This is a genomic window from Sinosporangium siamense, assembly GCF_016863435.1.
GTDB classification, from domain to species: domain Bacteria; phylum Actinomycetota; class Actinomycetes; order Streptosporangiales; family Streptosporangiaceae; genus Sinosporangium; species Sinosporangium siamense.
Genome location: NZ_BOOW01000031.1, coordinates 115,344 through 173,014 on the forward strand (window position 1 = coordinate 115,344; position 57,671 = coordinate 173,014).

37 protein-coding genes and 1 pseudogene (2 of these 38 cut by a window edge) are annotated in these 57,671 nt (G+C 64.9%); 12 read left to right on the forward strand and 26 right to left on the reverse strand.

Annotation, left to right across the window (positions count from 1 at the left end; genetic code table 11):
• Window positions 1–2,234: the 5' portion of an alanine--tRNA ligase gene (alaS, locus tag Ssi02_RS24765; protein ID WP_204029758.1), read on the reverse strand. Its footprint begins 421 nt before the window's first position; the window shows 2,234 of its 2,655 coding nt (coding positions 1–2,234); the start codon lies at window positions 2,232–2,234; its stop codon lies beyond the left edge, outside the window.
• Between the two features lie 26 nt (window positions 2,235–2,260).
• The gene (gene tsaD, locus Ssi02_RS24770) at window positions 2,261–3,274 is read right to left on the reverse strand and encodes a tRNA (adenosine(37)-N6)-threonylcarbamoyltransferase complex transferase subunit TsaD (protein ID WP_204029760.1); all 1,014 of its coding nucleotides are present in this window, start codon (window positions 3,272–3,274) and stop codon (window positions 2,261–2,263) included.
• A gap of 438 nt (window positions 3,275–3,712) precedes the next feature.
• On the opposite strand from tsaD, the gene Ssi02_RS24775 reads away from it, so the two are divergent.
• From Ssi02_RS24775 to Ssi02_RS24785, 3 genes are all read left to right on the forward strand, one after another.
• Window positions 3,713–6,271, forward strand: coding sequence for a glycosyl hydrolase family 18 protein (locus tag Ssi02_RS24775; RefSeq protein WP_204029762.1), 2,559 nt, complete (start codon window positions 3,713–3,715; stop codon window positions 6,269–6,271).
• A gap of 451 nt (window positions 6,272–6,722) precedes the next feature.
• Window positions 6,723–7,364 (forward strand): DsbA family oxidoreductase, encoded by a 642-nt coding sequence (locus tag Ssi02_RS24780; RefSeq protein ID WP_204029764.1) that lies wholly within the window; start codon window positions 6,723–6,725, stop codon window positions 7,362–7,364.
• 132 nt (window positions 7,365–7,496) lie between these two features.
• The gene (locus Ssi02_RS24785) at window positions 7,497–7,979 is read left to right on the forward strand and encodes a very short patch repair endonuclease (protein WP_204029766.1); all 483 of its coding nucleotides are present in this window, start codon (window positions 7,497–7,499) and stop codon (window positions 7,977–7,979) included.
• Here Ssi02_RS24785 and Ssi02_RS24790 read toward each other — a convergent pair.
• From Ssi02_RS24790 to Ssi02_RS24805, 4 genes are all read right to left on the reverse strand, one after another.
• Window positions 7,941–9,110, reverse strand: a complete 1,170-nt coding sequence (locus Ssi02_RS24790) for a DNA cytosine methyltransferase (RefSeq protein WP_204029768.1) — start codon at window positions 9,108–9,110, stop codon at window positions 7,941–7,943. The genes Ssi02_RS24785 and Ssi02_RS24790 overlap by 39 nt on opposite strands.
• Before the next feature lie 209 nt (window positions 9,111–9,319).
• Window positions 9,320–11,179: a DEAD/DEAH box helicase gene (locus Ssi02_RS24795; protein WP_239129558.1), complete on the reverse strand. Its 1,860-nt coding sequence runs from the start codon at window positions 11,177–11,179 to the stop codon at window positions 9,320–9,322.
• Complete coding sequence (locus Ssi02_RS24800) at window positions 11,179–12,582, reverse strand: ParB N-terminal domain-containing protein (RefSeq protein ID WP_239129568.1); 1,404 nt, start codon at window positions 12,580–12,582, stop codon at window positions 11,179–11,181. Before Ssi02_RS24800 ends, Ssi02_RS24795 begins: the two co-directional genes overlap by 1 nt.
• Before the next feature lie 244 nt (window positions 12,583–12,826).
• Window positions 12,827–13,507, reverse strand: a complete 681-nt coding sequence (locus Ssi02_RS24805) for a KpnI family restriction enzyme N-terminal domain-containing protein (protein WP_239129570.1) — start codon at window positions 13,505–13,507, stop codon at window positions 12,827–12,829.
• Between the two features lie 1,313 nt (window positions 13,508–14,820).
• Between Ssi02_RS24805 and Ssi02_RS39415 the strand changes: the two genes are divergently transcribed.
• On the forward strand, window positions 14,821–14,949 hold the full coding sequence (locus Ssi02_RS39415; protein ID WP_275410742.1) for a hypothetical protein: 129 nt from the start codon (window positions 14,821–14,823) through the stop codon (window positions 14,947–14,949).
• Between the two features lie 487 nt (window positions 14,950–15,436).
• On the opposite strand, the gene Ssi02_RS24810 is transcribed toward Ssi02_RS39415, so the two are convergent.
• Window positions 15,437–16,192 (reverse strand): hypothetical protein, encoded by a 756-nt coding sequence (locus tag Ssi02_RS24810; RefSeq protein WP_204029770.1) that lies wholly within the window; start codon window positions 16,190–16,192, stop codon window positions 15,437–15,439.
• A gap of 257 nt (window positions 16,193–16,449) precedes the next feature.
• On the opposite strand from Ssi02_RS24810, the gene Ssi02_RS24815 reads away from it, so the two are divergent.
• The 3 genes and pseudogenes from Ssi02_RS24815 (at window position 16,450) to Ssi02_RS24825 (ending at window position 19,139) form a co-directional block, all read left to right on the forward strand.
• Window positions 16,450–17,793, forward strand: coding sequence for a helix-turn-helix domain-containing protein (locus Ssi02_RS24815; protein WP_204029771.1), 1,344 nt, complete (start codon window positions 16,450–16,452; stop codon window positions 17,791–17,793).
• Window positions 17,794–17,799: 6 nt separating this feature from the next.
• Window positions 17,800–18,145 (forward strand): annotated as a pseudogene (locus Ssi02_RS24820) (LuxR C-terminal-related transcriptional regulator); the annotation flags it as partial.
• Window positions 18,146–18,677: 532 nt separating this feature from the next.
• Window positions 18,678–19,139: a TIGR00725 family protein gene (locus Ssi02_RS24825; RefSeq protein ID WP_239129623.1), complete on the forward strand. Its 462-nt coding sequence runs from the start codon at window positions 18,678–18,680 to the stop codon at window positions 19,137–19,139.
• A gap of 103 nt (window positions 19,140–19,242) precedes the next feature.
• On the opposite strand, the gene Ssi02_RS24830 is transcribed toward Ssi02_RS24825, so the two are convergent.
• Window positions 19,243–22,353 (reverse strand): bifunctional cytochrome P450/NADPH--P450 reductase, encoded by a 3,111-nt coding sequence (locus Ssi02_RS24830; RefSeq protein ID WP_204029775.1) that lies wholly within the window; start codon window positions 22,351–22,353, stop codon window positions 19,243–19,245.
• Between the two features lie 94 nt (window positions 22,354–22,447).
• On the opposite strand from Ssi02_RS24830, the gene Ssi02_RS39420 reads away from it, so the two are divergent.
• A complete protein-coding gene (locus Ssi02_RS39420; RefSeq protein WP_204029777.1) occupies window positions 22,448–23,107 on the forward strand; it encodes a TetR/AcrR family transcriptional regulator in 660 nt (219 codons plus the stop codon).
• Window positions 23,108–23,273: 166 nt separating this feature from the next.
• On the opposite strand, the gene Ssi02_RS24840 is transcribed toward Ssi02_RS39420, so the two are convergent.
• Window positions 23,274–24,473 (reverse strand): alpha/beta hydrolase family protein, encoded by a 1,200-nt coding sequence (locus tag Ssi02_RS24840; protein WP_239129573.1) that lies wholly within the window; start codon window positions 24,471–24,473, stop codon window positions 23,274–23,276.
• 788 nt (window positions 24,474–25,261) lie between these two features.
• Here Ssi02_RS24840 and Ssi02_RS24845 point away from each other — a divergent pair.
• Window positions 25,262–26,770 (forward strand): hypothetical protein, encoded by a 1,509-nt coding sequence (locus Ssi02_RS24845; protein ID WP_204029782.1) that lies wholly within the window; start codon window positions 25,262–25,264, stop codon window positions 26,768–26,770.
• Between the two features lie 94 nt (window positions 26,771–26,864).
• Here Ssi02_RS24845 and Ssi02_RS24850 read toward each other — a convergent pair whose 3' ends face one another.
• Genes Ssi02_RS24850 through Ssi02_RS24860 form a run of 3 tightly spaced genes read right to left on the reverse strand, consistent with a single transcriptional unit; the run spans window position 26,865 to window position 29,835 of the window.
• Window positions 26,865–28,733, reverse strand: a complete 1,869-nt coding sequence (locus tag Ssi02_RS24850) for an AMP-dependent synthetase/ligase (RefSeq protein ID WP_204029784.1) — start codon at window positions 28,731–28,733, stop codon at window positions 26,865–26,867.
• A 4-nt stretch (window positions 28,734–28,737) separates the two neighbouring features.
• The gene (locus tag Ssi02_RS24855) at window positions 28,738–29,379 is read right to left on the reverse strand and encodes an NAD(P)/FAD-dependent oxidoreductase (RefSeq protein ID WP_204029786.1); all 642 of its coding nucleotides are present in this window, start codon (window positions 29,377–29,379) and stop codon (window positions 28,738–28,740) included.
• A gap of 3 nt (window positions 29,380–29,382) precedes the next feature.
• The gene (locus tag Ssi02_RS24860) at window positions 29,383–29,835 is read right to left on the reverse strand and encodes an NAD(P)-binding domain-containing protein (RefSeq protein WP_275410743.1); all 453 of its coding nucleotides are present in this window, start codon (window positions 29,833–29,835) and stop codon (window positions 29,383–29,385) included.
• A gap of 170 nt (window positions 29,836–30,005) precedes the next feature.
• On the opposite strand from Ssi02_RS24860, the gene Ssi02_RS24865 reads away from it, so the two are divergent.
• On the forward strand, window positions 30,006–30,413 hold the full coding sequence (locus Ssi02_RS24865; protein WP_204029790.1) for a hypothetical protein: 408 nt from the start codon (window positions 30,006–30,008) through the stop codon (window positions 30,411–30,413).
• A 527-nt stretch (window positions 30,414–30,940) separates the two neighbouring features.
• On the opposite strand, the gene Ssi02_RS24870 is transcribed toward Ssi02_RS24865, so the two are convergent.
• The gene (locus Ssi02_RS24870) at window positions 30,941–32,119 is read right to left on the reverse strand and encodes an FAD-dependent monooxygenase (RefSeq protein ID WP_204029792.1); all 1,179 of its coding nucleotides are present in this window, start codon (window positions 32,117–32,119) and stop codon (window positions 30,941–30,943) included.
• 67 nt (window positions 32,120–32,186) lie between these two features.
• Here Ssi02_RS24870 and Ssi02_RS24875 point away from each other — a divergent pair, with 67 nt between their 5' ends.
• Window positions 32,187–32,771, forward strand: coding sequence for a PadR family transcriptional regulator (locus Ssi02_RS24875; RefSeq protein ID WP_239129575.1), 585 nt, complete (start codon window positions 32,187–32,189; stop codon window positions 32,769–32,771).
• Window positions 32,772–33,167: 396 nt separating this feature from the next.
• Here the strand turns inward: Ssi02_RS24875 and Ssi02_RS24880 are convergent, their stop codons facing one another.
• The 4 genes from Ssi02_RS24880 to Ssi02_RS24895 form a co-directional block, all read right to left on the reverse strand.
• Window positions 33,168–34,877 (reverse strand): thiamine pyrophosphate-binding protein, encoded by a 1,710-nt coding sequence (locus Ssi02_RS24880; RefSeq protein ID WP_204029796.1) that lies wholly within the window; start codon window positions 34,875–34,877, stop codon window positions 33,168–33,170.
• Between the two features lie 242 nt (window positions 34,878–35,119).
• Window positions 35,120–37,195 carry a serine protease gene (locus Ssi02_RS24885; protein WP_204029798.1) on the reverse strand — a complete coding sequence of 692 codons (2,076 nt, stop codon included), beginning with the start codon at window positions 37,193–37,195 and terminating at the stop codon, window positions 35,120–35,122.
• 113 nt (window positions 37,196–37,308) lie between these two features.
• A complete protein-coding gene (locus Ssi02_RS24890) occupies window positions 37,309–38,562 on the reverse strand; it encodes a hypothetical protein (protein ID WP_204029800.1) in 1,254 nt (417 codons plus the stop codon).
• 143 nt (window positions 38,563–38,705) lie between these two features.
• The gene (locus tag Ssi02_RS24895) at window positions 38,706–41,498 is read right to left on the reverse strand and encodes a peroxidase family protein (protein WP_204029802.1); all 2,793 of its coding nucleotides are present in this window, start codon (window positions 41,496–41,498) and stop codon (window positions 38,706–38,708) included.
• A gap of 651 nt (window positions 41,499–42,149) precedes the next feature.
• Between Ssi02_RS24895 and Ssi02_RS24900 the strand changes: the two genes are divergently transcribed.
• Window positions 42,150–43,364: a LytR C-terminal domain-containing protein gene (locus Ssi02_RS24900; RefSeq protein ID WP_204029804.1), complete on the forward strand. Its 1,215-nt coding sequence runs from the start codon at window positions 42,150–42,152 to the stop codon at window positions 43,362–43,364.
• Window positions 43,365–43,849: 485 nt separating this feature from the next.
• On the opposite strand, the gene Ssi02_RS24905 is transcribed toward Ssi02_RS24900, so the two are convergent.
• The 9 genes from Ssi02_RS24905 to Ssi02_RS24945 all read right to left on the reverse strand — a co-directional run.
• Window positions 43,850–45,493: an alpha/beta hydrolase gene (locus Ssi02_RS24905; protein ID WP_204029805.1), complete on the reverse strand. Its 1,644-nt coding sequence runs from the start codon at window positions 45,491–45,493 to the stop codon at window positions 43,850–43,852.
• 640 nt (window positions 45,494–46,133) lie between these two features.
• The gene (locus tag Ssi02_RS24910; RefSeq protein ID WP_204029807.1) at window positions 46,134–46,511 is read right to left on the reverse strand and encodes a GntR family transcriptional regulator; all 378 of its coding nucleotides are present in this window, start codon (window positions 46,509–46,511) and stop codon (window positions 46,134–46,136) included.
• A complete protein-coding gene (locus Ssi02_RS24915; protein ID WP_204029809.1) occupies window positions 46,508–47,332 on the reverse strand; it encodes a hypothetical protein in 825 nt (274 codons plus the stop codon). Before Ssi02_RS24915 ends, Ssi02_RS24910 begins: the two co-directional genes overlap by 4 nt.
• Window positions 47,333–47,436: 104 nt before the next feature.
• Window positions 47,437–47,664 (reverse strand): hypothetical protein, encoded by a 228-nt coding sequence (locus Ssi02_RS24920; protein WP_204029811.1) that lies wholly within the window; start codon window positions 47,662–47,664, stop codon window positions 47,437–47,439.
• 1,319 nt (window positions 47,665–48,983) lie between these two features.
• Window positions 48,984–49,241, reverse strand: coding sequence for a hypothetical protein (locus Ssi02_RS24925; protein WP_204029812.1), 258 nt, complete (start codon window positions 49,239–49,241; stop codon window positions 48,984–48,986).
• A gap of 249 nt (window positions 49,242–49,490) precedes the next feature.
• Window positions 49,491–50,408 carry a hypothetical protein gene (locus Ssi02_RS24930; protein ID WP_204029814.1) on the reverse strand — a complete coding sequence of 306 codons (918 nt, stop codon included), beginning with the start codon at window positions 50,406–50,408 and terminating at the stop codon, window positions 49,491–49,493.
• A 106-nt stretch (window positions 50,409–50,514) separates the two neighbouring features.
• On the reverse strand, window positions 50,515–52,512 hold the full coding sequence (locus tag Ssi02_RS24935) for a GmrSD restriction endonuclease domain-containing protein (protein ID WP_204029816.1): 1,998 nt from the start codon (window positions 52,510–52,512) through the stop codon (window positions 50,515–50,517).
• 92 nt (window positions 52,513–52,604) lie between these two features.
• The gene (locus tag Ssi02_RS24940; protein ID WP_204029818.1) at window positions 52,605–55,988 is read right to left on the reverse strand and encodes a Swt1 family HEPN domain-containing protein; all 3,384 of its coding nucleotides are present in this window, start codon (window positions 55,986–55,988) and stop codon (window positions 52,605–52,607) included.
• A 51-nt stretch (window positions 55,989–56,039) separates the two neighbouring features.
• Window positions 56,040–57,671, reverse strand: partial view of a DUF1156 domain-containing protein gene (locus Ssi02_RS24945; RefSeq protein ID WP_204029820.1) — the 3' portion only. 1,119 nt of this gene lie beyond the right edge of the window; the window shows 1,632 of its 2,751 coding nt (coding positions 1,120–2,751); its start codon lies off the right edge, out of view — the gene reads right to left on this strand; its stop codon occupies window positions 56,040–56,042.

Sequence of the window (57,671 nt, forward strand, 5' to 3'; positions counted from 1 at the left end):
ACCAGCGCGGACACGCGGTCCGGCAGCTCCTCCCTGGGCGTCTTCAGCTCTTCGGCCAGCCTTGACACGAGATCGCGTTCCCGGGCGAGGTAACGGAACGCCTCCACGCCCACCACGGCCTCGACCCGCCGGCTACCGGAACCGACGGAGGACTCCGAGGTGAGCGCCACCGGTCCGATCTGCGCGGCGTGCTCCACATGCGTGCCACCGCACAACTCGCGTGACCAGGCACCGCCGATGTCGACGACACGCACCAGTTCGTCGTATGTCTCCCCGAACAACGCCAGCGCCCCGATGGCCCGCGCCTCCGGCAACGTCATGAAACGCACCTCGACTGGAAGGTCTCGGCGTATCGCCAGATTGGCCGCTTCCTCCACCTCGCTCCGGGTCTCCGGGGAGAGCCGGGAGCGCCAGGAGAAGTCCAGCCGCAGATAACCGGGCCGGTTGTACGACCCGCTCTGCAAAGCCGTGGGCCCGAGCACCTGGCGGAGCGCCGCGTGCACCACATGCGTCCCCGAATGCGCCTGCCGCGCTCCCAGCCGCCACTCGGCGTCGACCTGCGCGGTCACCGCGGCCCCGGCGGCGAGCGTGCCGCCCACCACCCGCACCTGGTGGGTTACCAGACCCTTCACCGGGCGGCGCACGGCCAGCACCTCGGCCCGGACGTCGCCGCCGATCAGCAGCCCGGCGTCGCTCTCCTGCCCGCCGGACTCGGCGTAGAAGGGCGTGCGGTCAAGCACGACCTCGACGATCGAACCCTCATCGGCCTCCCGAACCTGCACGTCGCCCTCGACGATCGCCAGAACGGTGGACTCGGTGGTCAACGTCTCATAGGCCAGCCATTCGGTCGGTCCGTGCGCATCCACCGTCGCCCGGTAGGCCGACATGTCACCATGCCCCGTCTTGCGGGACTGCGCGTCGGCTTTGGCCCGCCGCCGCTGCTCGGTCATGAGTTGCCGGAAACCCTCCCGATCCACCTCAAGCCCCTGCTCGGCGGCCATCTCCAAGGTGAGATCAATCGGGAAGCCATAGGTGTCGTGCAGTTTGAACGCGCTCTGCCCGGACAACCGCGTGCGCCCTTCGGCCTTGGCCTCGGCGACCGCGAGGTCAAGGATGCTTGTGCCCTGCTTGAGGGTGTTGGCGAAGGTGTCTTCCTCGGCCGCCGCCACCTCCTGGATGCGCGCAAAATCAGTGGATATTTCGGGATATGAGGGGCTCATGCAGTCGCGCGCCACGGTGAACAACTCCGGCAACGCGGCTCCGCCGTACCCAAGCAGGCGCATCGCCCGCACCGACCGCCGCAAGATGCGGCGCAGCACATAAGCACGCCCCTCGTTGCCCGGCGTGACCCCGTCGCCGATGATCATCAGCGCCGTGCGCACGTGATCGGCCACCACACGCAGGCGCACATCGGATTCCCGGCTTTTGCCGTACGGCACAGCCGTCAACTCCGCCGCCCGATCCAAAATGGGGCGCACCTCGTCGATCTCGAAGAGGTTGTCGACACCTTGGAGGGTGAAGGCCATACGCTCCAGGCCCATTCCGGTGTCGATGTTCTTGCTGGGGAGCGGACCGAGGATCGGATAGTTGTCCTTCGCCCCGCCGGCTCCCCGCTCGAACTGCATGAAGACGAGGTTGCACAGCTCCATGAAGCGTTCCTCGTCGACCTCCGGGCCGCCGTCCGGGCCGTAGGCCGGCCCCCGATCGATGAAAATCTCCGAGCTGGGCCCGCACGGCCCCGGCACACCCATCGACCAATAGTTGTCCACGACGCCCCGCCGTACGATGCGGTCCGGGGACACCCCGATGCGTGTGCGCCACAACTCGGCGGCCTCGTCGTCATCGTGGAAGACCGACACCCACAACCGCGACTCTGGCAGCCCGTAACCGCCGTCCGCGACCGGTCTGGTGATGAGATCCCAGGCGAACTCGATGGTCTCCGGCTTGAAATAGTCGCCGAAGGAGAAGTTGCCGTTCATCTGAAAGAACGACCCGTGCCTGGCCGTGCGCCCGACGTCGTCGATATCGAGGGTGCGCAGACACTTCTGCACACTCACTGCCCGCGGATAAGGCGCGGGGGCCTGCCCCAGAAGATAGGGCTTGAACGGCACCATGCCCGCGTTGACGAACAACAACGTCGGATCGTCGACGGGCAGTGGCGCGCTGTCCACCAGGGTGTGACCGCGCTGGAGGAAGTAGTCGAGAAAGCGACGGCGGATCTCCGCAGTGCGCATGGAAATCAGTCCTTGTCTGGGGTGGCTTAGACGATGGCCGCCCGGACCAGAGGCGCGGAAGGATCGACCGAGAGGCCAAACGTGCTCGCCGGCTCGCCCGCCGCGTGCAGCAGGCCCCCGACGGCCGCGATCATCGCGCCGTTGTCCGTGCAGAGGCGAGGTGCGGGCACCCGCAACTCGACACCGGCGCGTGCGCAGCGCTCGGCGGCAAGCTCGCGTAGGCGCCCGTTGGCTGCGACGCCGCCGACGATCACCAGCGTCGGAACACCGTGATCGCGGCAGGCTCTCACCGCCTTCGCCGTCAGCACATCCACCACAGCCTCTTGGAACGACGCGGCCACATCGGCCACGTGCACGTCACCCGGGCTCCGCTCCACCCAGCGGGCCACAGCCGCCTTGAGCCCGGAGAAGGAAAAACTGTAACTCCCCGGCATGGCACGAGGGAAACCAATTTTATCCGGGTCGCCGCCGAGCGCCGCCTTCGCGACCGCCGGGCCACCCGGATAACCCAACCCCAGCAGCCGCGCCACCTTGTCGAAAGCCTCTCCCGCCGCGTCGTCCCGCGTGTCGCCGAGATGCCTGATCGGCGCACGCGCCAGATCGTCGAGAAGCAGCAACGACGTGTGCCCGCCCGACACGATCAGCGCCACACAACGGGCCGGCAGCGGCCCGTGCTCAAGCGTGTCGGCCGCGACGTGCCCGGCCAAGTGATGCACGCCGTACAACGGCACATCCCACGCCAACGCCAGCGACTTGGCGGCGGCCACTCCTGTCTGCAGCGCCGTCGCGAGGCCCGGCCCCGCGGTCACGGCGACGGCGTCCACCTCGCGCGGGGAGACGCCGGCCTCGGCGAACGCCTTGCCCACACAGGGCATCAGCGACTCAAGGTGTGCCCTGGCCGCGATCTCCGGAACCACGCCACCGAAACGGGCGTGCTCTTCCATGCTGGATGCGAGCGCCTCGCCGATCAGACGGCCGTCGGCGACGATGCCTACCCCCGTCTCGTCGCACGACGTCTCGATGCCGAGCACCACGGCCATGGGCACATCCCTTGTTGCATAGAGTTTGCAACTGCGAGTTTATCGCGGACTGGTTTGGGGGCGGCGGACGGCGTGGGCGTGATCGCCTGCCTGCCCGGCCCGCGGGAGGCTTGCCGCACGCGTGATCTGGCTCCATCGTGACCGCCGACCTTGGCCCTCGTTGGCCTGTGGCCTTGGCCCCGTTCTGTCCGTGGCCTCGGTTCCGGTCCGTCTGTGGCCTCGGTTCCGGTTGACCGTTTGGGCCGCCCGCTTCGCCCTATGCCCCGCTGTGGCCACGGACTGCGGTCGGAAAAATGCTTAATCGCAGCATAAATCCGTTCTATCCACGGACGTGCTTTATGGATTAACTCAAGAAGTTTGGGCCTTGTCGGGGCCTGTGGTCAGGTTTACGATCCGGTCAACTGTTAGGAAACTTTCTTTAAAGAAAGGGTCCACCACATGCGCCGATTCGCCGTCGTGGCGTTGGTACTTGCAGTGGTGACCGCACTCGCGGCTCTCCCAGCCAACGCCGCCGCCCGCCTGACCGCTGCCTTCACCCTCAACGGGACACAAGGCAAGTTCGTGGTCACCAACCCCAATCCCACCGCCGTCACCGGCTGGTCGATCGTCTTCGACCTCCCCGCCGGCGTTACCGCCAGCAACCCCCAGAACGCCACCATCGCCCAGAACGGCACGAGGGTACGGCTGACGCCGGCCTTCTACATCAACACCATCCGGGCCAACGGCACCACCGAGCCCTGGAGCCCAACCGTCACGCTCAGCGCCGCAGCCCAGCTCACGAGCTGCACCATCAATGGCGCCAACTGCGACGGCACCGGCCCCGAACCACCACCGCCCGCACCGGTCGCCGCGGAGTATCACGGATCCGGCACGCAAGGGAAATACGTGGTGAAGAACAACACCACCGCCGCCCTCAACGGCTGGTCGATCACCTTCACCCTGCCCTCCGGCGTCACCGCGAGCAACGCCCAGAACGCCACCCTCAGCCAGACCGGCCGCCAAGTCACCTTGAGTCCGATCTACTACAACACCACCATCGCCGCGGGCGGCTCCACCGAGCCCTACAGCCCGAGCTTCACCCTCAGCGCGGCCGGCGAACCCACCGACTGCCGCGTCAACGACGTCAAGTGCGACGGCTCCCCCGACGCCCCGCCCGGAGCCCCCACCAACGTCCGCTCGACCATCGTCACCACCAAGACCGTGACCCTGGCCTGGAACGCCTCCGTCCCCGGCGACCTGCCGATCGCGGGCTACGACGTCTACCGGGGCACCACCGTGGCCGCCTCGGTCACCTCCACCACGGCCACCATCACCGGCCTGACCCCCAACACCGCCTACACCTTCACCGTCAAGGCCAAAGACCGTAAGGGCAACCAATCGCCCGCAAGTCAGGCCGTGACCGCCTCCACCAAGAACCCGGCGGACGATCCCACACCCCCCACCGCGCCCACCAACCTCCGCACCACCGGAGCGACCTCCACCACGGTCTCCCTCGCGTGGAACGCCTCCACCGACAACACCGGCATCGCCGGATACGACGTCTACATCGGCGCGAACCTCAAGATGACCGTCGAAGGCACCACAGCCGTCGTGACGGGCCTGTCACCCTCGACCGACTATGTCTTCACCGTCAAGGCTCGAGATCTGTACGACAACACCTCAGCCGCCAGCAACACCGTGACAGGTAGCACAAGCGACATCATCGGCAACGGCTACGCACGTGTCGCCTACTTCGTGCAGTGGGGCATCTACGGCCGGCAGTACTTCGTCCGCAACATCGACACCACCGGCTCGGCCGCCAAACTCACCCACATCAACTACGCCTTCGGCAACATCGACCCCGTCAACCTGACCTGCCTCCACGGCGTGACCAAGGGCACCACACCCAACCCGCAAGACCCCAACCAGGGTGACGGCGCCGGCGACGCCGAAGCCGACTACGGCAGGCCCATGAGCGCCTCCCAGTCCGTCGACGGAGTCGCGGACACCGGCTGGGAAAGGCTTCGCGGCAACTACAACCAGATTCTCAAACTCAAGGCGAAGCACCCGCACCTCAAGGTGCTCATCTCCCTCGGCGGCTGGACCTTCTCCAAGTACTTCGCCGACGTGGCCGCGACTCAGGCCGCCCGCGAGAAGTTCGTGAAATCCTGCATCGACATCTACATCAAGGGCAACCTCCCCGTCGTCAACGCCTCCGGCGGCCCCGGCTCCGCGGCCGGCGTCTTCGACGGCATCGACCTCGACTGGGAATGGCCCGGCGCCGAAGGCCACCCCGGCAACCACATCAACCCCAACGACAAGGCCAACAACACCGCGCTCGTCGCCGAATTCCGCAAGCAGCTCGACGAGCTGACCCTGACAACCGGCAAGCGCTACGACCTCACGGCCTTCACCCCCGCCGACCCCGCCAAGATCACCGCCGGCTGGGACCTCCCCGAAGTCGCCAAGAACCTCGACATCTTCAACATCCAGGGCTACGACTTCCACGGCTCCGGCAGCGACAACTCCTGGGAGCCCAACCGCACCGGCCACCAGGGCAACCTCTACAACGACCCGGACGACCCCTACAACTTCAAGTTCAGCGTGGAAAGCGCCGTCAACGTCTACCTCCAAGCCGGCGTCAACCCACGCAAACTCACCATAGGCCTGGCCTTCTACGGCCGAGGCTGGCAAGGCGTGGCCGCCGGCGGCAAGAACGGCGAATGGCAAACCGCCAACGGCGCCGCCCCCGGCCAATTCCAAGAAGAAGCCGGCAACCGCGGCTACACCAACCTCCTGGCCAGCGTCCCCGGCTGCACCGTCCACCACGACGAAGTAGCCGTGGCCACCTATTGCTACACCGGCAACGGCGGTCAATGGTGGACCTTCGACGACGCCTGGTCCATCGGCAAGAAGACAGCCTGGCTCCGCAGTAAGAACCTCCTGGGCGCCATGATCTGGGAACTGAGCGGCGACAACGGCACCCTGATGTCCGCCGTAGACGCCGGCCTCCGCTGACCCACACCCCCAAGGCTCTGAGAAACCCGAAAGTCTGACCAGAGCCGAGGAAGGGGCCGCTCGAAAGAGCGGCCCCTTCCGAACGCCAGAAGCCCCTCAGACACACCCTCTACCGGAAAGCCTCAAGTCTGAAACAGACCCAAGCAGGCATAAGAAGAGGCCACGCACAACAAGAGCACGCAGAAGCCAGACCCACCTCTGCCGTACAGGCCGCCACCGGAGAACCCCGACCGAGCCCGCCAAAAAGACCCAACAGGAGTCGGAGGTCCGCCTACAGTCAACGGACCCACCCGACCGAAATAACCCAAGCCCCCGACCGGTTACCACCAGACATGAGCGAAAACCCCGAGGTCGACCTGCCGGCCAAGCCCCTCCTGCTCCTGGGAACCCCAGTCGCGGAAGCCTGCGCGGACGGCGTCTGCACCGTCCCGACCTCGGAAGGAGCCTCCTCATGAAACTCGAAATCTGGTCCGACGTCGTCTGCCCCTGGTGCTACATCGGCAAGCGCCGCGTCGAGCAAGCCCTAGAACAGTTCGACCACGCCGACGAGGTGGAAGTCGAATGGCGCAGCTTCCAACTCGACCCCACCTACCCGGTGGGCATCTCCGAACCGGTCCACGAAGCCCTGGGCCGCAAGTACGGAGGCGAAGCCGCCATCCAGCCCATGCTCGACCGCGTCACCGCCATAGGCGCGGAAGAGGGCCTCAAAATCGACTACACCCGCGCCCGCAACGTCAACACCTTTGACACCCACCGCCTGATCCACCTGGCCAAGTCCCTAGGCGCCGAAGCCCCAACCTGGGAACGCCTACTCAAGGCCTACTTCATCGACGGCGAAGACCTCTCCAACCACTCAACCCTGATCCGCCTCCTGGCCGAAGCCGGCGTCCCCGAACCCGAAACCACCCGAGTCCTCAACACCGACGCCTACCGAGCCGACGTAGAAGCCGACATCGAAGCCGCCCGCAACCTGGGCGCCACAGGCGTCCCCTTCTTCGTAGTGGACCGAACCTACGGCATCTCCGGCGCCCAACCAGTAGAAGTCTTCCTGGAAGCCTTCCGCCGCGCCTACGAAGACGCGAGCAATGGCTAACGCAGATCTTTAGCCCCTGTCGGCTGCCCAACCCAGGCCTTATGTTCCTGACCGGCGTGACGGGGGCTGAATCCATCGCAACCCGGCGGAACCCGGGTCTCGCATGCATAGGGTCAGTAGACTCTCAAGGCGATGAGCAAGCAGAAATCTAAGCCGGAGGCGTGGTCGCCACCTGAGGGTTCGTGGGCTTCATCTGCCGCGAACAGGCGCAGCATGCTGGGGAATCGTAATCGTGACACCTCGCCAGAGCTCCTGCTCCGGTCACTCCTACATGCCAGTGGGCTGCGCTACCGTGTCGCGGCCAAGCCACTCCCCTCCATGAGGCGTACCGCAGACATTGTGTTCCGCCCAATCCGCTTGGCCATTTTCATTGATGGTTGCTTTTGGCACGGCTGCCCTTCCCACTTTGTTCCTCCGAAGACAAATCCGGAGTACTGGCGCGACAAAATTGGTCGCAATATGCAAAGGGACCTGGATACCGATGCCCGCCTAGTTGAGGCTGGCTGGAAAGTGATCAGGTTTTGGGAGCACCAGCCAGCCGAGGAGTGCGCGCAAGTAGTCAGAGACGAAGTTGCACTACGCCGACACGAACTCCTTTTCAACCTCAAGCAGTGACATCTGCTCGTCGGGCTTGACGTTGGCCGGATCGGCAGAAACAGGCGGCTCTTCCTTGGCATCAGAGCGACGTAGTGCTTCGATGATCGCCCGTCCCATAGCCTCCGCTACTGGAGGGGGGAAGGCATTTCCGACTTGGCGGTAGGCTGCAGTCTTCCTGCCGGAGAACTCCCAATCGGGCGGGAAGCCTTGGATGATAGCCGCTTGGCTCACAGTGAGCTTGATTCCACGCTCTCCGAGCAGGTCGCGCGCCTTGTCCTTGAGCTCTTCGTCAGCTACGCCATGGCCGTCGATACCTAGTGCTTCCCAAGCCTTCTTAGCCCTGCTCGGGCCGAGGTCTGCGCCGCCGTGCTTCTTTGAGCCGCCTACAAGAGTAGGTGCGATAGACCCACTCTCAGCCTTCTCAAGCCACTGCTTATAGAGTCTCTTGCCCTCAGATCCGAGGGCTTTAAGTCGTTGATGCATCGACTCTTTGAGCGCCTCGGCGACCGTTACAACGTTTTTAGGGTCACCCTTGGGAAGTTCTTTCGAAAAGTACGGGGAGTCTTCCTCGCGGATAGCAATAAGGATAGCCCGTGGCCTGAGTTGTGGAACTCCGAAGTTACGAGCCTCTACCAGAGCCCACTCGCTTGATACGTATCCCATCATGCTGAGTGTTCTGATTATCTCGGCGCGGTACCCAGCGAACCTGTGGCTGGGTTCGAGAAGGCCGCGGACGTTTTCGATCATGATGGCGCGCGGCTGAAGCGCCTCGGCCATATCAAGCATTACGGGGAATAGATCACGCTCATCGTCGCGCCCTAGTTGTTTACCAGCGAGTGAGAATGGAGGGCATGGCACACCCCCCGCCAGCAAGGTGATCTCTCCAGGCTCGAAGCCTAGGTCCTCAATATCGAACTGCTCTTGCCGGGTCTTGGGTCGCCTGGTGAAGTTCTTCAGATCCAGCTCATGGACCTTGCACACCTCCGCCCCGCCGAGCTTGTCCAGGTTGCTCTCCAAGGTCCTGCAGGCGTGAGGGTCGAACTCGATGAGAGCCCGGTGGCGGAACCCAGCGTTGTGCAGACCTAGAGCTTGGCCGCCCGCGCCGGCGCAGATCTCGACCGACGTGTACACCCGGCCCTGCTCCGGCATGCAAACCTCCTCCAGCCGGGTGCGCCGATACCGCCCACAAGCACCATAGCTGTACTGGCAGCACCCTAGAAACAACCTTCGAACAAATGAACGGCCACTATATCGGTGTCGAGGCAGTCCGATAGCTAGGGTTGCCGAAAGCTGCCGACGTAGCTGCCTGGACTGCGACATCGCAGCCCAGGGAGCGTTCATGCCGTATCGGTGCACCGCTATGGCATGCTGAGGCCCTCCTTCAGTTGTCTAGGGGGCGTGGTCAAATGGCTGAGCAAGGCCTGGACGTCATTCATATCCATCCCGCTTGCCACCGAGGGCTCCTCGTCCAAGTCAGCAAGCTGCTGTACGTCCGGATCGTCCAGGATCTGTCCCATGAACTGAAGCTTCGCTTCGAGCCGCTCGGCGACAGTCTCGTCGATGGTTTCCCTGGTCGCGAGGATCGTCACCCGCGTCTCGGCATCGCTCGGCAATCCGAGCCGATGGATACGGTCCAAGCTCTGCAGGAACCGGCCCGCCATGAAGTCTCGATCCACATACACAGCGTCATGGCAGACTTGGTGCAGGCTGATACCTTCACCAAGAGTCGCGGGGTTTGACAACAGGACCATGCAATCGGGATCTTCCCGGAAACGCCTGATCTCCTCCTCACGGTCCGGTACCCCGCCATGCACCAGAGCTGGCTTGTAGGGGGAGAGGAGGGCTTGGAGCGAGGTCAGGCTTCGTACGAAGGTCGACCACACCAAAGTCTTGCGACCGAGAGATGCGTTCTTCTCTACGATGGCAAGTGTCTCTTGATACTTCGGAGCTACCTCGTAGCTCGTCAGGTTCTGGAGCAAGTTGTAGAGCGAATCCTGTTCTGAGACCTGCAGCGGGGGCACTTGGTACGCAAGCGGTTCGTAGCGACTTGTGCCCTCGATCAGAAGCGCTGGCGTGATCGCTGCCATGAGAAGCCGGAGTACAGTCCGGCCCAGAGTGTCGAGCTGGTCTCGAGAGGCTATGGCGCGCGCTGAGTAGCGACTTCTCAAAGCGTCGTAGATCTCCCGATGGAGCGGCGGGAGGCTGACGTAGCGGATCTTTGGCTCGTAGGGGGGAAGCCCGAGCTCGCTCTTGGTAGTTCTCACGAAGAGTGGGCGGAGCGCCGCGCTGGCGTAGGCGAGATCTCCGCCCCTGACCGCATCGTTCACAACTCGGCGGCCGTGGCCAGGCCAGACGAAGGACAGCAGGCTCTCGAGGTCACGCGCTCCGTTGGGAGCCGGAGTTCCGGTCAGAATGAGCCGCCGCGGTGCCAGAGGACCGAGAGAAAGGCACGCTGAACCGTAAGTGCCCTTGGCGCCAAGCTTCATACGATGAGCCTCATCTAAGATCATCATAGAAGGTGCTGCGCGCAGCCAGGAAGCTAGACTGCCCAAGGACCTGCCCAAACGCTCGTAATTGACGATCAGAAGTTCGGCGCCAGGTTCCGGAGCCTTGTCCATGACGTGGCTCCGGAGGGGCTCATCGAAACAGAACGCACTCTCGAAATGCCACGACTCGTAAGCCGATTTGGGGCTTACTACGAGAGCGCGCCGCGCTAGGTTCTGTTTGCGCATCGCCGAAAACACAGCTAGGGCCACACGAGTCTTCCCAGCACCTGGGACGCTGAAGTTGGCACCATGTCTAAGGGTTAGTAGACGAGCGACATCCCGCATCTGGAAGGGAGTCAAGTCCGCTACCCACCCGGAACCAAGCAGAGAAAGAATCTCGCCCGGCTGAACCTCGTCAGCTGCTGGACTGCTGCCGTTGTTCAGAAGATGGCGCTCGGCGATCTCGGCATCGTCGAGCACGCCTTGGACAAGTTGCACTAACTCGTCTTCCCATTGCACGCTCTCATGCGCCGGCCACGTTGCGAGCGCGTCGATGCCGGCGAGGAAGCCGTCAAGCTCCATCTCCACCACAAGTGGACCCCGGCGTGTGCTGTGTGGGAAGTGCGCAGCCAACTGGGTGAGATCGTTCATATGCTGGGGGAGCACACGGAGAACAGCTTTGGTCCGTGTTACATCGAACGCGATCGCCAGCGAGGCCTGGCTGAGAGGCATTAGCTTTCCTTACCTACCGCATCCAACAGCCAGGTCACACCTTCGCCACGGACCTTGATGCTGCGGGCAGACTCGGTGGCGAGCTTGCTCATAACAGCACGGAGCTTCATGACAGCCTCGTCGAATGCGTCCTCGTCAAGGCTTCTCGATGCTCGAGCAAGCGAGAGATCGGTGATGCATTGCTCGAGGTCAGCGCATGCGTCGTTGATACGATCAGGGGCCGCTTGCCGCTTCTTTTGAATCCGTGCATCGCGACCCGCCGGAGTGAGAGCTTCATCCATAGCGGACTTAGCATCTGCGAGCACACGTTTCGCTTCATCCCCCTTGCCTGCTAGCTCCTGGCTGCTGGATTTAGCTACCGCCTTGGCCTTTAGGAGGGTATCGGTGAATAGCTTGGCCTCGGTTACTACCGCTCCCGAAGACCGGACTGTCCTGTTTAGCCCGGGGATGACGGTAGTGGTTGCCGCTCCGGAGGTCTTCAATGACTCGGGAAGCAGTTTGTCGAGGTAGCGTATCCGGAAGTCGGCCTCGATGTAACGGATATCTGTCTTGGAGAACTCCATCACAATCGCCGCGAGCCGGTTCTCCTTGAGGAGATCAGCTTTATCCCTATTTTTTTCGAGTTCTATCATATAGTGGCGGTGAAGTTCAGCTAGCTTCTCTTTGCTGTCTTCAAAGTCCATGAATCGCAACTGGGCGCCATCCGCCTTGCTGCGCACCACCAGGTCGCGCAGGGTGGCAAGAACCCACATGTCGCGTTCTACCGTCCGCTTCTGCATCCTGAACTCGCGGGCGATATCCTCGATAGGGCGTCCAGACGCGACCTGTCCATCTATGGCCAGGAGGTGGTTGATATAGGAGTAATCTCGTTTGTGTTCCTTGCGCAGCTGCAACGACAACTCAACAGTGCTGATGTCCGCCCAGGTGCACGACTCTGGCAGGACACCGACGCGTATACTCCTGACACCCAACTCCCGGAGAGCTGCGCATCGTGTGTTGCCATTGACAAGGATGCCGTCGCGTGTGACCAGACCCGGCTCGTTCTGTCTGAACTCCTTGAGGCTCTCCTTCAGCTCTATGAAAGTCGGGTCTTCCTTTGCCGGATCCGCTGGCAGCGACTTGAGAAGGTGTGCTAGATAATCCTGGCTTACATCAGACCAAGGGTCGGAGAGAAGCTCTGCTTCTCTTTCTGAATCGAAGCTGCGCTGGGCGCGAATCCTGTGGGTGGCGGGGTTGTAGTAGAGAGATTCCACCGGGATGTCGATCACCTCAACGTGTCGCGGCTGGCCGCGCCATTCGATCGTCAGTGACTCCTGAAGCCCGCCCAGATTGAGGACCTCGCGAATGCGCTGCTCAATCAAGGATCGGGTTTCGCTCGCCCCCGGCGGAGATCCGAAATCCATCACTATGTCTCCTTAAAATTCCTCCGCCCGCAACTGGTGCAGGACTCCGTTTCTAGTGCGCTCCATGACATTGCCCGACCGAAGACTTCAAGTCTCGGCTTCGTTGCCGGATTGCCGGATTGCCGGATTGCCGGATTGCCGGATTGCCGGTATGCCGACCACGCGCCATGCCCCGGACTGCCCGGCCTCCTAGTGGCAGACAAGAAGAGGGAAACAGGGGACCCACAGGCGATAAGGCATGCGACTATCCGAGGGCGTCTCGGAACTTCTCTCGAGCCTCCGCCGGCAAGGTGATGTAGCTGGCCCAGAGTTCCTCCACCTCGCTGAAGTCCCGATAACCCGCATCTACCCATGCCCGGAGGAAGCGCCGATCGAGCTCGGGCAGTCGCTCGAGAGCCTTCAAGACCGTTCGGAGGTCCATTGTCAACTCGCGCCCCCCAACTCGGCATCGGTTGCACTCAATGACAAGTTGAGTGCTCTCGGTGCCGTCACGGAGGACAACGGTACGGCGGGCAACGTCGAGCTGCGCGGTTTCGTACGTCCCGCTGTACGGATGGCCGGCAGGTACCCCGCATGAGCGGCAGAGGTGTCCGTCCCGAGTGAGCAGGTCACGCCTCTGAGCTGCGGTGAGGGAGTGGGCCTCTCTCTTCTTGGTCGCCTTGCCCGGCTCCCAGACGGGGTCTCCCTCAGTGACGAAGCGTTGCTCATTTGCCAGCAGAGTCGCGTCGTCGCGGTTGGTGTCGATTCTCCACCCGAAGTCTCGGAGATCACGCATACGCCGGTCGACCTGTGCGACGCCGGGGAAGGCGTCACGCAGCTGCTCCTTCGTGAAGGAGTTGCCGATGCCGACCTCATGGAGCAGCCACAGTGCGGCCCGCTTCATCGTGCCTAGCTTCGCGTCTTGCCAGTCGGGCAGGGTGGTCATTGGCATCAAGTCCTTTCACGGAGGTTGGAAGGATCGCCCTAGCGCTGTGTAGTCAAGGGAGGTCCCGACCACGCAGGCGCCTAGTGCAGTTGATGGCCTGTCTGACCACCCTACTTTGCATCGTTGTGCCTTTTGTCTGCAAGTGCGGATGCTGTTCGCGGCCAAAAGTCAACAGTGGGAGGTATTTCCGCAGGTCGGTGACGGTGGAGGCGGTCGCGTGCAGGACCAGAGGCATAGCAGCAGTCAAGTGCGGCAGGGGCGCTTCCCCTAGTTGCGGCGCATTGGAGCCTGTATAGCGGTGGTGGTGCCGTGGTTGTATGGCAGGATGATCCCGGGCAAAATCGTGAGAGAGCCCAAAACTGTACGGTGTCATCTGGTGGCAGGAGCCGGAGTCGACTCTGGTGGAGGGCTCGACCTCGCGATACATAGGAGAAGAGGGAGGGGTCTCTTGCCCAAACGACATGAGCTGACGAGTGCGCTGGATCCGCAACAGTCTCCCGAGCGCCATCGATTAGCCGAAATGCTGCGTGCGCTCTGTGCGCTCATGCCCGACTACACGTTCACAGAAATCGCGCGATGCCTGCACATGCATCGTTCAACACTCTCTGGTCACCTCAGCGCTCGCCGTATTCCCGAACTGGCCCTGTGTCTGAAATTGTACGACTTGGCTATCTCTGCAGGTCAGCCCAATATTCCCTTCAGCGAAGAAGAGTTGCGCAGAGCTCACTCTGAAGCCGCAATCACATTCCCGCTCTGTGCGAACTGCAGGATGAGCCAAGGAGAGTACGACGGGCAAGCGTCATTTAAACAGGTCGGCCAGCTGAGTCGTTCGTCGGGCAACGGACACGGTGGGCGGCTCCTGATCGGCGAGGCAGAGTTTGTGGGGGGAGCGGCACGCGGCAAGGCGCCGGTCCCCCATAAATATGGGGACCGGCGCCGCAATGTGGAGGCGGTGATGGAGGTGGGAGGCCAGGTAGTTCAACGGCTGCTGAGCGAGGACTTGGCCAGGGTCCGCGTGCTGCTGCACTCGGTCGGAAGCCGGTGCTCCCCATCGGAGGTCATGGATGCGGTAGACGCCTGCAGGTCAGGGGGCTTGGTGGACGCCGCTGACGCGATCTTGCACTATGCGGGCGGGCGACCCGCAAAGGAGGTACTCCAGGTGGCAAGGGTCCTAGTCGCCGCAGGGCGACATGCCGACGCAGCTTTGCTCCTCCAAGCCGCTGATCCTTCGTAGCGGTCACAGCGGTGCCTGGTCCGGTCGCGAGGGCCGACCGGAACTTCTCCCGGGCGACATCAAACAGAAAGGTTGTGATATGGCCATCGATCCTGATGAGCCTGACCCCGAGGCCAAACGGCACGTGATGATGATCGGCGTGCAGTTCCTGCTCTTGGCGGTGCAGCTATGGAGCGACTGGGTGAGGGACGTGGCCGGGCTGGGCTGACCCCGAGCCGGCCACGTCCTGATCACTTGATGGGTCGGCAGGCGGTGTGGCAACTCAACCGCCGGCTCCATCGCGGTGACATTTCAGAGTAGATGACGGAGGCAAGCTGTTTCGTGAGGCGGGTACTCCCTGTTTGCGGGATGGCCGCAAACAGGGAGTACCCGCTTGTGTTGATGGGCCTTCGTGCATAGGTGCCGTCGTGGGACGGGCACGCCCGTCACCCACTGGGGGCTGCGGCAAAGTCGAGCGGCTACGTGGTTCCGGCGTGGGACGCGTGCCCTTCAAGCGCCGAGTGCTTCCATGTATGCCCCTAGCCCCCGTTTAGTAGGTGGATACGGAAGGTGGTTTCTGTCGAGCCGCGCAAGACGGAGACATAGGGATGATGATCAGTCCGTCCACCTTCGGGCTTCTCCAGTCCGATGTGTCGGCGGTGGGACAAGCCCGATCACGGCATTGTCTGAGGTCAGGCCGGTGATGGTCCCGGGTACTACTTGTCCGGGGAGACGGTGCCTACGGGCCTTTCGTCTCGGGGGGTGTTCGGATAGAGGCGTGTCCGTGTGATCGGCGTTGGGGTCGAGAAGCCGGCGGGCTCCTCGGTGCTGTCCAAGGCCAGCAGCACGTAGCTCGGGCTCGGGTGTCTGACGGAGTTGATTCGGAGACCCAGGGGGCTCAGCACGTGGAGGTACTCCGCGAGCGACCACTCCTGGCCTGGCTGGGTAGGCGGATGCGGTCGGGAGACGAGGCAGAAGCAGAGCTCCTCGCAGTCACACGAAGCGGGGCGGCCTGGGGCGGGGTCGTCTCGCATGGTGTCGAGAATGACCAGCCAGGAGCCCTTCGGCATCACCGCTGAGACGGTGTCGACGAAATCGATGACGTCGCCACTGGTGCAGTGGTCGGATTGCGAGACATCAGCGACGATGTAGAGGTGGGCGGTGGGTGGTGCCGCGTACATTCGCGCGGTTTGGAGTTCGCAGCGCTCGGCGACACCGCAGGCGGTCAAGAGTGCCCAGGCGTCGGCGATCTCCTCGTCGAACTCGAGGTGGACCCCTTTGCACGTGGGGTGCGACAGAAGGAGCGCAGCGAGTATCTCGGCCCCTCCTCCCATGGTCACCACCGTGGCCTGGTCGGGCAGGTCGCAGAGTTCGGCGATGAGTTCCGCATGGTCCTTTGTGTCCTCTTCGAGGTGTGGGCAGATCGAGGTGGATTCTGGTGCGGTGGTGGACGGCGCGTGCGTTGTCGACATGAGCTCTTTGCTCCCGTGCTTCTGGTTTCGCGGACAGTTCCAGAGAACCCGTGGAGCAGCGTGGCGGGGAGGCCGGGATGCTAGGCGTTGGGGGACTCCGCCCGTCTGCTGCGGGGGAGAGACGAGACGCGACAACTTCGTGGTCGCGACTGGACGCTGTGGTCGTTTGCCAGTCGTTTTCCGCCGTGTCGCTACGTTCCTCTAGTCACTCCTCACACTCTGTGTTCGGCTGAAGACCAAGGAGGGAGAGCGGGTCGATGACCGACGTACCACGGATGCACCTCGTCAATAGGCGGCGCCATCAGGGCTTCACTCAACAGTCGGCTGCGGAAGCTGTGGGCGTCACCACCACGACCTGGGCTCGCTGGGAGCGGGGCCAGCAGGGGATACGTGTCTTCTACTGGCCCAAGATCGCGGCTGTTCTGGGTGTCGAGTTGGGGGAGCTGGGCCTGCTGCTCGAAGTGGCCGTGCCCACTCGCGGCCAGATCCGTTCAACTGGCATGGAGTCGGTCATTGAGGAAGCGATCAGTCTGTGGAGGAGTGAGATGGAACCCAACCGTCGAGCGTTGCTTGCCGCCATGCCGTTCATGCCGTCGGCACTGGGCGAATGGCTGCTGTCCTACGTTCACGACGCGCCCCCGAGCACGACATCGCAGAGTGGCGGCGGGGCCAAGGTCGGATTCAGCGATGCCGTTCGTATCGACGAAGCCGTGATCGCGTTCAAACGAATGGACTCGCAGTTCGGCGCCGGCCTGGTTCGACCCGCGGTTGTGGAGTATCTCCAGGGGACCGTCGCGCCACTGCTCAAGGGGAGTTTCAACGACGAGGTGGGACGTCGGCTTCTCTCGGCCGCCGCGCGTATGACCAGCCTGGCGGGATGGACAGCGTTCGACATGGAACGGCATGGCCAAGCGCAGCAGCACTTCGGGCAGGCTCTCAGTCTGGCCAAGGCTAGTGGGGACAGTGTGACCTCGGTACGAGTGCTTGAACGCATGGCCATGCAGGCATTCCGTCTGGACGAACGCCGCTGGGCGCAGCGCTTGACCCACGCCGGCTTGGAAAGTGCGCGGAGGCCGGGGGTTCCACCTGCAGTGACCGCCAGGGGGCTCGTTCTGCATGCTCAGGCACTTGCCATGGCCGGTCAACCGGGCACGGGGTTCAGCGCGGTGAGGAGCGACAGTGAGGTTGAGCGTCTGCTCGGTGAGGCTGAGCGAATTCTCGAACGAGATGACCGTGACTTGGGGTGGGGCGTGTCTTTCGACACGGCATGGTATCTCTCCGAGGCGGCTAGCGTCTGGGGGCGGCTCGGACACTACCGGCGGGCCCTCGAGTGCGCTGGCGAATCTGTCGCCTCGTTCGAGAACACACGCACGCGGGCTGTGCAGTTCACCCGGTTGCAGCTCGCCAGTGCCCGTCTGGGGGCGGGAGATGTTGAGCAGGCTCTCACCGATGTGGAGCCAGTCGTTCTGGGAGCCAGGTCTCTCACGTCGGCTCGCCTTACAGCGTCACTCCGCCGTTTCGTCACCGCGTTGGAGCCTTACAGTTCCACTGTCCAGGTCCGTGAGTTCCGCGACCGACTGAAAGCAGAACTCTCGGCGTGACCTGCTCTGCTCCTGTCGGGGGCTCGCTTGGCCATTGTGGGTTATCTCCTCAAGGACATTCCGCCGGAGGAGTTGGTGGCGGCCATCGGGAAGGCGGCACGGGGGGAGACCGTACTTGGTGATGCAGCTGCTGGGCGGTTGGTGGCGGAGCTGGTCGGGGCTCCCACAGCGCGGCTGACCGAGCGGGAGCTGGAGGTCGCACGGCTGGTCGGGGCGGGGGCCTCGAACCGGGAGATCGCGGCTCGGCTGTTCATCACCGAGGACGGTGAAGAACCATATCTCCAGCATTCTGCGGAAGCTTGGGCTGCGTGACCGCACCCAGCTCGCCCTTCAAATCGCCGGGTCGTCGTGAGGTACTTTCTTTGGTGCCCACGCGAGGGCTCGTGCCGTAGCACTGGGAGCGCGGTAGACCACGCCGGGGCTCGGGTGCCCGCGTACGGGGTTGGTGGGGGAACGGGAGGAGGACACTTCCCGTCGTCCTAGGCGTTCGTTGGGAGTTTGTCGGCTCGGTTGACAACGCTTTGGCTCGTCGATGGCATCTAGTCGGGGGCAGGTTGGCCGAGAGAGACGGATGTCTTACGACGAGGAGTACACCGCGTATGTGAGTGCGCGGCTGGAGTGGTTACGGCGGGTCGCCTATCCGAAACGCAAAGGTTCGGTGAGTGCGGCGCCTGCTGTGCTCGCCGAACGGGGGACCGGACGGCCGATATGGGCGGCGGCGAACAGCGCTGCCAACGGAGCCGGGAGCCGGACGGGAGGTCGACGCGCCCGCCTTGATTCGGTTGCCTATGAGCCGGGGGAAGCGGGCCAGGACTTCTAGAGTTCGGTGAGTGCGGCGCCTGCCGTACTCACTGAACGGGAGGCCGGCGCACGTGGTTGTTCAGGTGGCGGTTTGCGGGCCGCGGGATTGTTCGGAGAGAGAATGGCGAACTGCCTTTGAGGTGGGGCGGTTGCTGGCCGAGCGGGGTGCCGTGGTGTTGTGCGGGGGATATTCGGGGGTGATGGCGGCGGTGGCGGCCGGGGCCAAGGGGGCGGGGGGCACGGTGGTCGGCGTTCTGTCGCGGGACGATCGAGAAGGGGCCAATCCCGATCTCACCGTGGTCATTCCCACGGGGATGGGTGAGGCGCGCAACAGCGTCCTCGTGGATTCGGGGGACGCCGTGATTGTGGTGGGGGGGTCCTGGGGGACGTTGTCGGAGGTGGCGTTGGCCATGCGTAAGGGGCGGGTGCCTGTGGTGCAGCTCGGGGGATGGCGGGTGTCCGACGGCCGGGGGCAGGCTGTCGAGGGTGTTTTTTATGCCGCCGATCCCGCAGAGGCGCTGGAGCTCACGGGGTTGTGGAGGTGATCGGGGGCGTGGTTTCGGAGGTCGGGAATGCCATTAGAAGGAAGGCAAAGTCGAGCCACCGGACCTGAGTCTCGCGCGCCCCAGGGCCGGTAGCGGTTATCGCCTAGCTGAACACGTCTGCCACATATCGGCCGCGGGCTTCGACGTCGGCGGCGAAGGCGGCGGCCTCAGATTCGGTGCACTTGGTGGCCTCGCGATAGATGCGCACCAGGGTTTCGCGTACGGCGGGAGCCATGTTCTTGCCGTCGCCGCAGACGTAGACCACGGCGCCTTGGCGGAAGAGGCCGGCGATTCTGTCGCGTTCGGCCCAGACACGGTCTTGGACGAAGGTGTGGTCGTTCTCGTATTCACTGAAGGCGGGCAGGACGGTGACAATGCCGTCCTGCTCCCAGGCGCTCAGTTCGTCGCGGTAAAGGTAGTCCACATCGGGGTGGTCGCAGCCGAAGAAGAGCAGGGCGGGACCGGCTTTGTCACCTGCGGTCTCGCGGGCGGCGCGTTCCTGGAGGAAACCTCGGAACGGGGCGAGGCCGCTGCCGGCGGCGATCATGATCACGGGGGTGGCGTTGTCGGCCGGCGGGTTGAAGGGCACGTTGGGGGAGCGCACGTCGACGGGGACCTGGGCGCCGACGGTGAGCCCGGACAGATAGTTGGAGGCGATGCCGTGGAATTGCCCGATGCCCGACAACGCTGGGGCGTTGACGATGGCGACGGTCAGGCCGGCCCGGGTGGGGTTTTGGAGAGGTGAGGAAGAGATGGAATAGCGGCGGGTGCGCATGGCGGGAAGGAGATCGAGGAATTCGCCGAAGGTGATGTCGATGGACGGATAGAGCTCAAGCAGGTCGAGCACACTCACCCGGCGGTTGTAGATCTCCTCCTCGTAGCGGTCGGCGAGCGCCGCCGCTTCGCCGCCAAGGACGGTGAGGTCTTTGCGGGTGGCGGGGGCGGAGAGTTCGACGTGGTGGCCGAGGAGGTCGCCCACGAGAATGGGGGCGCCGGTAGGAAGGGAGGCCCCCATGTGGCCGCGGTTGGAACGCAGGACCACCGACATGCCGGTGGTGAGGCCGAACCGTCTGGCGGCCCGCTCGATCAGGGCCGGGTGGTTCTGCGGGAGCACGGCCAGGTAATCGCCGGTGGCGTATTTCAAGCCGTCCGGCAAGGCGAATTCCAGGTGGCGTTTGGAACGCCCCAGGGGCGAGCTCATGTCGACGAGTTCGCGGTTCTCCACGACCGTGGCGAGGGTCATGTTGTTCTGCTCGATGAGGTCGACGGCCGGGCTGGGCACCACGTCGATGTCGTAGGCGGGGCCGATCGGCGCCGCTTCCGGCGTCACGTCGAGCGCCGCGTCGACGGTCTCCCAGAAAGGCTCGTACCAGCGGTCGAAGTCGCCGTAGAAGTCGCCGGAGGCGTCCACTTCGCCACGGGGGAGGAGACGGCGGGCACCCGCCGTGGCCAGCTTGGTGTCGATGAGGGTGGGAATGGCCTGATAAGTGGAGAGCCAGTCACGGCTGCCGCATCCCAGGACGGCATACGGCATGTCCGGCAGGGAGGGGCCGCTTTCGAGCCACTCGACGAACACGCGGGCGTTCTCTGGGGGTTTGCCGTTGTAAGAGGCGCTCACCACGATGAGAGCGCTGTCCCCCAGCTTGCCGACGTAGTCGTCCAGTGGGGCGACTTGAGCGGTATATCCCCGCAGAGCACCGTCACCGGCGACGCGGCGGGCGAACGACTCTGAGGCCCCCGAATCCGACCCATACAGCACGAGAAGCGGTGTGCCGTGGGAGGCGCCCGCCGCCACCAGGCTCTGCGTGACCGGCTCGGCGGGCTGTGCCGTACGGCGCACCTGTTGCCGGACACGGGCGCGGATGAGCAGTCCGTCCGGCTTGAGGGTGAGGGTCTCTTTGACGTCAAGCGTGTACGGCGTGGGCCGGGAAATGGTGAAACGCTGCAACATCATGGCCAGGACCAGCGTGGCCTCCTGGAGGGCGAAGGCGCGGCCGATGCAGGAGCGTTCGCCGTTGCCGAAGGGCAGCCAGGCCTTCTCGGGGAGGTTCTCGCGGGCTTCGCGGGAGAAGCGGCCGGGATCGAAACGTTCGGGGTCGTCCCAGACGTCGGGGTCGCGGTGGAGGGAGGGGATGAGGATGAGCAGGCTCTGACCTTTGTGTAACGGATAGCGGTTCGCCAGAACCGTGTCCTCCTTGGGGTAAACGCCGAATGCGGGGGCGGTGGGGTAGAGACGGAGGGTTTCGCGGAGTATCTGGTCGAGGTAGCCGAGTTTGGGGAGGTCCTCGAAGCGAGGCTGGTCGGCACCGAGGACCTCGTCCACCACGGCTTGCGCCTTGGCCAGGATGTCCGGGTTGTCGAGAAGAAGGTGAGTGGCGAAGGACAGGAGCCCGCTGGTGGTCTCGTGGCCGGCGATGAGGAAGGTGACCATCTGATATCTGATGTTCTGATCGTCGAGCCGTTCGCCGGTTTTCGGATCGGCCGCGTTGAGCATCAGGTTGAGGAGGTCGTTGGGGGTCTCCTCTGGGGTCAGCTTACGCCGGGCGTTGATGAGCTGTTCGCAGATCTGGTGGAGATAGTCGATGTCCGCGGTGTATTGCCGGTTGCGGAGGAACATCAGCTTGTTCTGGATCGGCAGACGTGTATCGCGGTTGCCGGCTTCCACGAGGGAACGCACCATCGCGTCGACAAACGGGTGCATTTCCCGCTGGTAGAAGGAGTTGAAGCGATAGCCGAAGCCGCTTAAGGCGATGGTGTCGAGGGTGAGGCGAGTCATGTTGTCGGCCACGTCGATGTCGACGTCGGGGCCGAGGCGCTCCCACTTGGTCATCATCTGATCGGCGATGTCGTACATGTCGTCGAAGTAGCCGCGCATGGCGGCGGGGCCGAACGACGGCATAAGGATGCGGTGGGCTTTGCCCCAGTTGGGTTCGTCGCTGTAGGCGGTGAAAAGGCCGTCACCCGCTAGATTGCGGATCTCCTCCAGCGGGGCGTGCACCTTCTTGGTGAAGCGCTTCTCGTCGCAGGCGTCGGCGACCAGTTCGCGGGACGTGATGATCAGAAGGTCCCGGCCCGGCAAGGCCAGCTTGAAGATCGGCCCATACTGCTCTGCGATCTTCGACATTTTCTGGATGGGTTTGTCGCCGATCAGGTCCGGGATGTTACCCAGCAGCGGGGTGGTGGGCGGCTGCGGGATCTGGTCCTTGGTCGTCATCGTTGCCCCTTCACCGAAATTGCACACCTATGTGCAAAATACCCCCGTTGCACAAGGGTGTGCAAAAATCGAAGGGAAGCGTGAGGAGGGTCACATGGTCGGGAGCCGGGCGAGTTCCAACCGGAGACGCATTCTCGCGGTGGCGACAGAGGTCCTGATACAGGATCCGGCCGCGAGCATGGACGACATCGCGCGTGCCGCCGATGTCGTGCGCCGGACCGTCTACGGGCACTTTCCCACGAGAGATGCGCTGATCGCGGGGATCGAGCAGGAAGCCGACCGTGAGCTGAAAGAGGCTTTTGTCGCCTCAGGGGACGGCCAAGGGCCACCCCTGTCGGCGCTGGCCCACTTCATCATCGCGCTCTGGCCCGTCGGTGATCGCTACCGGCTCCTGCTCGATCTCGCGACACGCCGTCTGGCCGCGCACCCCGAGGACGATTTGCTGGTCCCGGTCCGGCGGCGGCTGGCGGAGATCCTTGAGCGAGGGCAGGAATCAGGGGACTTCTCCACCCATCTCCCGGCTGTGGCGCTCTCCTACGCATTGGAGGCGCTGGCGCTCGGCCTGCTCCAAGCAGTGAACGACGACGTCTGGAAGAGCACCACCGGCGCCCAGGATGCGGCACTGGCCTGCCTGGTCGCGGTGGGCGTGCCGGCGGAGCGAGCGCAGGAGGTGGTCACGCGGGAGGAGCAGGCGAGGGTCGAGCGGGCCCGCGTCCAGGCGGCTGACCAGGACGGTGCGGCGGAGCGCGGTTGACACCGTCCGTGTTCAGGCGGCTCACCGGGACGGCGAGGGGGGACGGTCGACACCGCACACGGCCATACGTACGGCACAAGCCCGCGACTGCTCATGCCGTACGTTTGGCGATTCCCCAGATTCTGCAGCTTCCCAGCTTCTCCAGATTCTCCAGGAGAAAGCGAGGTCACCGAATGTGCCGCACCTCCGGATACTTCCGGCTGGGGCCGTCGAACAGGCGGGTGGGCTTGTTTTTCAAGTGCAGGTCGAAGAACGCGCCCACATAGGTGCCCTGCGCGGCGATGGAACGTTTCGGGTCGACCGTGCCGACCGCGTCTGGCACGTTGAGGCCGAGTTTGCGGGCGATCTGGGGGAACAGCGCCTGGAAGTCGCTGAACGACCCGTGGGTGGCGCCGGTGAGGCGAAGTTCGCGGTTCCAGCCACGGTGGTTCTTCCGGAACTCCTTCCACGTGGCGTCGGACTCGGTGTCCGCTCCCATGATGAGGAAGGGCTTGGCGAGGCCTTTCTTCGCGACGGTGCCGAAGAACATGCCGTCGAGGTCAACCCCCGCGTCCACACGTTTATCGTCGAGGGCGACTTGGCCGGCTGCGGCCCCTCCCAGAGAGAAGCCGAGCATGCCGATGCGTGACGTGTCGAGGGCCCCGCTCAACCCTTCGGGTATGGCACGGCCTCCGCGGTCGGGGTTTTTCCCTTCACCGAGGTCGGTGATTGTGTCGAGCACGAACTTCATGTCCGCGACCCGGGTGTCGAAGGACTTGACGATGTCCTCCATGTCGTCCTGCTTGGCTTTGGTGCGTTCCACCCGCCCGTCGGGGAATTCCACCTGGCCCGCCTCGTAAGTGTGGTCCACGCTGACCACGACGTAGCCCCGGCTGGCGAGTTCCTCGACAAGGACCGTGCCGAAGGCGCGGGGCAGCGCGAAGCCGGAGGAGAAGACGAGGACGGGCCGTTTTCCACTCCCCTTCACCGGTGCGCCTTGCCAGGAGTGGGCACGTGTGCCGGCCCAGTCGATGATGCCGGGATTGATGCCGAGGGAGTCCGGGGCACTGTGTTTGTCGAAGTCGGCGGCTGCGCCGGGGAGCATGTGCGGGGCGCGGGTGAGGCCGCCGGTCTTCCTGGCGGGATAGGTGACGCTCACCATGAGCTCGCGTGGGCCTTCCGAGGTCCACGGGTCGGTGCGGGATTCGTCCACGAGGTGCATGGAGTGTGTGCCGATGGCCTGGTCGCCGCTGGGGTGAGGCAATGTCAGGCGGAGCGGGGCGGGTGAGTCCGCGACCGCGGGTGCGGCGGTGGCGACACCGGCCAGGACGGCGACGGCGACGGCGGCGAGTCCGGTCCGCCGGTGCGGAGAAAACCTAAAGGACACTGTCCTCCTTAAACGCTGATCTGTGGCGGGGCGGCGTGCGCGCAGGTCACGGGGGTGGTGCGCGGCGGGCCTGTTCGCCATGCTTCCAAGCGGCAGACGGGAAAAGCTCGTCTGCGAGGATGAAGTTGAATTCGCCATCGGCCGATGCGCCGAGTGCCTGTCAAGAGTCATGCGTATCGATTAAGTCATCCGAGAAGGCAACGGGCCCGGACCGACGTTCCTCCACGAGGCCGGAACCAAAGCCGTCCGAGAAGCAAGCAGGCCCGGACCGACTGGGCCGTCAGAGAACGCGACGTTCCTCCACGAGGCCGGAACCAGGGCCGTCCGAGAAGCAAACGGGCCCGGACCGACTGGGCCGTCAGAGTGGCCACTGCGAGGCCGGAAATCCCCGAGGAAACCGCAGGTCGGAACGGTTTTCCAAACCCAGCCAATCCCGCCCCCAGGACCTGCGGCGATAGCGGGTTTTCGTCGTCTCCCCCCACCCGGGGAACGCCCCCCGAAGGTCGTGACCCGGGTGCGAGGGACGGCTCCGGCATCCGCCATACTCGGTCTCCGGCGGTGTCCGGGGCTCCTACCGGCGCATGAACCGGCCCCACGGCGACGAGGGGCCCGGGAGGCGGCGGCGCGGAGTCGAGGACAAGGTTAGGAAGCCAGATGTGCTGGAAATCGTCATTTGGCCTCTGACCTGCGAATATGTAGAACCCCTTGGAAAGTGCTCGTCGAATTCTGGTCAGCAGATGTGACTACCTGGGTTGCCGCGGATTTCCCGTGGGGTGTGATCTGTGTTCATGCGGCGATGGGATGCACTAAACGAACGTCAGCTAGCGGTTCTCGACCGGATCGGCACCTCCTCCGAGTCTGTGACCGCGAAGAACTCCGACCTTGCGAACACGGTCTACGCCCTGCGTAACCGTGGGCTCGTGAAGACGCCCCGGCGCGACGGGATCTGGCAGGCCGAGATCACCGAAGCGGGACAGTTCTATCTGGAGAACGGGTATCACCCCGACCATCCGGATCGAGCGGTCGAGATGGTCGACAGTTCCCTGCCGAGGGCCACCCGTGCCCTGTCGGCCGACCACGGCACCAGCCCTGCTGTGCTGGTGAAGGATCTCATGGAGAGGCTGAAGCGCGAAGGCGGCACGCTGCGGCTGAACAACCCCGACGAGACGACCCGCGCGTCATATCGGCGGCTGATCCATGCGGCGAAGCGGCGAGGACTGGTGCCGGCGGGGTTCCATCTCCGTCACACCGGCCGCGACCGCGGCGACATGGTCATCCTCCTGACGAACGACTCGCAGCCGGAGACCAACTGGAACCGCGTGCGGCTCGGCACGCGTAAGGAGACCTCCGACCCGCGCCTCATGGCGACGCTGATCGAAGAGGACCGCAGCCGGCTGCGCGTCACACCTGCGCTGATTCCGCGGGTGAAGGCGCTGCTTGAGGGCCTCGCCCTGCAGGCCGAGCGGCGCGGCTACAAACTGATCATGTCGATGAAGCGCACCCCGGTGACGTTCTACCTGCAAAAGCAGGAGCAGCGGTGGACGCTGAACGTCTCCGAGGAGATGGAGTCCGTCCCGCAGGAGCCGACCGCGGAGGAGCGGCGGCGCCGGGCGAGCGGCTGGTCGAGGGTCACGGAATACGACTCGGTGCCTTCCGGGCGGCTGAAGCTGGAGCTTCAGCAGTCGGCATTCGCCGAGCGCACCCAGTGGGTCGACAGCGGCCGCACCCAGGTGGAGTCCAAGGTCCGAGAGGTCATCAAGGAGCTTGAGCACCGGGTGAACGCGGCCGATCAGGCCAGGCTGAAGCGCGAACGCGAGCTGCAGGAGATGCGGGCCGCGGAGGAGCGCAAGGAGGCCGAGCGGCACGCGATGTGGGAAACCGCGATGACCGCGGCCCGCGAGTGCGCGCTGGAGGACCGCCGGCGGGACACGCTCGGCAACGCGATGCAGGACTGGTTCGCCGCGGCCGAGTTGCTGGAGTTCTCCGAGGCGCTGGAGAAGGCCGCCGCCTCGGTGGACACGGCGGACGAGGCCGCCAATCTGCGCCAGTGGATCGCGTGGGCGCAGTCGATGGCGCGCCAGCTCGACCCGACGACGGCGCCGGGTGGTCTGGCCGCCCTGCGGTTCGACGCCGAGCCCGAGGCGGACGACCTGCGCCCCTACCTGGGGGATTGGAGCCCGCACGGCCCCTACCAGGAATACCGCTACCAGCGTGTCGATCCGCCGGCTTCGGTGGCCGGCAGGCGTGAGAACTGGAGGTACGGTCGCCCGGCTCGTGGGCAGTGGTGGCGGCGATAAAGCTTCCTCGGCATATAGCCGCCCCTGACGGTAAAGGCCGATGGAAGGCGGTACGGCAGGCGCGCGCCTGCCGTACCGTTCTCGCCGTTTGCGGTTATCCGGTCCCGTAGAGCAGTTCGATCGTGTCGGAGTACTTGGTGTGGATGACGCGGCGGCGCAGGGAGAACTTCGGCGTCAGCTCCTCGGTGTCGGTGGACCACTCGACCGGGAGCAGTTTCCACCGTTTGATCTGCTGCACCCGAGCCAGGCGCTCGTTGGCCCGGTTTACGACCCCGGTGACCTCGGCGAGGACGTCGGGGTGCTGGGTGAGGTCGGCGAGTCCGGTGAAGGTGATGCCGCGGTTGGTGGCCCAGGCCGGTGCTGCCTCGGCGTCGAGCGTGATGAGCGCGACGGGATACGGGCGGCGGTCACCGTACGCGAGGGCCTGGCCGATCAGCGGGTGCTCTTTCAGATAGTTCTCGATGTTGGCGGGGGAGATGTTCTCTCCGCCGCTGGTGATGAATATTTCCTTCTTACGATCGAGGATGCGGACGAATCCATCGTTGTCGAGGGAGCCGACGTCACCGGTGTGGAGCCAGCCGTCCTCGTCGATCAGGTCACTGGTGGCCTCCGGCAGGTTGAGGTAGCCGGCGGTGGCGATGGGGCCGCGCATCAGGATCTCGCCGTCGTCGGCGATCCTGATTTCGATACCGGGCATTCCAGCGCCCACGGAGCCGAGTTTGTAGCGGTGCGGGCTGTTCACGGTGAAGGCGCCGGTGGTCTCGGTCATGCCGTACACCTCCATGACGTTCATCCCGAGGCCGGCGAAGAACCGCTGCACCTCGGACGACAGTGGCGCGGCGGACGAAGCGAGCCAGCGTGCCCGGTCGAATCCGATCAGCGAGCGCACGATGGAGAGCAGTCCGGCGTCGGCGCGTTCGTATGCGGCGACGACCTCAGCGCTCGGGGTGCCGCCGTTCTGACCGGCCTCGATGAAGCGCACACCGGCCGCCATGGCGGCCCTGGCCTGGGTCTGCTGCTCTTCGGGCTGGGTCTCCATGACGGCGAGCAGGCCCGCCATGAGCTTCTCCCAGACTCTTGGCACACCGAAGAACAACACGGGGCGCACCTCGCGCAGCACCGTGCTGAGTTGCGTCACATCGGGGCAGAAGTGCACGTGGGAGCCCTTGAACAGGGGCAGGTAGAGGCTGAGCACACGTTCGGCGATGTGAGCATAGGTGAGGTAGGAAATCTGTGTGCCGAAGGTGGGCAGGTCGGAGACGAGATCGAGGCCCGCGGCGTTGTAGCAGACACTATGGTGGGAGAGCGGCACACCTTTGGGGTTGCCTGTGGTGCCGGAGGTATAAAGCACGGTCAGGGTGTCGTGCGGCTTGACGGCGCGCCAGCGTTCGTCGACGGACTGGGCGTCGGTGTCGTAACGCTCCTTCCCTAAAGCGACAAATTCCTCCCATGTCATAAAACGCTCGTCATCGGGACAGGCCGCGGGGTCGAGCACGATCACCTTGGTGAGGCCGGGCAGCTCGGCGAGGGCCTGCCCCCAGCGCTTCAGTTCGTACTCACCCCCCAGGACCGCGATCTTCGCCTCGGAGTCCCTCGCGATATAGGTCACCTGCTCGGGGGCGAGGGTGGCATAGACCGAGATGGGCCTGCCGCCCGCGTGCACCGCGCCGAGGTCGGCTAACACGTGCTCGGGGCGGTTGACCATCATCAACGTCACGGTGTCGCCGGGCGCCAGCCCGAGCGCGACGAAGCCCGCGGCGATGGCCAGCACTTCACGCCGAGCCTCGCCGAACGTCAGGGTCTCCCAGCCGTGCTCAGCGCGTATCGAATAGGCGGGGGCATCGGGGTGCTCTTCCGCGATGTCGCGGAACCGAAGGCATATCGTGCTTCCCGCGACCTGCTCCTCAAGTGAGGAACGCTGCAGGAGTGTGTCCTGCCGCCTGGGGTTCGGTCGCTCGCTCATCAGGTCACCTCTTAAGCATTGGAGTGTGGCGTCGGAGCACGTCGATGTACTCCTGTCGGTCGACGATCAGGCGGTACTGGTCGGAGTTGTAGACGGGTATTCCGGCCTGGAGGTCCGGCTGCGGCCCGTGTTTCGCCGTGTCGAAGGCCGTGGTGTCACCCGCCGTGAGGTAGTCGGCTATGAAGTGGGCCTGCTTGTCGTAGATGGCCCAGTGCGAGGACATCGGGCGCACCATTCCCACCACAAAGAGATTCCGCGTTTCCGGCGGAACAATGTGCAGATAGAGGGATGGTTTGAGTGCGTCTTTTGGCCAGTTGACCAGTTTCCTGTCGATAGAGGGATAAGAAGGCAGGAATCCGGTGGCCATGACGACGAGGTCCACCTGCTCCTCCGCCCCCTCGGCGAAGGTGACACGATCGCCGTCGACGTGCACGACGTCGCCCCGATGCTCGATGTGCCCGTGCGAGTAGTGGTAGTGGAGCTGCCCTCCCACGATCGGGACGACCCATCCGTCGCGGAAGTGGGGCACCGGCAGCCCTACTGCCCGCGAACGAGACCGCACGAACTCACAGAAGAGCCGGAAAATCGGCCGGCGCAGCACATGCGGGACTCTGCCGGTCGGGCGGTTGACCAGGAACTTCGGCATGCATCAGAAACCACACCGAGTGCTGTGCAGCGTGCTTGTGGCGTACATCGCGCTGTCGGTCAGCACGTCGGCCGCCGACTGCCCGCCCCTCACCACCGGCACACGCCGGCCGGCCAGCTGCGCCGGGTCGCGATAGGCACTGGAGTGGATCGTCTCCACCTTCGGATCGCCGGGCAGGACGGCCCGGCGCAGTATCCGGTCGTGGCCGGTGGCCGGTACGACGCCGGCGTAGCGGCGTGTCTCCCCGCCGTCGAGGGTGATCGTCCACTCCGGCTCGATCCGCGTGACGTTCGCCGCGAACCTTGTATGCGTGCGTAGTTCGAAGTGATCGGTATAAGAACGCAAGTATTCGAGCACAAGTTCATGGCTGGGATAGCGGGGATAGGACTCCGGCATAGGAAACCCTGGAAAATCCTGAAAGGCCCTTGAGGCAATGGTGTGAGTATGGGGATCCATGGGGGAGTCGAGGCGGCTCGCGTCCCAGATTGCCGCCGACGTCGCCAGCCGCCTCCAGCACCTCGGACGACAGGCCGCGCTCCTTGAACACCCGCGCCACCGCCAGGCCGGCCCCGACCCGTCCCCTCCTCGAACACCACATTCGCCTGCGTGTCCAAGGACTGCCCGACGTGCGATTCCGCGAAGGCCACGGCATCCTCGGCCTGCTCGCCACCCCCGACGGCACCCGCATCACCGGCACCCGCCTGCGCCGCGACACCAACCGCCTTCAGGAGGCACTCGAAGCCGCCCTCGTCGTCGACACCATGGGCCGCGGCTCCCGCACCTCCTTCTGGCTGCACGACCTCGGTTACCAGCCCGACCAGGTCAAAGTCGACCTCGCATACACGACGCGCCACTTCCGCCTGAACGGCGACCCTTTCGGCCGCGACCTCGCCGTCAACTCCGTCAGCACTCCGCAACACCCACGCGGCGCCTTCTTCTTCAAACTCCCCGGCGACGGCCACGACGCCGCCCTCACCCTGACCTGGTCGACTCGTCGCAGGCACTCATGCGACCCGGCACGATGCTGCGGGTGATGCGCCACTTCCCACGCCACCCGAGAAACACCCCTGTCTCGCGTGAGGCACACGCATTGGGGTCATGCGCCTAACCACTTGTTGCGGGCACCGGCCTTGTTGTGGGTACGGCTTGTTGTGCGTACGGCGAAGCCGGGTTCATGACCGGTGTGGCACGTACGCATGGAACCCTGCGCTCGTTTGCGGCGCAGGGTTTCACCGGCTTTTCTTGGCCGTACTCGTCCCCGCCCTGACCGGCCTCTACGTCGCCAAGGCCGAAACCTCCACGTCGTTTTTGCCTCCCAGCCCAACGATGTCGCCGCCGTCGAACCCGCCCTGACCGGTCTCTACGTCGCCAAGGCCGAAACCTTCGCGTCGTTTCGGAGCCTTCCAGCCCAACGGTCCTGACACCACCGCCACCGCGTTCGAGGTCAAGCGGCACGTCCCGGCGGCCAGGAACCTCACATAAGAGCAAGTTCACCGCCGGATGTTTTCTTGCGGTCTGGAAAGTCGCCTTGGAGGGCGCCGGGATCGCCGAGCGGCACGGCTCACGACGCTTGGCGGAGGGCCGGCTCATCCCATGTGATGCGGTAGTCGTGAATCCATGACATGGCGTTCTTCTTGACCGCCTGGCGCATGATCACCGGGAGGATGAGATCGCGGATGAAAGCCCCCGCGACGCCCGGAGCCTTACCGTCCCCATTGCGTTTGCCCTGCGCCACGATGCGCTCCACCCTGTCCCGGCGCAGACTTTCGTAGGCGGCGAAGGACGACCGGATATTTCGCCCGTCGCGCAGACTTCTGGCGAGCACGACCGCGTCCTCGATGGCCATCGAAGCGCCCTGCCCGGAGGCGGGCGAGGTCGCGTGGGCGGCGTCGCCCACGATGACCATGCGGTCGTTGTACCACGTGGGCACGGTCGGGAAATCGTAGGTGTTCCAGCCCGTCATGATCTCGTCGGTGGCCCTGATGACATCGAGCATCGGCCCGGTGTCGCCCCGGAACAACTCCATCAGCCGCTCCCGCCACTGCTGCGGCGAAACCGCGGCGAGTTCTTCTTTGGTCGGCTCCTTCCGGCTAGGTGGATTGGCGAACCACCACACCTGCCCGTCCGGATGGATGTTGTAACCGAAGAAGCATTTCCTGCCGAAGATGAAGTAGGACGTGCCCGGTTCACCTGGCACGGTGACACCGTCGGTGAATCCACCGGTGTTGAGCAGGCCGACATGGCGCGCACGCGGTGCACCCGGATCGATGACGGTGCGGGTGCGTGAACGCAGGCCGTCCGCACCGACCAGCAGATCTCCCTCCGCCGTGCTCCCGTCGGAGAAGACCACCCGCACGCCGTCACCGGTAAGCGTGGCGTCTTCGAGGCGCTTGCCGTACTCCATGTGGATGCCCCGCCGTACGGCTTCATCGCGCAGCACGCGATAGAGGTCGGCGCGCTTGAGAGTGCGGCCGGGCTGTTTGAACTCGGCCAGCAGTTTTCCGCGGGCGTTGCTGATTCGCATGGTCGGCGTGTCCATGCCGAGGTCGCAGACGAGGTCGTGCAGGTCGAGGTGGCGCAGCGCGGCGAGTCCGTTGACGGCGAGGGTCAGGAACGCCCCCACACCCTCGGATCCGCGGTCGTACGCCTCATAGATGTGCGCTTCGATGCCCACGCGCTGGAGGGCCATGGCGGTAACGGGGCCGGCGATGCCGCCACCGGCGATCAAGGCGATAGTCATATTTTAACTATACATGATATGACTATGCATGAGTATGGCCATTTGCGCCCGGGATACGATGCGAGCCATGTCCACAAGGCGATCTCCGCTGGCCGTCGCGCTGCTCTCCCTGGTCGTCGAGGCGCCGACGCACGCCTATCGCATGCAGCAGTTGATCAAGGAGCGCCGCAAGGACGACGTGGTCAACGTCGCGCAGCGCAACAGCATCTACCAGACGATCAACCGCCTGCTTCGCGACGGACTCATCGCCGTACGGGAGACCTCACGCGAGGAAAAACGCCCCGAACGCACGATCTACGAGGCGACAGAGGAGGGCCGGGAAACCCTTAGCAGGTGGATGCTGGCCATGCTGTCCACCCCCGCCCGCGAATTCCCCGAGTTTCCCGCCGCCCTCGCCTTCCTCCCGGTCGTGACGGGTGACGAGGCGCGCGCCGCACTGGAACAACGCGCCGCCTCCCTAAAAGCCCGCCTGGCGGAAGTCGAACACGAACTGGCCGAGGGGAGGCGGTTCCTCGCTCCCGTGTTCCTGGTCGAAAGCGAGTATCAGCAGGCGTTGATCCAGGCCGAACTCGACTACATCCGCACTCTCATCGCCGACCTGCGGAGCGGACGCGTCACCTGGAATCCGCTGCCGGATCAACCGCACCAGTAGGCACGCCTATTCGGCCAACCCGGTAGGCCGTGTGGAACCTGGCGTCGCGTGAAACCCGGCGTGGGTTTGATGGAACCGCCGTGCCGTTTGGAACCCGCCGATGGTTCACCCCCGGACGCCTCACTGTTCGCGTCTTGGGGGCTCACGGTGCCCTGCTCCGCCGGCAGCCCGGCGCGGGATTGACGAAACCGCCGTGCCGTCTGGAACCCGCCGATGGTTCACCTCCGAACGCCTCACTGTTCGCGTCTTGGGGGCTCACGGTGTCCAGCGCCGCCGGCAACCCGGGAGCCACCGCCGGGTACGGGACGGGTGAGACGCCCTCGGCGAGCGACACGAGCACAGCCCCGCCGACACGGCCCACGCCGGCACGAGCGCCCTCGCGGCAACGGGCGGTCGTCATTGGTCGCGGAATCGGGCCTCGACCGTCTCCACCAGACCGGCGATCACACCGTCTGGAGAGGGACTGTAATGCGGGATGGCCCACCGCGTGATGGCCGCGTCGATGACCGTGGGATGCCCCGAGGCCAGAGCCCTGCGAAACGCGTCCTCGAACTCCTCAAGCGTCTGCACCCGATAACCGTCGGCGCCGCACGCCCGAGCGTAGGACGCGAAATCCGGATTCTGAAACTCGACCAGCGCGGTCTCACCGTACGTCGCGATCTGATAGAGCTTGATCAACTTAAACTCGTTGTCGTTAAAGATGACCCAGATGACGGGGATCTTGTGCTCGACAGCCGTCATCAACTCAAACCCCGACAGTGAATAGCACCCGTCGCCGCACCCGACGACCACTGTGCGATCCGGCTGCGCGACCTTCAACCCGATCGCGCCGTTCACATGCCCTGCCATGGGCCCGAACGACCCGGCCTTACGGTAACTCTGCCCCTCCTCAAGCTCCACGTAATAGCCGAGCCATGCGAGATGCGCCCCGGCGTCCGCCAGAATCACCCCGCGCGGAGGCAACATCCGGCCGATGGCCTGCGCCAGCACGCCGGGATGAATCTTGCCGGTCAGATGAAGAATGTGCCTGGCCTCGTAATCCCTGCCGTCCACCTCCACCGCCGGCACGTCGCCGACCTTCGCCTCAAGCGCCTCGGCAAGAGCCGCCACTCCCGCACGGGCATCGGACAGGAGCGGGTAGTCAGGCGTGTATGCCTTGTGGAACTCGCCCTCGGAGAGGTTCACGTGAATGAGCAGCTTCCCGTCGAACAGGTCCTTCCGATAGTTGAACGTGGCGTGCTGATTGAGCGAGTTGCCGACACACAACACCACATCGGCCTCCCGGAACGCTTTCCAGGCACTCGCGTGCCCGCTGTCGGCGAAGACACCCACCGCCAGCGGATGCCCCTCCGCCACGATGCCCTTGCCGTCGAGCGTGGTCAGCAGCGGAAACTGGAAACGCTCGATCAACTGCCTGAGCTCGGCCCCCGCCCCACTCAAGACGGCGCCGAAACCCGCCAGCACCACCACGCGTTTCCGCCGCGCGACGGCATCCGCCAGCACCGACGCGATCTCCTCCACCCGCGCCGGATCCGGCAACACCGGCGCTACCTTGAGGCGGATGGGACGCACGTTCTCCACCTCGACCCCACGTTCCGTCAGATCCTCGGGAACATGGATGTGCACCGGCCCCGGCCGTCCCTCGAACGCGACGTTGACCGCCTCCTCAAGCACGTCACACGTGTCCGCTGCGCTCTTCAACAGGAAAGACCTCTTGGTGGTGGCCGCGAACATCGCCTGCGAATCCGGCGTACGGCTCAGCCCGGAAGTCTCGTTGAGCGAGCCCCAGCCCTGCCACTTTCTGGAGGCATACCCCGAGACGGCGAGCACCGGATAGGAGTCGGACATCGCGACGGCCAGCCCGGAGAACAGATTGAACGCCCCGGGCCCCGCCGTGGCGAAACAGAACCCCAGCTCGCCGGTGTACATCGCATAGCCGCACGCCATGAACGACGCCGCCTGCTCGTGCCGGGCGATGATCGGCCGGATCCGCCGCGAGTGCTTCAACGCCACCATCAAGCCCGCGGCGTTCTCCCCGGCCCCGCCGAACGCGGCCCGCACTCCGACGTCTTCCAGCCCGTTGACGATGGCCTCGTAAACCTTCATCCCTCCTCCTTCCCACCTTCAGCGACGCAGCCGCAGAAACCATTTACGAGCCAGTGCCTCTCAACCAGGCTGCGGACAGATATCCGATGGCGTGACGCAACGTGACCCGCGGCATGGTGGCGGCGTGCCGATAGAGAACCTGGAGCTCGCGGTCGGGCACATCGCCTTGGCGGAGCCGCCGTAGGACTGGCTGACCAGGTGCACCCGGGGGTGCCGAGCCGGGCCGGACGAGCGCACGCACATCAGGAACGTTTCGTGAGCGCGTCACTGATCGCCCGCGCGACCTCGACGTGCGCGAGATACTCCTCGATGTCGTGCACCCGAGCAGGCGAATTCTCGACCCGGACCTCGGTGAACTCGCCTCCCTGCCACGTGTCCGCCAGCGGGCATCCGACCGAGACAGGGTCGATGGCGCACCAGGTGTTGAACCACAGCGGAACCCGATCGGGCAACTTAGGCCCCCCGGTGGACAACCGCCGATAAACGCTGTCCATCCCCAGCGGACTGCCGGCGGTGACAAGCAGGCCGACATTCACGTGGCGATCGAGCTGCATGAGCAGATCCATGGCGACGACCGTCCCCAGACTGTGACTGACCAGCACCATGTCGCCCGACGTCGGCATCGTCTCGAACACCGACTGCAAAACCGCCTCGCGCACCCGCGAATCATCGAGATACCGGGCGACGTCCCGGAAAATCAGCGCGATGGCCAGCCGATCCAGCCCGGTGGTCGCCGCCAGGAAACTCAGCCCCTGATGGACGGTCCCCACCACGTCGAGCGTCTCCTCGGGCGTTCCGTGAACGGCGTGCGACATGGCCGCCGCCTCACTCAGCAGCTCCTCGTACACCTGCCGAGTGGACGGACGCTCCGGCGCCGCCGCCTCCTCCGGAGCCGCGGCGATCTCCTCCACGGAACGACGCATGGCCTCCCGAGCGCTTATCGCCTCGATCAGCCGATCCCCATAGAAGGGGAACCAGATGTCAGCCGGTTCGATCATGCTCTGCCCGGCGAGGGCAAGCCCGTCGTTCAGCCCCACGGTCCAGGACTCCCGCAACCGCCGGGGATCCCGCCCTTCCTGAGCACGACCGTGCAGGAAAACCAGATGCCGGGTCCCACCGAAAGCACTAGCCCTGGCCGGCAACCCCGAAACCCGAGTGGTGGACGGTGCCCTTTCGGAGACGCCGTCGACATGATCGCCAACCTGCACCGACTCACCCGGCGCCGCCACAGGAGAAGCCGAGAGGGACACCGCGCTCACACCCTCCTGGAACCCCGATTCCGGCCCCATCTCGCTGAGAAGAGCCCGCTGCCCCAGGTTGAGGGAAAGCTCGGCCAGGTGCCCGAGAATGACACTGACGCGCACCCCCTCATTCGAAAGCCAGTCGATGGCGTCGTCCCCGTCCCCGGGCCGCCACACTTGCCCGTCCCGCCGCAGAGTGCGCCCCTGCGCGTCGGTCCGCGGAACACCGCTGTGGTGCAGCGCCGTAACCTCCCACTGGTCGTTGTAGACCGGCGACCCGGAGTTCCCCGGCTCGGTGTCGGTCTGATAGTGAAGAAACTCCTCCAGCCGCACCTCAAGCCTGTTCTCCCGGATCGAGATCTCCTTGAGGCGCCCCATCGGGTGCCCGATGATGTTGACCGGCTCCCCGACGACCAGCTTGCCCGTCTGAGCACTGAGTTTGTTCCACCCGAACTGCTCGCCGGGCGACCGCCCATCGGCCCCGTCGCTCACCCGCACCAGAGCGAAATCGAGATGCTCGTCGGTCGCGAAGAACACCCCCGGATCCAGATCGAAGCGCTTGGCCATGTCAGGCACGTTGTCCACCGTGACCTGGGCGTCGAACTCGACGAAGGCATCACGCGCCGACTCCGTGTCGGGCAGCACGTGATGATTGGTGAGCAACAGCCGCGGCGAGACCAGAAAACCCGTCCCGAGCGGAAGCTCCCGCCCGTTCTCCCGAATCGAGATCCGCGCCACGGTCCTGGCCGCCCGCGCCCCCCGAGGCAGGAAACTCCACGCCTGCAGATCCTTGGAGACCCCGAGAACACGCTCGAACATCGCCGGCCGATCGAGAGCCTCGGCCCGAGTGGCCTCCACCACCGCCTCCGTCGGCACCCCATGGCGCTGAATAAGGCGCGTGGCCCGGGCCGACAGCGCCTCCGGCGAGTCGGGAAAGGCCTCACCCCGCTCCTGCCTGCGCCGTATCTCGTCCCGGTCGGCACTGGCCTCGCCGTACCGCTCGGCGGCGAGCTGCGCCTGCTCAAGGCTCTTCTCCCGGATCTTGTCAAAGACGCCGGTCGGCGCCGGTGCACCCATAATGATCCACCTCACAGAATCGCGAACCGCGCCCTCGCGCCGATCCTTTCCTGATCCATGTCCTGTGCGGTCGAAATCCCGGTCCTTGCCGCATGGGAAATGCGAGCGAAACCTCAGGGATGCCACTGCTCGGCATGCCGAGCATGCGCATCGGTGACCCCGTTACGGAAGAACCGCTCGTAGTATTCGTTCTCCACGTGGTGTGTCTGAAGCCATATGCCAGGCACGTGAACGGCATCGGTGTGCGCGGGAAACCGCCCGTGCGTCGCGTGAATGTACACACATATATCACGCACGCAGTCGATCACCTTGCGGTCGTACTCCTGCGCCTCGGCGAGATAGCGCCGCCCAAAATCACCCTTGTATATCCGATTGAAGAGCTGCGCGTCCCCGTAGATGCCTGAAGGCCCGAACTTCTCCCGCCCCACGGCCTCGACCGCCTCCTCCATAGAGGCATAGTTGGGCGGACAAGCAGCCTTGATGAGATGCTCCCCGTCCACCCGCAGCCCGACCGGATGCGATCGAACGCCGGCGAACCGAGGCAACGGCACCTGCCACCGCACGACATCCGGCAGCCTGAACCGCGGAGTGACAAAATCGAAGCCCAGCATCCGCCCATAGGTGGGCGAGAACTTCGGATCACCCAGCATGATCTGCGGATGAATGGTCGCGTGAATCCAGGCGCCAAGCCCCATGGCGTCGGCCACGAGCATCATGTTCTGCAAGAGCAGATCGGCCTCGATCTGAGTGCGCATCGGCCCCAGAACCCCAAGGGGCAACTTCAGGTCGCCGTTCAGAAATCCGCTCTTCACCCACCTCCGCACCCCCGCCGGCCGATAAAAATTGCGATCGTCGACGACAGTGGGCCGAGCCCCGTCCGGCTGAGTGAGCAGATACATCAACGCGTTGATGTATTGATGTGAAAGATCGACCACCGGCAGAAAGACCGTGGTCCCCGGCAGATTGGAAAGAAAACGATTGGAGTCCAGATAAGCAGGGAAGTCCCGCATCCCCTCGCCCACGTCGAGCCGCCGCCCGAGCACCCTGACCTTCGCCTCACGCGCCCGCGCGACGAGCGCATCGGCGTCGTCGAACGACAGCCCGGGAGCCGCCGGCGGCAACTTCCGCAGGTAGTAGGTCCCGCTGTCATTGATCATAAAGAAATGCGTGCTCTGCGCGTTGTCCGGGCTCCCCGCCGTCCGCCCCACCATGTTGAGATTCGGCTTGGCCATGATGGGCTTCCCATCCCGGGGATCCTCGAACGGCCGATCCGGCATCGTCAGCCCGGAACACCCGGTGAGCGCGATGAGCACCGCCTCCTCCAACTCAGAAAGCGGCGACCGCTCGTTCGGCGAGCGATAACTCATCGACCCCGCCGCCACCGACGACCCGCGGCTCACCCGATGTGTCCGCCTCTTCCAAATCGTCTCGACCAGCGGCCGCACAAGCAGAGCCTCAAGCCCCCTCTGCCGAACCTCCGATTTCACGGTCATGACAGAGCCCCCATCCCTCAGCCCGCCGGCCGCTGCCCGTCAGGCATCATCGGAACCCACGGCGCGAACGCACTGGCCTTCCTAGGCAGCGATGCCGCCAGCTCCGGGCAATGACGCAGGATGACGCTCTTCATCCCACTGCGATCGATCCAGTCGAGCCCCAACGGCGTATAGACCTCAGGCCGGAAGTCCACCGTCAGGAACCGGTCGCTCTGCAACCGCCGGCTGGCCATGAGAATGAATATCCGGAAAGCCGTGTCACTGAACCCGAACCCCGCAGGCGGGTTCTCCGCGAACAGCCCCACCATCGTGTCGATCTCGTCGACCGTGCGGTAAACATCCTTGAGCTGCGCCACGACGTCCGGATCAGACGACACGTCCTCGAACCGCCGGACCCGCGGCTTGTGCAACCCGGCCCGGAAATCGTTGTACCTCGGCACACCCCGCCGACGCGTGCGCACGAGGTCGACGACCGACAGGTCGATCAACTCCCCGTCCCGCTCGAACTCGAGCAGCGCCTGCGGATAGTTGTGCAACGTGATGGCCCCCGGATGCGCGATCCCCAGCGAGTAGAGCGCATTCGCCAGCCCCACCCGCCGCGCGACCTCCTCGGTGGCCATTCCCTGCACCTCACGGAACCCGTAGGACCCGAGCAGATGCCCCGTCCGGTGATCCGCGATCTCATAGTCATCGGGAATCAGCGGGTGCATCCGATAGACCGTCACGAAATCCTCGGTCAACGAGTACGGCGCCCCATGGTGATCCGGCACCGTCTCCGTAATCCCGGTGAGCGCGTGTTCGTCCACCAGCCACAACCCCAGCTGCGTCAGCCAGTTCTGCGGAGGCCCCTCCCAGTTGGCCCGCAACGAAAGGTCGATGAGCTCGGTACGGAGAATCGCCGGTGTCCACTCAACCGTGTGAATCTTGGCGATCAGCGCGGACACCACGAGCCGGGCCGTGTGATAGACAGCCTCCTCGTCCATATGCCGATACTCACTCCGCAGCGCCTCACACACCGCGTTGTGCTCACGCGCGAAGAGCGTGTGCATCACACTCAGCCCCAGCCACCAGTTGTCCCGGAACCCCGTGAGCGGCACCCCGTCCGCCCCCGCAGGCAGATGCCCGCCGGGCAAGCGCAACTGTGCCCCGTCCCGCAAAGACAACGCGACCGAAGCGTCCCCGCCGTAGACCTCGGACCCGTCCCACCAGTGCGACGCCGTATTCGCGAACAGGACCGGCGGCTCCGCACCCTCGGCCGGCCACATTCCTTCGTTGTCGGCGAACCGCATAACCCGCTCAGGCGCCCCTCCAGGCGTGTTCCGCCAGGTCATCCCCCGAGGCAGAGGCACTTCGACGTCCTGCAGCCCGGCCGGGAAGCGCCGGTGGTTCACCCAGTCGTGCACCTGGAACTGAATCCACCCCGCCGCCAGCACGTTAAGCGAGGTAGCGGGAATGAAGGCGTCCCGATGCAACAACCGCCGGCTGACCAGCACCGGATTGGGCACATCAAACAGATCGGGCCGATAGTCAGGCGCGAGATTCCGCCCGAACGCCGCCCCGACGGCCCCCATACGCGGCGCCGACAGGTCGTTCCACGTCCCGTCATAACTCCGCCGCGTCCGCAGATCCGCATCGACCACCGGCGACACCCGATGCGCCTGAGGCGGAGCCTCATGCACCTCGGTGTCGATCAGATTCCGCCGCCGCAGCACCTGCCGAAAAGCCTCGAGATTGAGCAGCCCAAGCCCCCGCGGCAGCCGATGCCACGGAACAACCCGATCGACCACCCGGAAGAGGCCGTCCAGGAACCGGCCGACCACCGCGTTGCGCCGAGGCACAGGAGTGACGAACCGATACCCCCGCCGATGCGCGCTCCCCGCCTCATAGGCGGCCCTCCGCGCCCGATTCAGATTGCCCAGCGGCCGGAACTCCTCGGTGGTGTTCCACGGATCGAAGGCCATCTCATCGACCAGGAGCTCGACGGCACGCGCGTCCGCCGTATCCAGGTCCTGCCGGGGAATGGTCAGAGTCGCCACCACAACCGGAGGAGAATCCGACTCCCGCCAAACAGCGGCCCCGTTCTCAATAGCAGTGCGCGCCCCGTCCACATACCGCTGCACACACAGCTCGAACACGACATCCGTCCGAACCAGCCGAGTGGCCAGCTCATGCCGTAGATAATCCGCGTCGGTCCGAGAAGGCGCCGGAGCCCCCAGAACCCCAGGCGCAGGCCGAAGCCGATAACGCACCGGCCCCGCGTCCCCCCAGAGAATCGCCCCCCGGCTCCAGTAACGCTCAAGCGCGAGACTGCCGACCCTCCGCCGAGTCCCCGCACGCACGTTACGCCGCATCCGCCGAGCCTGCCGCGCCCCCACCACCAGGGGCAGCCGCACAAACAAGGCGAACGCCTTACGCAACCGAGTATTCGCCCCCGCCATAACCTTGGCGAACTGCACAAACTCCCAAGCGTTGCGCGCATGAGAGACCGGATAATTAGTCATGAGCAGGTCATGAGCCTCGGTAGGCCCCACCCGCACCCGAAGAGCCGCCCCCCGCAGATCAGGCTCAAAGTCCGCCTGCCGAACCCCACTGGCATTGGACAACCGCACAGTCACCGGATAAGCAGCCCCAGGCCGCGCGAACCCCACCTGCAGATCCTCAGGAAGATCCCGCCGAAATCTCAACGTGGCATTCTCCACCCCAAGAATCCCCTTGGCATGGAAAGCCCGCTCCACATCGGCGGCCTTGGCCCGCTTCTTAACCTTGAGCTGCACCAACATCAGCTCGCGGGCAAGCCTCTCAAAGATCACCCGCTCAACCTGGGGCGACCCCCCAACAAACCGCTCGTACGGCCCACCCGCCGCAACCTCCCTCTCCCCAACAGGAGGAGCCACAGCGGAACGCGACTGCTTGGTCTCGTACATTCGGAGTCTCCTAACCGGAATCCACCCCAAAGCTCAGCAGACCAGGGGCCCGGCGACAGGAATCCCTTCCCGCAATTCCACAGAACAAGAATTGCTCTCTGTGGGAGCACTGAAAACAACAGCGAAGCAGAGAAGAAGGAATAGCGTGCTAATCCCGCAAGCACCGTTATCCCACCATCACATCTTCCACGAAAGGACAACCTAATCCGACAATAACCAGCCAAGCCCCCGAAAGATTATCCTTGACCCCCCATAAACCTCAACCAACCTCTTTACCAACCCCGGGTAGCACCCCCACCCAAACAGCCCTATGCACCCCGAATCTCACCCACCCCCAACCACACCCACAAACGAAACCACCCGCAACACACACTGCAAACCATCAACCCCCGCCACACCCACCCCACCTCCCGAGAACGCCCAAGCACCACCCCCCAGAACCCGTAAAGCCACAACCCACCCCCCCAGTTGAAGCCGCACACACGAACCCCACGCGACGCCGTACCCCCACCCCACGCACCGACGTACCATGATCTGATGGCTCTCTCCGATCTCCACCGAGACATGGTGCTGTCCGCCATCGAGGAGTTCGACCACCTGGGCCGAGAAGCCTTCTTAGACCTGTACGGCTACCAGAGAGCACGCGACTACTTCATCGAGCACGACGGCCGCAGATACGACTCCAAAGCGATCGCCGGCGTCGCCCACCGCCACGTCGACGGCTCCCCACTCCGCGCCTCGGACTTCTCCGGCGGCGCCGCCACGGTGGCCCGCCACCTACGCAACCTGGGCTTCACCGTAACCGGCCCCGGAAACACCCCACCCGAAAGCCCAGTGGAGTCCCTCCTCAGCAAAATCACGACGCTGAGAACCGCGACATCTCCCAAAACCAAACACCCCAAACGACACCAGCCGTTGACGTTACTCTGGGCACTGGGCCGCGCCGCGAATGGCGAACCCAGGCTGGCACCCTGGGATTTCACCCGCACAGAGATCGGCCGCCTCATCACGGACTTCGGCCTTGTCGACGACCGCCCCAACCCCGAATTCCCCATCCTGAGGCTCACCCACGTCGGCCTTTGGGAGTTGCCCGGCCACCCCAACCCTCCCTCAGCCGGCGGCAGCGATCCCCAGATATGGATGCGCCGCCATCAACCGAAATCCGGGCCCCAAGCCTGGTTCTACAACCTGGTAGCCCACGACGAGCCAACCCGCTCCCACGCCACCGCGATCCTGCTCAGCAAGTACTTCCACGACACCGACCAGGAAGCCCTTCTATCTCGCGTCGGCCTCATCCGCGCAGAACCAACTCCAACCCCACCCCCCAGCACAACCCCAGCCCGATACCCGACAACAACAAATCGCATCATCCGCGACACCGCACTCGCACAGTGGATCAAATCCCTGCACGGCCATCACTGCCAGATCTGCGGCCTCCAATTAACCCTCCCAACCGGCCCCTACGCCGAGGGCGCCCACATCCGCCCGCTAGGCCACCCCCACAACGGCCCCGACGAAATCGCCAACCTCCTCTGCCTCTGCCCCAACCACCACACCCTCTTCGAAGCACGGCGCAATCGTCATCGAGGACGACCTGACCCTCTTCGACCGAGTAGCAGGGGAGACACGCGGACACCTTCGCACCCTCCCCGGACACGTGATCGACCAACGCCACCTCGCCTACCACCGAGCCATCTCGGAAATCGGCTGAGCGCGTCTAGGGCCAGTCGGTACAGCAAGTCGGGGAACTGAACTCAGGATGGGGCGATTGAGGATCAGGGAAGAAGGCTTTCGCCACATCGGTGCCGGTGCCGGTGCCGGTGCCGGTGGCGACGACAAGGTTTCACCCAGCCGTTGCCCTCGGCAGCGCCGGCCCCTTGGTGTATGCAGGGCCGGCACCCGCAGGAGCTCACAGGTCCAGCACCTTCTGGTGCCGGAGCATGGCGCGCGTCCTGTAGGGCCGCGCCGCATCAAGTAGCGGGCTTCGGTCGACGTTCGGCTGACCGTGATCCCCGCTGCCAGTGCCTTGGCAATCCTCGGGTTCCTTACGGCCAGGAGCGATCGCAGGTACCGCCGGGACGCGTCGGTGGTGAGAGCACTGGTCTTAGGCGGGTTCAACGGGCATCTCTATCGAAGGGGGAGCGGCCGTTGACGTCGGCTCGTCGTGGCCGGAGAGGCGTCCTCGGCCTGCTCACCCCTCCGATCTACCTGCACACGGCAGTCGTCAGGCGACGGCCCTACAGCGGCCACGCAGAAGGTAGGTACGGCAAGCGGGTGGAGCGGGCGATGGCGTCGGCCGATGACGGAGCCGGGCAGAAGCGGTCTCGCCTGGGCAGTGCCCCGGTGGCCAGGAAGGAGTTCATCGTCTCGTCGGCGCAGCTGCCCAGGCCGAAGACGCCGTGGCCTCCCTGGTCGACTGTGACCATGACGGCCCGCTGTCCTAGCGCGGCACGCAGGCCGCGTGCGCCCGCCAGGGGCGTGATCGGGTCGCGGGTGTTCTGCAGGATCAGCACGTTGCGCGGGCCCTGATCGGTAACCTTCACCGGCGGCTCCACGGGCCGGGTGGGCCACGCCGCGCACGGCCAGATGTTCGACGGCATGCCCGCTGTGACCGGCCACGCCCGCCGGTCGGCCGCGACCTGCCGGGCGTGCAACGCGACGCTGCGTGGCCAGGCGACGTCGCCGCAGATCACCGCGTAGAGCGCGGCGACGTGGTTGTCCGCCGGTGTCTGCGCCGTTCCGGCGCCCCTGTGACCGCCGGCCCTACCGGCAGGGCCCAGCCGGTCCAGCCGCGCCAGGATGGCGGTGTCCACGGTGGATCCTGAGATGGCGGCAGTGAGCTCCCGCCACAACTCGGCCATGAGGGGGAAGCGGGCGTCGAAGCTCAGCCCTCTTCGGGTGGTCTCGCGCAGCGTGTTGCCGTCGAACATGAGGCCGCCGGGGATCGGCAAGGGCTGCCGGTCAAGGGCCGCGACCAGGCGGTCGTAGCTGCGCCGTACCTCGTCCGGTGTCGTACCGAGGTGGTAGACGGCGTCCCGTTCGGCCGCGAAGGCGAGGAGGTCGGGCAGACGCACCGCGACCGCCTTGCTCGCGGACCGCAAATGACCCCGCCACACCAGACCAGGGTCGACGGCGCTGTCCAGCACGATCCGATCGGTGCGTCCCGGGAACATCGAGACGTAGACGGCTCCCAGATAGGTGCCGTAGGAGCCGCCGATGTAGGACAGTCTCGGTTCACCGAGTGCGGCTCGGATGCGGTCCATGTCCCGGGCCGTGTTGGCCGTGGTGACGAACGGGAGCAGATCGCCAGAGTGCTTGGCGCATGCGGCTGCGGTGTTCCGTGCGAAGGCGACATTGCGCTCGATGCCGCCGTCCGGCGCCGGATAGGGCAGCACCAGTGAATTGTCCCGCGCGAGGTCGAGCCCGCAGGTGACCGGGGTGCTGCGGCCGACCCCTCGCGGGTCGAAGCCGATCAGGTCATACCGATCCAGGACCTCGCGCGGCAGCCCGACCGCCAGCACGCTGGGCAGGTCCAGGCCGCTAACGCCTGGGCCGCCCGGGTTGGACAGCAGGATCCCGCGACGCGACCCCGGCTGTGCCGTACCGATCCGGGAGATCGCGATCTCGATGCTCCGCCCACGCGGGGCGCGGTAGTCCAGCGGCACCTGCAAAGTCGCGCACTGCTGGCGCGGGTCGCGCGGGATGCCGGATTCCACTGGCGGGCACTCGCCCCAGATCGGAGCCGCTCCCGTGGCTTCGGCCACCGACGGCTCCGGGGTGCCGATCCTGGCCTCGGCCTGTGTGGTCGGACCTGCCGCCACGGTGGCCACTGTCGCCGCGGCGATGAACAATGTCAGGCTTGATCGGAGACTTAATCGCATTGAAACCTCATTTCGAAAGAAACAGATGACTGTGAAATTGGCGCTGCCGGGTACGCGAGGCCCATTGATTAATCACGCAGAGAGACAGGAGCCGTAGTTCGCGGTGGGAGTCGACCAGGGGGACGCCGCCCGTGATGCTTTTCATCGAACGATCCGGAGCCCCGCCTTAATGGGAGTTTCGATCGGTCCCAGGGGAATTCCCGTGCGCCTGGCGGCTGGTGGGGAAGAGGTCCAATACCGTTCAATCGACCCTCGCCACCTGTGATTCGACCGCTCTGAGCAGGTCACGGGGCTTGATCGACAACGGAACGGTGGCGTCAGCAGGGCGACGCGGGCGGAGGTGCCGCCTTCCACCGTTCCGGCCCCGAACTCCTATGGCTACGTCGAGCCACCGCCCGGGTGAATCGATTCGGTCCAGGCGCCCGCGCCTTTCACGAGCCGGTTCCCTCTCCGGCAACCGGAATGGGCGGCCGCCAACCGGCTGCTGATGATTTCCTTGACCCACACCGAGATCGAGACCACCGCGGAGCTGGTGCGGGATTTCCGGAGCAGCCGATGCGGCGGCTCGGACGCCGCCTGACCGGCCGCTACGCCGGCGTCGTGCGCCCGGCGGCGGGACGACCCCGCGGCCGGGTCGCGGTCATGACGAGGCCGGTGCCGCCGCGCCGGGCGTTAGAGCCGCCTGGACGATGCGGATCGCCTCGGCGGCGTCGATGCCGACGCTCGCGATCACGGCCGCGTAGTCGGCGGCGGCCCGGCGGGCGCGCTCCCGGCCCTCCTCGCCTGCGGCCGACACGAACGAGCCCGCCCGCCCGCGCGTCTCGATCAGCCCCGCCTCCTCCAGCTCCCGGTAGGCCCGGCCGACCGTGTTGACGGCCAGGCCGAGGTCGGCCGCGAGGTGGCGGATGGTCGGCAGCCGGGCGCCCACGGCCAGCGTGTGATCCTGGATCTGCCGGGCGAGCTGGGCCCGCAGCTGCTCGAACGGTGGCACCGGCGAGGCGGCGTCGATGACGATCATCGGACGCTCATGACCCGCCGCGCCACCGTCGCGCTCGACGGCGCCTTGACCTGGAGCGCGACGTACGCGACCGTGCCCAGGATCACGTAGGTGACCGCGGCGGCGCTCCACCAGCCGGGCGCGGTGCCGAACAGCAGCACCATGGGCAGCGACCACTGCACATACGGCGCGTTGATCTCGCGGGCGTCCTCGACGCGCATGATGACGTCGGCGGTCAACGACTCCTCGTCCTCCGCCACGACCGGGCGCCTGAGCAGGTGGCGCATCTGCACGGCGCTGATGGCTGTCGCGCCGAGCAGTCCGATCAGCAGGACGACGGCCAATTGCCGCACGGTGGGGTCGGGAACGGCCAGGGCGCTTCCGGCCAGCATCATCGCACCGGCGAACGTGGCGACCGCGTAGACGGCATGTGGCCGGCCAAGCACAGCCAGCCAGCCGGGGTGGACCAGATGGGCGGCCCTGCGGGACAGCGTCGCGCCCGCCCGCTGGTCGACGCGTCGCACCCACCGGTCGAGCAGCGCCTGTGCCAGCAGCAGCCCGGCCACGAACACGGCCAGTGCCAGCAGCGGCAGCGGGCGATGCGGCTGGAAACCGCCGGAGGCGGGCCGGTCGTAGGCCGCGGCGAGCCCACTCGCGACGATCAGCACGCCCATGCTGACCTGAACGGCGAGGCGGGCGGCCATCCGAACCCCCAGCCGGCTTGCCAGCAACGGGGTCGAGCGGACGCCGGTCAGGTCGTGCCGGGCCAGCCAGTCGTCCGCCAGTCGCAGATTGGCCGCACGCGCCGGCGGGCCGGCGTCCGGTAGCGATTCGCGGGTCACAGCTCCTCCTTTGTCGCAAGCTTTGTAGCAATATATTGCGTCATAGCTTGCGACAAAGTCAACGCTTTGTGAGCTCTCATCGTTTTGGTGGTGCGAGCCCGGCCTCAGCGGCGCTCGTTGCCGTAGACCATCAAGTGGACGGCGGCCGGCTCCGTCACTGCCTCGGGTGTCTCCTCCTCGCCGGCGGTGACTCCGAAGCTGTGCTGCAGCACCGTGCGCCACCACCCGACCATGGCGCCGGCGGCCTCTTGATTGGACCTGGCCGGCGCCGCACCGCCGTACGCGCCGATCGCCGCTATGACGTACGGCGACACCTCGCGGGCCGGACCCACCAGATCCTCGCTCCTACCTGTTCGGCCTCCCCAGGCGAAACGGCGCCCCCTGGCGGCGTGCTCGCAGCACTGCTCGCCGTGACCGGGTCTAACCGGCACACCCCGGCAATGCACGCTTGGAGGGGCGCGGCCGCAGTGCACCAAGCGGGTGGACCGACTCCGGCGCTACCTCTGAGTCACGGCATCTGAAGCACCGGGTGGCCAAGGGCCCGCGAACTTCCGATTCCGCCGGTGCTGGCGTCCATGTTCGACGCGTACGGCGAAGCCAGGGATGGCCGGGTCTTCCCCAGGAGGACGGGTGGCCCCTATTCCGACTCCGCCTACTCTCGCGTCTGGCGGGAAGCTCGAGGGTTTGCGCCAACGCCTCGGCAGGTCGCCTCGTCGCCGGCCGCTCTGCCGTACGTTTTGCGCCAGGTGGCTGTGTCGCTATGGCTAAATGCGGGCGTTCCAGCCTTGGAGGTGGCTAAGCGCATCGGCCACAGTGTTGACGTCCTCCTTCGCATCTACGCCAAGTGTCCGGATAGTCGGCGAGATCGATGAGGTGCTGGCTGCATGACCGGCTTCGGCCTTCTCGGTCCTGACTCCTGCAGGGGTCGTCCTAGGTGCCCATGGCTATGGCGTGCACGCGTAACACGATTGATGCCCTGTCCGGTGAGCTTTGGCAAATCAGGGCTCCCGAGACAACTTCCATCGCCGTTCTTACGTGGTGACTTGAGAGCATCCAGTCATGATCGTGATTCTGTGGCTGCATTTGGGGGCTGCGATGGCCTGCCAAGATCTGGACGGCGAAAGGGCCCCGCGGCTAGAAACCGCAGGTCAGCGCAGAAAGCCATGGTGTTGATAAGTGCCCCCGGCATGATTCGAACATGCGACACCCGCTTTAGGAGAGCGTGGACCAGGCTGTATGTTTACCTAGGCTGAACTGCAGAGATGCCGTGGGAGGCTCTTCCAGCTCGCCTGATCATCCCGCGCATGCCCCGCTCATGTTGAGCCATTACCTTGGCTGAGCAGGGTTTGCTGCAGGTAACGGGCTCGCTGGCCTGAGTCATCTCTTGGCGGTTAAGTCGATGACCCATAGACCTCCAGCCGAATTGTCGCCCTCGACTCCGATACCTCCGCCGCGATCACCGCGAGCTCCGCGCTTCCGGTGATTCCCCGTTTATCCAGTTGCTGGCTCGGTTTCCGACGTCCGAGCCCCCACTGAGCGCCACTGCAATGGGACTTCCGCTCCAGCGGTTGGGGATGGTGCCGTCTTCTTCGATGCATTCGAAATCGTCGTCTGCGAGTGTGACGCGAGTACTTCAGGCGGCGCCCCATGCTCAGAACTCATCCGAAGCGGTGACGAGGGCATGGACGTTCTCCATGATCTCCTTTATGAGGACATCGTCGGTGAGCACTGCGCCGAGTTTGCGATGCGCTTCCAGCTCGACATCATCCAGGAGACTGGAGGGCTCTCCTAGGGCCCGTACGCGGATATGCTTCCAGAGTGTCTTATCCAGCTCATGAAGCCTGCGCTCCGTCGGTCTCTTTCTTGTACTGCCCGAAGCTGTTCTGTAGCCGCTTCTCTGCAATGTCACGCTCGTCTCGCAGGCGCCGTTCGGCGTCCGCTCGGTCCTCCGCCTGCTGCTTCGCTGTGTTCCTCTGGTCATCGGCCCTGTACGTCGACTCACGCCGCCATCCAATGACGGCAACCGCTAGAGCAACTACAACGGCGAAGACAGTTCCCCAGCCTTGAAGGTGATCTGTGATTGGCACGTTTTCCCAGGACGGGGTTGCCAGCACACGAGCGGAAATCGAGTGGGAACTAAGCAGTAAGCAGTCGATTTTTATGCAGAATCTTCTCTCTCGTCTACGCGATTCGACAAAGAAGTGGCCATGGACAACAACTTCCCAACCATTATTTGAAGTGTTGCCGCACGCTGTCCCACAACTTCTCGACTCGGACGCGGTACCGTACCGTGTACGAGTTGGCTTCGGAGCGTGTAGCACTTCTTGAAGAAGTCGGCCGGCGTCTCGTCCGCGAACTGCTGGTCGCCGAGCATGGAAGCGAGAGCTTGGCCCGCCTGCCCAATCGACTGCTTCCGGAGATCTCTTAAGGCGCCTAGTAGGGCGTCCCTCTCACGTACAGGGAGATCGGCCTGCTTGGTCTGTTTAAATAGATCGTTTACGTGAGCGACCACCGTCAGCGACCGGTCATCACGCTTGATGATGGTCTCGACCGCCATCATCAACATCAAGAACCGAGCGTCGGCCGAAGTTTCTGAGAAAGACGATGCGAAGAGACTGTGAGCAACCAGCTGTGCATCGTCGAGTTGGAGGTCAGCTTGATCGGCCAGAGTTGACGCGCAGGAGACAATGTCCTCGATGGGGCGGCTCAGCACCGCCGTCAGCGGCATTGCAGTTTCGAATGCCGCTGCAGGCTCGCTGGGGAAGACCAGAATTCCGTGAACATTGTCCAGGACTTGTCGGGGCTGGTCAGCGTCCTCTTCCTCGAAGAGACGGCGTCCAGCATTGGTTAGCTCGCCCTGGGGTGCTCGGGTACCGAAATCTGCGCCGATGTTGAGCTGGGCGAAGGCCACCATGAGCGCAGCACGCCACTTTTCGGCACTGGCTTGAGCCGCCGCAGCTGACGTGTAGTTCCTGCCGCGGATTACCATGAACCTGTCGTCGGCCCCCCATGTCTCCAGAGTGACCTGACCCGCGGAATCTATGCAGATCTGTGAGTTGACGTCGACGCCCGTCACCTGAGACGTGTTTCCAATACGGAAGCGTATCCGGAAGTCATGTGGCGGTCCGGGCGCCACGGTCTCGTCCGATATATGAGTCAGCAACGGGGCTCCTTAATGCCGACTATTCGACGCTGCTGACGGGGAAGGCGATGAGTTCGCCGATCCAGGGGGCCTCTTCCAGATTAGGGAGCTGGGAGAGGGGCAGAGCTTGGTCTTGTTCGTGAGCCATCATGTCGCGCCAGGCCTCGATGGTGCCCGACACAAGGTAAGGACCGACAGCGATCTTCACGGTGTCGCCCTCCACCTGGACCGGAGTGGTCTGGCCCGCGACTTCGAGGTCACTGTCGAGGCCGTTGCTCGCGGCGTCGATCGCAGCCACCAGGCCGTCGAAGCTAAAGGAACCGGTCCATGTCACGTCGTCGACCCTGGCGGTCGCCACGATCTTGCTGATGTCCCAACGGCTCTGATAGAGAACGAACTCCAGAGTGGAGCCCGGCTGTACCTCGGCCGGAGCGGCGGCCTGGGTGAGCCAGGTTGGCCGGAAACTGTCGAGGAGTTCGGTCATGGCCGCAGCGAGAAGACGGCGGCGTTCGGCCAGGAACTCACGGTAGCTGGCGGCGTCGCGGAGCGGCTCGTCGTACGGGACGAAGTGGGCGGCCAGCTCCTCCTTGGTCAGGGGCGGCCCGTCGTCGACGAAGTAGACGCTCGGCGAACGGTCGCTGATCTTCCGGTTTGCCTTGCCTGAGATGAAAGCCAGGTTGGCGAGATCGTTGATCTCCGCCTTGCTGTACCTCTTCGGGTGGTTCTTCAGCGTGGCCTGCGGGTGGATGTGGTGGTGCTCCAGCTTGATATGATCTTCAGCAATCGCTGAGATCTCAGTGCCGAACCACCAGTCCAGAGCGCCTGCCTTCTTTGCCACCAGGTAGCTCAACGGGAAATAGGCGCTTTCCCGCGTCTTGCCAGTCAGGTCCTGTGGGGTGATCTCGATCCGAGTGCCAATGACGCCAAGGTTTGCAAGCAGCTTCCTGATCGGCTCCGGCTCGCGCACTGTTGGGATGTCGCGGCCGAGCATGGTGTCGGTTGAACTGCTGTAGCGGTTGCGCAAGTTGGCCAGGAGGAACCAGTAGAGGATGCCGTCGCGGGTCTCCGTGTCGAGCGGCATGTCTGGCCGTTCGCCCAGGAAGATGACCAGCGGTAGCAGCGCCATGTGGGACGGGATGAGCGCGCTACTGGTGATCTTCAGGTTCTCCTTGAGCAGTGGCACCAGATGACGCAGGCCACGCTGGACCGTCTTCCACCCAGCGTTCAGTGCATCGTCGGTCGCGGCGACCAAGCGGCTGTGTGACCAGGTGGAGAGCCCACGGCCGAGAACGGCCCCGGCTAGGGCACGGGTGAGGAATGTGACGTCGAGGTCCGGGTAGTGGCGCTGCGTCCAGTACGCCGCCTCGTCCTCAAGTTTCTGCAAGATACCCGGCCAGCGGGCAGAAAGCATGGCGAGCGTCAGATCGGTAGTCTTGAGCGCCCGGCCGCTGTTGACGCGGACGAAAATCTGCGCGATCTCGTCGTAGCCGAATCCAACGAGCAGTTCCATGTAGTAGATGCGATTCTTGATCGCTGCCAGCTTGCTCAGCCGCCGCCCGATCTCCTTGGACGATGCCCGGACGTCGGCGTCAAGCAGGTTCCCCTGCATCTCGAACAGGTCGGCGTCGTCACGGAGCACGTCGTAGACCTTGATCCAGCGGGAGTCGTTCTTGGTCGAGCTGCTCTGGTTCTGGAACGTCTCGTTCTCAATATCGAAGACGATCTGGGCGTCATCGTGGTTGTTGAAGATTCGGTGAAGAGAGGTGAGCCGCTGCTGGCCGTCCAGTAGGTAGAGCGGAGGCACCGTCGATTCCTGCGGGGTGGCCCCGATTGCCGCATCGCGCGTCAGCGGCGTCTCCCCCGTCTTCCACAGCAGAAGGGAGCCCGACGGATACTCGCGGTAGAGCGAGTCAATCAGCTTCGCGACCTGCGTGGGCTGCCAGACATAGCCGCGCTGGATCTCCGGGAGCTTGATCTCACCGGCGGAGATCTGGTCGATCAGCATCTTGATGGAGCGCTCGGTCTTCTCCACGGGCATGGGGGTGTTGCCTCGTTCCTGGTCTGCGAGGAGCGATGTGGATGAATCACCCTAGGTGCGGCTGCCGCCACGCGGGCGCCAGCCGTACCGGGTCAGCGGTCTTCGAACTTGCCCTCGACCTTAAGGTGGCCGAGGTTCTCGAGCACCTTCATGACGGTGTCGTCAGAGAATCCTTCGGTGCGTCGAGCGGTGATCTGAACTTCCACATCGAGCTCCACACCGTCGGGAGCGGTGAGCAGGGCGAGGAGATCCTTCGCGAGGCTGTTGAGGTCGCGGGAGTAGCGCTCCGGGTTGACATGGAGCGACCCCCAGAACCTGGTGTTGCGTACGGCGGGCAGGGGCGGGGGCTTTGGGCCTGGGCCGGAGGAGCCACCGGGCGTCGGCTGCCCGGAAGGAGCGGTTCCCGTCGTTTCGGTGAGATCCGCCCCGTCCCCGCCCGGCGTCGGGACGGACTGCCGCTCCTGTTCCTCGCGAGCGCGCTGTGCCTTGGCCCGGCCCAGTTCCACCAAGACGCTGCGGTCGGTCAGCTGGCTGAAGTACTCACCGGTGCCGGGGATGACGAGCTCGATGTAGCGGCGGTCCTCCTCGTCGTACCCGGCGGCGACCGCGAAGCCCTCGACATCGCCGGTGAGCTCTTCGAGGACCCGGAAGATGCCCTCCTCGAGGACCTTCCGGTTGCGCAGACGGCTGAGGTAGGGGAAACGACAGTAGTACTGCCACAGGTCCCCGAGCGAGATGTGCCCCTTCTCCCAGACCTTGGAGAGCTTCTTCTCCAGGTCGTGGCGGATCAGCCGGGCCCCCTGGACCGCGCGAAGCTGGTCGAGGTTGCGCAGCTTGGTTTCCACTCGAGCGGGGATGACATCGCCCTCGTCGTCAATTGTGACCGAGCGCAAGCCGATGCGGCCGGTCTTGTCGTCCCAGATCGGATAGATCACCGTGTTGTACGCCTGGGTGAGTCGTAGCCAAACGGTGTCGTCGGCGGTCTTGCGGCGCTTCTTCGCCATTGCGGCCTGATCGGGGACGAGGGGCAGGTCCTGGTCGTTGACGATGGAATCCCATGCAAGGTAGTCGCGGGTGGCGTCCATCAGATAGCCGAGTAGCTCACGGTCCGCGGCAGCGAAGACCAACATGTTTTGATTAACCCGCGGCGTGTCGCCACGGGCCTCCAACGCCTGAGTGGCGAAGTCCCGAGCCGGACTGACCTGGTTTTGCGTAGAGAAATGATGGCGCGGGTGAATGATGGAGAGCGCGACCTCGTTGGTCTCGGAGATGTCGCCCCGCTCCAGGCCGGGGAAGACCCTCCCGAAGAGCCCTTTGTGCTTGCTCGCGGCGTCGCGCTCCTTCAGCCGACGGACGATGTCCACGTACACGTCTTCAGGGTGGCTGCGGTACTCCTCGGCACGGTCGCGGGCAAGTCGGTTGACCGACTGCTGGGTGTCGAACCAGTAGGAGCTGCCATCCACGTAGAAGTAGAGTGCCTGCTCGCTGAGCAGATGGATCGCCGAGGCGAAGTTACCCACGATGTCGCCGGGCAGGGCGGTGCCGAGCCAGATCCGCTTCCGCTCGACGCCTTTCTGCTGGGCGCCGGTGCGGGCGGCTGAGGCCAGAAACGCGGCTCGCGCCAGGCGACGGGTGATGTGCCGCTGGGCGAAGACGGCGCGGCTCTTGTCAATCCGCTCTGGCGTGGAATTCGGGGCGTCGACATCCGCCTCGATGACCGCTTTCCACGAGTCGGACAGGTAGTGGGTGACCTCGCCGAGCACCCACTCGTCGCCGAGCGGCAGCGACCCCGGCATGATTAGCGGGGCGGGGTCCTCTGCCTGCCAGAGTCGGTAGATCACTGCGCTCATCAGGCGGAGAACACCGCGGGTCTTCTGGAACCGCTCCAGCGTCGACCAGTCCTCGTAGAGCCGGTGAAATAGCTCGGGGTGGATCGGGTACGCCGCTTTGATCTCGTCCTCGTACTTGGGGTCGAGGACCACATTCGGGAACTCGGCTCCGTGCTCGCGGTAGAACTTCACCAGCGCCTTGGCGATGAAGTCGCGCTCCTTTTTCGCGGCGGAGGTCGGCTCCTCGAACAACCGCCGCCGGACGATTTCGAACGACTCGTCCGGCGTGGCTGGTCGCCAGTGCTTCCCGAGCCGGCCGACGACGTTCTGCAACCGCTCCAGGGCCTCCTGTCCACGAACACCGCCCACCTCGGCCTCGTTGCCCCTCGTGTTGCGGTCCTTCGGGTCATGCGAGGCGGGCACGGAGACAATAAGCATGACGCCCGGGATGGCCTTGGCCAGCTCGGTGAGGGTCTGGGCGAAGGTAAACTGCCCCTCGAAGTTGCCGCCGGGCAGGTCCTCCCGGCCGTGAAGCAGGCGTGCGTACGCCACCCACTCGTCGATGAGGATCACGCACGGCGCGTACGCCTCCAGCAACTGACGGAGCGATGCCCCCGACGGGACCCGATTCTGGTCGGACTCGGCGACGATGTCGTAGGCGTCCTGCCCGCCGAGCTGCCAGGCCAGCTCACCCCAGAGCGTGTTGATCCCAGGGCGGCCGCCCTCGTGGGTGGGCTTGGCCGTCTCGATGTGGTTGCCGACAATCGCGACACGACGCACGCCGGAGACGATCGGGGTTTCCCCCAGCATGTCCTGCACCGGCTGCGGGAAGTCGGTGGCCTCGTAGCCGGGGGCGTAGAGGTGCCAGACTGCGAGCATCGAGTGGGTCTTGCCGCCGCCGAAGTTCGTCTGCAGATTAAAGACCGGCTCTGCGTTGCCGTCGCCGGCGATCCGGCGGGCGGTGTTGGACAGCAGTTCCTTTAGGCCGTCGGTGAGGTAGGTGCGCTGGAAGAAGTGGATGGGGTCGGCGTACTCGGGGCTGTTCGCCTTGCCGTTTGCTACGTGGTAAAGGTCGGCGGCGAACTCCGCCTGGGCGTACTTGCCGGTGCGGACGTCCTCATGCGGGATCATGACGTCGCGCCAGCTACCGAGCTTCTCTGCCGAGACAGTGATGGAAGCGGAGGCGCTCTTGCGGGCGCGGTCGAGCGCCCGCTTGTTGTCGATCTGGGTGCGGTGCTCGTCGCGCTGCTCGCGGACCTGGTCGGCGGCGGTGGCTGCGCCAACGGCGCGGAGCAGCCGCTCCATCGTGTCCAGGATCCGGTAAGCGTCGTCGTAGGTGAGCTTCTCGTTGTGCGCCCAGGCGTTTCGGGCGTCGCGCAGCTCGCTCGCGTAGCGCTGGCCGGAGTGGCCGATCAGGTCGTGGAAGACCTTCCGATAGTCGGTGATGACCTTCAGCTGGAGCTGCGGGTCGTGCTTGGCCAGCTTCATCCCACCGCCGTGCTTGCTGGCTTCATTAGCCGCGATCAGGCCCAGCCAGTCCTTGCCTGGGGGCGCGGCGTCCTGCATGAGCCGGTCAATGACCGGCTCCAGCCCTTCGGCAAGGATCTCGAACCCTTTGCCCACCCGCTGGGCATGCGACAGCGCCATTTCTTCCTTGCCTATCCCCTCGCCACCCATGTTCGCCCGCCCGGCCGCTCGTCAGTCGTCATCGTCTTCGGCCTCCTCCTCGAAGGAAGAGAAGAGATCATCGATCTCAGGTGTAACGTACCGCTCAGGCGAGACATTTTGGGCGGCTGTCATGATGTCCGGCCAAGCGGTACCGAGCTCGTTGAACATGGTGGCCGTTTTCTGGTATTTCCGGTCGGAGATTTTGAAGAGCCGGTGGACGAGCCGGTTAACTCGGTCGAGGCTGATTGCAGCGTCCGTACGGCCCCGCACTCCGGCGACCAAACGGGCCGCGCCGTCAATGCCCTGCTCTTTGAAGCATTTGGCCAGGTGCATTGCGACCTCCCAGTGAGAGATCCGATTGTCCTTGACCGGGTCATAGTTCGCTGGCAGCTCGTCGAAGTCGAGCAGGCAGACCGTGGACCGGGGGGTATTACTGACGATCCCCGCCTCGACGAGATCGCGGATGGCAGTGCCGGTCTGGCGGAGCACAACGTCAGCATCACCGTACGCACCGCGATCGAAAGCGAACTGGCGGAACCATTTCAGCGCGAACCTGGTGGGCGCATCGAACTCGGCCTCTTCACCATCGATGATGGCGGTCGCAGCCTTGTCGATCTCGATAAGTGCCTCGCGTACGGTCATCGGCTTACCGTCCGGCTGGAGAACCTCCTTATAGCCTGAAAAGATCCGCATCCCCGGCCCGATCGCTGCCTGACCCATGTCCAGCGGAGACACGCCACCCTTGCGAAGCGCCTCGATAGCATCGGGGAGCTCCTCCTGAAGCTGTGTTAGGAAACTCGACTTGTCGGCAACGTCGTCGGCCTGCCGCGGACGACAAATCAGAATGATGTAGGAGGCAAGGGCGTTAGCTCCCTGGCTGACCTGTCGGGTGCTCATCGTGGAGTCAATCGGCATGGTGCCTACTACGCTGAGCTCGGAGGTTAGGACGGCCTGAAGCAGAGAAACCCAGGCGGACGAGACTGCCCCTGCGCCTTCCGAGTCATCCTGCTTGGCCGCGTATGCGACAACAATCGGGAGATCCGAGCGGGAAGCTTTCTGCAACGAGGTGAAGACTTCGGTGAAGCCGTCAATGAAGTACTGCTGCGCCTTCTCCTTGCTGCCCTCATGACGAGCTGGGTTCGCCACGAGTTCGACAGATTTCGGCGTGGCGATCGTCCCGAACAGATCCGGATGGATATCGTGCAGCGCACGGCGGAGCCAGAGGTAGAAGTAATCACTCAGGTCTGCATAATTGATCTGCCCGAAGTACGGAGGGTCCGTCACGATCAGAGCTGTCCCAGGCCGGACGAGGTCTCCTGCTCGGCGCGCATCGACCTGCACGACCCGTCCCGACTCCACTCCGATGGGCAGGGACTTCAACACGCCGATGACGGATGTGATCTGCGCAGACCAGCTTCCCACAGACTCGCCGAACGGATATGCCTCGGCGAAATCCCAGAGCATGGGCATCGCCTGCGTGCCGAATCCCGGTTCAGGCTTAGAGGGGCCGAGCCGCGTACGCCAGCGGACCAGACTGGAATTGGCTTGGGCCATCTTGCTGACGCAGATGCCAAGAAGCGTAGTGATAGCGCGTGCCTGTTCAACACTCCCGCCGTCAATAAGGATTTGGTCATAGACCTCCGCCACATCGTCGGCGAACGC

What these genes read in the sequence shown, in the direction of transcription:
- tsaD (WP_204029760.1), bottom strand. Translation starts at nt 3,274, where the DNA reads ATGGCCGTGGTGCTCGGCATCGAGACGTCGTGCGACGAGACGGGGGTA.
- Ssi02_RS24775 (WP_204029762.1), top strand. Translation starts at nt 3,713, where the DNA reads ATGCGCCGATTCGCCGTCGTGGCGTTGGTACTTGCAGTGGTGACCGCA.
- Ssi02_RS24780 (WP_204029764.1), top strand. Translation starts at nt 6,723, where the DNA reads ATGAAACTCGAAATCTGGTCCGACGTCGTCTGCCCCTGGTGCTACATC.
- Ssi02_RS24785 (WP_204029766.1), top strand. Translation starts at nt 7,497, where the DNA reads ATGAGCAAGCAGAAATCTAAGCCGGAGGCGTGGTCGCCACCTGAGGGT.
- Ssi02_RS24790 (WP_204029768.1), bottom strand. Translation starts at nt 9,110, where the DNA reads ATGCCGGAGCAGGGCCGGGTGTACACGTCGGTCGAGATCTGCGCCGGC.
- Ssi02_RS24795 (WP_239129558.1), bottom strand. Translation starts at nt 11,179, where the DNA reads ATGCCTCTCAGCCAGGCCTCGCTGGCGATCGCGTTCGATGTAACACGG.
- Ssi02_RS24800 (WP_239129568.1), bottom strand. Translation starts at nt 12,582, where the DNA reads ATGGATTTCGGATCTCCGCCGGGGGCGAGCGAAACCCGATCCTTGATT.
- Ssi02_RS24805 (WP_239129570.1), bottom strand. Translation starts at nt 13,507, where the DNA reads ATGACCACCCTGCCCGACTGGCAAGACGCGAAGCTAGGCACGATGAAG.
- Ssi02_RS39415 (WP_275410742.1), top strand. Translation starts at nt 14,821, where the DNA reads ATGGCCATCGATCCTGATGAGCCTGACCCCGAGGCCAAACGGCACGTG.
- Ssi02_RS24810 (WP_204029770.1), bottom strand. Translation starts at nt 16,192, where the DNA reads ATGTCGACAACGCACGCGCCGTCCACCACCGCACCAGAATCCACCTCG.
- Ssi02_RS24815 (WP_204029771.1), top strand. Translation starts at nt 16,450, where the DNA reads ATGACCGACGTACCACGGATGCACCTCGTCAATAGGCGGCGCCATCAG.
- Ssi02_RS24830 (WP_204029775.1), bottom strand. Translation starts at nt 22,353, where the DNA reads ATGACGACCAAGGACCAGATCCCGCAGCCGCCCACCACCCCGCTGCTG.
- Ssi02_RS39420 (WP_204029777.1), top strand. Translation starts at nt 22,448, where the DNA reads ATGGTCGGGAGCCGGGCGAGTTCCAACCGGAGACGCATTCTCGCGGTG.
- Ssi02_RS24845 (WP_204029782.1), top strand. Translation starts at nt 25,262, where the DNA reads ATGCGGCGATGGGATGCACTAAACGAACGTCAGCTAGCGGTTCTCGAC.
- Ssi02_RS24850 (WP_204029784.1), bottom strand. Translation starts at nt 28,733, where the DNA reads ATGAGCGAGCGACCGAACCCCAGGCGGCAGGACACACTCCTGCAGCGT.
- Ssi02_RS24855 (WP_204029786.1), bottom strand. Translation starts at nt 29,379, where the DNA reads ATGCCGAAGTTCCTGGTCAACCGCCCGACCGGCAGAGTCCCGCATGTG.
- Ssi02_RS24860 (WP_275410743.1), bottom strand. Translation starts at nt 29,835, where the DNA reads ATGGATCCCCATACTCACACCATTGCCTCAAGGGCCTTTCAGGATTTT.
- Ssi02_RS24870 (WP_204029792.1), bottom strand. Translation starts at nt 32,119, where the DNA reads ATGACTATCGCCTTGATCGCCGGTGGCGGCATCGCCGGCCCCGTTACC.
- Ssi02_RS24875 (WP_239129575.1), top strand. Translation starts at nt 32,187, where the DNA reads ATGTCCACAAGGCGATCTCCGCTGGCCGTCGCGCTGCTCTCCCTGGTC.
- Ssi02_RS24880 (WP_204029796.1), bottom strand. Translation starts at nt 34,877, where the DNA reads ATGAAGGTTTACGAGGCCATCGTCAACGGGCTGGAAGACGTCGGAGTG.
- Ssi02_RS24885 (WP_204029798.1), bottom strand. Translation starts at nt 37,195, where the DNA reads ATGGGTGCACCGGCGCCGACCGGCGTCTTTGACAAGATCCGGGAGAAG.
- Ssi02_RS24890 (WP_204029800.1), bottom strand. Translation starts at nt 38,562, where the DNA reads ATGAGTTATCGCTCGCCGAACGAGCGGTCGCCGCTTTCTGAGTTGGAG.
- Ssi02_RS24900 (WP_204029804.1), top strand. Translation starts at nt 42,150, where the DNA reads ATGGCTCTCTCCGATCTCCACCGAGACATGGTGCTGTCCGCCATCGAG.
- Ssi02_RS24905 (WP_204029805.1), bottom strand. Translation starts at nt 45,493, where the DNA reads ATGCGATTAAGTCTCCGATCAAGCCTGACATTGTTCATCGCCGCGGCG.
- Ssi02_RS24910 (WP_204029807.1), bottom strand. Translation starts at nt 46,511, where the DNA reads ATGATCGTCATCGACGCCGCCTCGCCGGTGCCACCGTTCGAGCAGCTG.
- Ssi02_RS24935 (WP_204029816.1), bottom strand. Translation starts at nt 52,512, where the DNA reads ATGCCCGTGGAGAAGACCGAGCGCTCCATCAAGATGCTGATCGACCAG.
- Ssi02_RS24940 (WP_204029818.1), bottom strand. Translation starts at nt 55,988, where the DNA reads ATGGCGCTGTCGCATGCCCAGCGGGTGGGCAAAGGGTTCGAGATCCTT.